This window comes from Nocardioides sp. (genome assembly GCF_030149505.1).
GTDB lineage: Bacteria > Actinomycetota > Actinomycetes > Propionibacteriales > Nocardioidaceae > Nocardioides.
On the sequence record NZ_JASBRN010000088.1, the window covers coordinates 1 to 46040 of the forward strand.

Here is a 46040-nt window from a genome sequence, read left to right on the forward strand (position 1 = left end):
CGTCGCGCGTCGCCCTCAGGGGCGGCGCGCGACGAACCGGTACCCGTACGTCCACGGCCGCGAGACAGCCGGCCCGGGCAGGTAGCGCTGCGTGACCTCGCCGACCTCCAGGCCGGCAGCGCGCACCAGGGCGACGGGGTCGCGGGTGAGGTGGCAGCCCCCGGCGACGGCCCGCTCGACCGGGTCCAGCCGCGCCTGCCAGCGGCGGACCCGCGGGTCGGGGGAGCAGCCGTGCTCCAGCACGTGCACGGTGCCGCCGGGGCGCACGGCACGCGCCATCTCCCGGGCGGCCAGGGCGGCGTCGGGGATGGTGCAGAGAGAGAACGTGCACAGCACCGCGTCGTACGCCGCGTCCTCGACGTCGAGGTGCTGGCCGTCGAGCCCCACGCGGGAGACCGGGACGGGTGCGGCGTCGCGGCGAGGCGCGGACATCGACCACCCCAGGTCGGACGGCTCGACCGCGTCGAGCGAGGTGACCCCGGCCGGCAGGTGCGGCAGGTTCAGGCCCGAGCCGAAGCCCACCTCGAGCACCCGGCCCGAGAGCCCCTCGCACACGGCGGCCCGCTCCCGGCGTACGTCACCGGACCCGAGAGCCTTCTCCACCAGCCGCGGCACCACGTGCCGCTCCCACCACCCACCGATGCCAGCCACGGGCTCACCGTAGTCCCGCTCCACGTAGGCTCGGTCACATGAGCGTGCGCCGGGTGATGGGGACCGAGGTCGAGTACGGCATCTCGGTCCAGGGCCAGCCCACCGCCAACCCCATGGTGGCCTCCTCGCAGGTCGTCAACGCCTACGCCTCGGCCACCCTCAAGGCACGCCGAGCGCGGTGGGACTTCGAGGAGGAGTCGCCGTTGCGCGACGCCCGCGGGTTCGACATGAGCCGCCAGGTCGCCGACCCCAGCCAGCTGACCGACGAGGACCTCGGCCTGGCCAACGTCATCCTCACCAACGGCGCGCGGCTCTACGTCGACCACGCGCACCCGGAGTTCTCCACCCCCGAGGTCACCACCCCGCTCGACATCGTGCGGTGGGACAAGGCGGGGGAGCAGGTGATGCTCGACGCGCAGCGTCGGGCCGCGGCCCTGCCAGGCGGGCAGCCGATCCTGATGTACAAGAACAACACCGACGGCAAGGGCGCCTCCTACGGCGCCCACGAGAACTACCTCATGCGCCGGTCCACCCCGTTCGCCGACATCGTCAAGCACCTCACGCCGTTCTTCGTCAGCCGCCAGGTCGTGTGCGGCGCCGGCCGGGTCGGCATCGGCCAGGACGGCCGCGACCACGGCTACCAGATCAGCCAGCGCGCGGACTTCTTCGAGGTCGAGGTCGGCCTCGAGACCACGCTGAAGCGTCCGATCATCAACACCCGCGACGAGCCGCACGCCGACCCCGAGAAGTACCGCCGCCTCCACGTCATCATCGGCGACGCCAACCTCGCGGAGGTCTCCACCTACCTCAAGGTCGGCACCACGTCGCTGGTGCTGGCGATGATCGAGGACCGCTTCATCTCCGTCGACCTCACCGTCGACGGGCCGGTCTCGGCGCTGCGGGCGGTCTCCCACGACCCGACGCTGCGCCAGGCGATCACCCTGCGCGACGGCCGCAAGCTCACCGCGGTCCAGTTGCAGCTGGAGTACCTCGACCTGGCCAGGAAGTACGTCGAGGACCGGTACGGCGCGGACGCCGACGACCAGACCCTCGACGTGCTCGCGCGGTGGGAGTCGGTGCTGGACCGGCTCGAGCGCGACCCGATGTCCCTGGCCGGCGAGCTGGACTGGGTGGCGAAGCTGAAGCTCCTCGAGCAGTACCGCCAGCGCGACGGCCTGGAGTGGGACGACGCCAAGCTCCAGCTCATCGACCTGCAGTACTCCGACATCCGCCCCGAGAAGGGGCTCTACCACCGGCTCGTGCAGGCCGGCCGCATCGAGCGGCTGCTGGCCGAGGAGTCCGTGGAGCGCGCGATGCACGAGCCCCCGACCGACACCCGGGCCTACTTCCGCGGCCGCTGCCTGGAGCAGTTCCCCGACGCCGTCGCCGCGGCGTCCTGGGACTCCGTCATCCTCGACCTGCCCGGCCGCGAGTCGCTGCAGCGCGTGCCGACGATCGACCCGCTGAGGGGCTCCCAGGCCCACGTGGGGGAACTCTTCGACCGGTGCACCAGCGCCGAGGAGCTGTTCATTGCGCTCACCCGCTGACCACGTGCCGGATTGCCGCCTCGAATGGGGAGGAGTGAGTAGGGTCGAGGCATGGCACAGGAGCAGAAGCAGCCGCGGCGCAACTCCGAGACCGAGGAGGCCGTCGAGACGGCCCCGGAGACCGACGTCGCGGAGCGCAAGGAGGCCCTCGACAGCGAGGTCGACGACATCCTCGACGAGATCGACGACGTGCTGGAGTCCAACGCCGAGGACTTCGTGAAGTCCTTCATCCAGAAGGGCGGACAGTGATTTCCCCATCGAAATCCTCGCTGCGCTCCGGTTTCGACAGGGACCCCGAATGAGCACCGACCCGCGCCTCCCCGCGTCCTTCCTCCAGCCCGGATCGTCCTCGTTCAGCGACTTCCTCGCAGCCCAGGCTCCCGACCTGCTGCCGGGGCGTCGCACGGTGCCGCAGGGCAACGCCGCCGACCTCGCGCCGCACGGCACGACGATCGTCGCGGTGACCTTCCCGGGCGGCGTGCTGCTGGCCGGTGACCGCCGCGCGACGATGGGCAACATCATCGCCAGCCGCGACATCGAGAAGGTCTTCCCGACCGACGAGTTCTCCGCGGCCGGCATCGCCGGCACCGCTGGCCTGGCCATCGAGCTCGTGCGGCTCTTCCAGACCGAGCTGGAGCACTACGAGAAGATCGAGGGCATCACGCTCTCGCTCGACGGCAAGGCCAACCGGCTCTCCACGATCATCCGGGGCAACCTCGGGATGGCCATGCAGGGCCTGGCCGTCGTCCCGCTCTTCGCCGGCTACGACCACGACCGCGTCGGCGGCCGGATCTTCTCCTACGACGTCACGGGCGGGCGCTACGAGGAGACCGGCTACCACGCCGTCGGCTCCGGCTCGCTCTTCGCCCGCGGCTCGCTGAAGAAGCTCTACCGCGCGGACCTCTCGCAGGACGACGCGGTCACCGTGGCCCTCGAGGCGCTCTACGACGCCGCCGACGACGACTCCGCCACGGGTGGCCCGGACGTCACCCGACGGATCTTCCCCATCGTCCACGTCATCACCGCCGACGGCGGGCAGCGGCTGACCCAGGAGGTCGTCGGCGAGCTCGCGGAGCAGGTCGTCGCCGGGCGGATGACCCGACCCGGCGGGCCGCACGCCCCGCTCAACCCGGGTCGGACCGAGGGAGGTCAGGCATGAGCACCCCCTTCTACGTCTCGCCCGAGCAGCTGATGAAGGACCGGGCCGACTTCGCGCGCAAGGGCATCGCGCGCGGCCGCTCGGTCGTGGCGGTGCAGTACGCCGACGGCGTGCTCTTCGCCTCCGAGAACCCTTCCCAGGCGCTGCACAAGGTCTCCGAGATCTACGACCGGATCGCCTTCGCCGCGGTCGGGCGCTACAACGAGTTCGAGAACCTCCGCATCGCCGGTGTCCGGCTCGCCGACATGCGCGGCTACGCCTACGACCGTCGCGACGTCACCGGTCGCGGCCTGGCCAACGCCTACGCCCAGACCCTCGGCACGATCTTCTCCTCCGGTGGCGAGAAGCCCTACGAGGTCGAGATCTTCGTCGCCGAGATCGGAGCGGTCGCCGCCGACGACCAGATCTACCGCCTCACCTACGACGGGCAGGTGGCCGACGAGCACGGCTACGCCGTCATGGGTGGCGCGGCGGAGGTCGTCGCGGCCTACCTGAAGGACCACTACACCGAGGGCTCCTCGCTCGAGCAGGCGCTGCGGCTGGCCGTGGCGGCGCTGGGCCACACCGAGTCCGAGGACCGGGTCATCCCGGCCGAGGACCTCGAGGTCGCGGTGCTCGACCGCACCCGGGTGCAGCCACGCAAGTTCGCCCGGCTCCGGCCCGAGCGGCTCGAGACCGTGCTCGGCCCGCGCGAGCCGTCCCCGGCCACGGCCGAGGCACCCGCGACGGCACCCGCGACGGCACCTGACGGCGTACCCCCCGCGCAGCCCGGCGGCGACGAGCCGCCGGTGGCCCCGCCCGGCTGACACCGGCACCTGACGGCACGGGTCGCCCCGGGCGCCAAACGCGTCCGGGGCGACCGCCCGACCCGTAGTGTTCTGGCATGGACCGTCGGATCTTCGGGATCGAGAACGAGTACGGCGTCACGTGCACGTTCAAGGGCCAGCGCCGGCTCAGCCCAGACGAGGTGGCGCGCTACCTCTTCCGCAAGGTCGTGAGCTGGGGCCGCAGCAGCAACGTCTTCCTGCGCAACGGAGCGCGGCTCTACCTCGACGTGGGCAGCCACCCGGAGTACGCCACGCCCGAGTGCGACGACATCGTCGACCTCGTCACCCACGACAAGGCGGGGGAGCGGATCCTCGAGGGCCTGCTGCTCGACGCCGAGCAGCGGCTGCACGACGAGGGCATCGCCGGTGAGATCTACCTGTTCAAGAACAACACCGACTCCGCCGGCAACTCCTACGGCTGCCACGAGAACTACCTCGTCTCGCGCAACGGCGAGTTCAGCAAGCTCGCCGACGTCCTCATCCCGTTCCTGGTGACCCGGCAGATCGTCGTCGGCGCCGGCAAGGTCACCCAGACCCCGCGCGGCGCCGGCTACAGCGTCAGCCAGCGCGCCGAGCACATCTGGGAGGGCGTCAGCAGCGCCACCACGCGCAGCCGCCCGATCATCAACACCCGCGACGAGCCGCACGCCGACGCCGAGAAGTACCGCCGCCTGCACGTGATCGTCGGCGACTCCAACATGAGCGAGACGACCACGTTGCTCAAGGTCGCCTCCGCCGACCTGGTGCTGCGGATGATCGAGGAGGGCGTGGTGATGCGCGACCTCACCATGGAGAACCCCATCCGCGCCATCCGCGAGATCAGCCACGACACGACCGGTCGCCGCAAGGTCCGACTGGCCAACGGTCGCGAGGCCAGCGCGCTGGAGATCCAGAGCGAGTACCTCGCCAAGGCCCGCGACTTCGTGGACCGCCGCCAGATCTCCACCCCGGTCATCGAGCAGGCACTGGACCTGTGGGAGCGCGGGCTGAAGGCCGTGGAGTCCGATGACCTCGGCCTGGTCGACAAGGAGATCGACTGGGTCATCAAGTGGAAGCTGATCGACGCCTACCGCGCCAAGCACGGCCTGCCCCTGGGCCACGCGCGGATCGCCCAGCTCAACTTGGCCTACCACGACATCCACCGCGGCCGCGGCCTCTACTACCTGCTCGAGAAGCGCGGGCTGGTCACCCGGGTGACCAGCGACCTGAAGATATTCGAGGCCAAGTCCGTGCCGCCGCAGGACACCCGGGCCCGGCTGCGCGGGGAGTTCATCCGCAAGGCCCAGGAGCGTCGCCGCGACTTCACCGTCGACTGGGTGCACCTCAAGCTCAACGACCAGGCGCAGCGCACCGTCCTGTGCAAGGACCCCTTCCGCGCGTACGACGAGCGGGTGCAGCGGCTCATCGACAGCATGTGACGTAGGGTTCCGGTTGCTCTGCTGCCCTCCCGAAGGAGTCCCGGTGCCTCGACGCGTACGCCGACCGCTGGCCCTGCTGGTCGCCCCCGCCCTGCTCCTGCCCACCCTGGCCGCCTGCGGCTCGGACGAGGACGACGGCTCCGGCGCGGGCCTGGCCGAGGTGGAGGTCACCGGAGAGGTCGGGGAGCCCCCGGTCGTGGAGTGGCCCGAGGACTACACCGCGGGTGACGCGGAGTCCGAGACGCTCGTGACCGGCGACGGCCCCGAGATCCCCGAGGACGGCACCGCCCTGGTGCACTACTGGATCGGCAACGGGTTCGACCAGTCCGAGGCGCTGTCGACGTACACCGCGCTGCCCGAGGCGCTCGACCTCGCCAACGCCGAGCTCCCCGAGGCGCTGACCGACCCCGTGGTCGGCGCCACCGTGGGCTCGCGCGTGGTGACCAGCGTCTCCGCCGAGGAGGTCTTCGGCGAGATCGGCAACCCGGCCATCGGGGTGTCCAACGCCGACCCGCTGCTGATCGTCGTCGACGTGCTCGGCCCCACCCCGATCGAGGAGCCCTTCGTCGAGGAGGGCACCGGCTTCGCCCCCGACCTGGTCCTCGGCGAGGACGGCCGCCCCGAGGCGATGCGCTTCATGGGCCGTCCGCAGCCCACCGGCCAGCTCCAGGTGCAGACCCTGGTCGAGGGTGACGGCGAGAAGATCAGGGCCTCCGACGTGGTGATGGTCGACTACCTCGGGCAGGTCTACGCCAAGCCCAAGCCCTTCGACACCAGCTTCGACGGCCAGCCGCTCGTGCAGAGCCTCTCCGGCGTGGTCGAGGGCTGGCAGCAGGCGCTGGTCGGCAAGACCGTCGGCAGCCGGGTCGTCATCGCCGTCCCGCCGCGCCTGGGCTACGGCCCCGAGGGCAACGAGGGCGCCAAGATCAGCGGCACCGACACGATCTACTTCATCATCGACGTCCTGGGCCGCGCTCCCGAGCCGGTCGCCCCGGAGCCCGCCGAGGAGGAGTCGCCGTCGGCCAGCCCGTCGGCCGCCCCGTCCGGCAGCCCGTCGGCCGAGGTGTCGCCGACCGACGACGCGACCCCGTCGCCGGCGGTCAGCGAGGGCCCCTCGGACGAGGAGTCCTGACCCGCAGATGAGCGTCCGCAAGAGCGAGCGGCTGATGAACCTGCTCATCATGCTGCTCGTCCAGCGGCACTACGTGCCCAAGGGGCGCATCCGGGAGATGATCTACCCCGGTTCCTCCGACGAGGCGTTCGAGAAGATGTTCGAGCGCGACAAGGACGAGCTGCGCAGCCTCGGGGTGCCGGTCGAGATCGGACAGATCGACGCCTACTTCGACGACGAGCCGGGCTACCGCATCCGTCCCGACGACCTGGCGCTGCCGGACATCGACCTCACCCCCGACGAGGCGTCGGTGATCGGCCTGGCCACGCGCGTGTGGCAGCACGCCAAGCTCGCCGAGGCCACCACCGACGCGGTCCGCAAGCTCACCGCCCTCGGGGTGCCGGTCGACACCGCGGCGCTCGACATCGTCGAGCCGCGGCTGGCCGCCGAGGAGCCCGCCTTCGACGTCTTCTGGGAAGCCGTGCAGGAGCGCCGTCCGGTGGCCTTCGACTACCGCACCGCCCAGGGCACCGAGACGACCACCCGGCACCTGCAGCCCTGGGGCGTCACCCGCTACGCCGGTCGCTGGTACGTCGTGGGCCTCGACACCGACCGCGGCGAGGAGCGGGTCTTCCGGCTCTCCCGCGTGCAGGGCGAGGCGCGCCCCGACGGTCCGCCCGCGGCGTACGACGTGCCGCCGGGCACTGACGTCTCGGCGCTCGCCCGACGGCTCGCGCCCCAGCCCGTGCACCAGCAGGCCTCGCTGCTCGTGCGACGCGGGGCCGGCGTGCTGCTGCGCCGTGGCGCCGACAGCATCGAGGAGGACGTCCCCGGCCCCGACGACCGCACCCGCTGGGACCGCGTCCGCGTGACCCGGGAGTCCCAGGGCCTGGTCGAGGAGGTCCTGACCCACGGCGACGCGGTCCTCGTGGAGGAGCCGGCCACCCTCCGCTCGGAGGTCGTACGCCGTCTCCAGGCCGTCGTGGGGGAGTCCGCATGAGCCCCGCCGGACCGACCACCGCCGCCCCCGCACCCGGCCCCGGGGCGCGCGACCAGGTGGCGCGCCTGCTCATGCTCGTGCCCTACCTCCACGCCCGCGGGACCGTGCACCTCGACGAGGCCGCCCGCACCCTGGGGACCACCCCCAAGCAGCTGCTCAAGGACCTCAAGGTCCTACTCATGTGCGGCCTGCCCGGCGGCTACCCCGACGACCTGATCGACGTCGACCTCGACGCGCTCGAGGAGCCCGAGGGCGACGGGGTCATCCGAGTCTCGAACGCCGACTACCTGGCCCGGCCGCTGCGCCTGACGCCCACCGAGGCCAGCGCGGTCATCGTCGCCCTGCGCGCCCTGCGCAACAGCGCGGGCACGACGCACGGCACCCGGGAGGTGCTCGACCGTGCGCTGGCCAAGCTCGAGGCCGCCGCGGCCCACGGTGGCGTCGCCCAGATCGACCCTGGCCAGGGCGTCGAGGACGCCGACGTGGCCCTGCTGGCGCGCCGACTGCAGGAGGCCGCCGACGCCGGGCGCCAGGTGCGCCTGCGCTACGTCGTGCCCAGCCGCGACGAGGAGACCGAGCGGGTCGTCGACCCGCACCGGGTCGTGCGCGCGCAGGACGGGGGACGAGCGGGTCAGGGGTACGCCTACCTCGACGCCTGGTGCCACCGCGCGGGCGCTCCGCGGCTCTTCCGGCTGGACCGGGTCACCGAGGCCGAGGTGCTGGACACCCCCGTCGCCACCGAGCCCCCTGCGCCCCGCGACCTCGACGGCGGGCTCCTGGGCGACGACGAGACCGTGCTGGTGACGCTGCTGCTGGACCGCCAGGCGCGCTGGGTGGTCGACTACTACCCGGTCCTCGCGACCCGGGAGGTCTCCGACGAGCGCCTCGAGGTCGACCTGCGGGTCGCCGACGTGCGCTGGCTCAACCGGCTGCTGCTCCGGCTCGCTCCGCACGCCAGCGTCGTGCGTCCTGCGGAGTTCACCGATTCTTTCCGCGCCGCAGCCCGATCCGCTCTCGGCCTCTACTCCGAACAACACGTAGACTGAACGAAGATCCTGTCGGCCCGACGGGACCGGCTCCCCGAGAAGAAGGCAGTGCCTCTATGTTCCCGCTGATCGGAATGCCCGGTGGCTACGAGTGGCTCATCATCCTCGCGATCGTGATCCTCGTCTTCGGTGCGGCCAAGCTGCCCGAGCTCGCCCGCGGCACCGGTCAGGCGCTGCGGATCTTCAAGGCCGAGACCAAGGGTCTGCGCGACGACGACAAGGACGACGAGGGCCCCGCCGCTCCCGCCGAGCTGCCGCCGACCTCGCTGGCCGAGGAGACCAAGTCGGACTCGCCGATCGTCGGCGAGCCCCACCCCGACCAGCGCGGCTAGGCCCGGATGGCCCGCATGGCGGGCGTCGTCGGCCTCTTCGTCGGCAAGCCCCACCACCCCGTCGGCCCCGACGGGCGGATGGCCCTGAGCGACCACCTGCGCGAGCTGCGCGCCCGCATCCTCAAGGTCGCCCTCACGGTCGTACTCGCCCTCGTGGTCTCGCTGCTCTTCTTCGACCAGCTCTTCGACCTCGTCTACGGCCCCTACCAGACCGCCGTCGAGCGGCTCCCCGACCAGGAGACGCTGGCCACGACCAGCGGTGCCGGCGGCGGCCTCATGCTCTACCTCAAGCTCTGCGGCTTCGCCGCGCTCGTGGTGACGGCGCCGGTCTGGCTCTACCAGATCTGGGCGTTCATCATGCCGGGGCTGCACCCGCACGAGAAGAAGTGGACGCGGATCTTCGCTGCCGTGGCGACGCCGCTGTTCGCGGTCGGCATCTGGCTGGGCTACGTCACGCTGCCCAAGGGCCTGGAGATCCTCATCGGCTTCAACCCCGACGGCATCACCAACATCCTGGAGTTCCAGGGCTACCTGCAGTTCTTCACCCGCACCCTGCTCGTCTTCGGCATCGCCTTCGAGATCCCGCTGTTCGTGGTGTTGCTCAACTTCGCCGGTGTCGTCAAGGGCCAACAGCTGGCCGACCACCGCCCCTGGATCGTGATCGGGCTGTTCGTCTTCGCCGCGATCGCCACCCCCTCGGCCGACCCGTTCACCATGACCTTCATGGCGGTCCCGATGGTGGTGCTGTTCTTCATCGCGGAGGTCATCGCGCGCTTCAACGACCGGCGCAAGGAGCGGAACAAGCCGTTCGCCGGGCTCTCGCCCGACGAGGCCTCCGTCCTGTGAGGCCCGTCCTGTGAGCGGCGCACCCCCGCACCTCGGCGAGGTCGACCCGTTCGACCTGCCCGAGTGGCTGGGGACGGGCGAGGTCACCTGGACCTCGGAGTCCGGGCTGCGCTCGGGGCACCTCGTCTCCGGCCTGCTGTACGGCGCCGGGCACCCGGACCTCGCCTGCGACCTGCTGGCGGTCGACGAGGCGTTCCCGGTGCCGGTGGTCGACGACGCCACCCGCACCCGCGCCCACCAGGCCTGGCGCCACGGCCAGGTGCTCTGCGTGCGGCCGACGGCGCCCGATGAACCGGAGGGCCGGCTCACCCTGGCCATCCCGGGCCGCGACATGACCGCGGGGCGCGTGCTCGACGCGGTGGCGCGGCTGTCCAAGGCCGTGGGCGCCTCCGCCGACGACTGGAGCGTCCTGCTGCGGATCGGCGAGGAGCGCGCGGCGAGCCGCCGGGGTCGCTGAGCCTCGATCCGGGCCGAGGACCGCTAGTTTCGACCTCGTGACCCGCGTCGCGCTGCTGACCAACCCGACCTCCGGCAAGGGCCGCGGCGCGCGCGGTCGGGCCGCGGCCCTCGACGTGTTGCGCGGCACCGACCTCGAGGTGCTCGACCTCGTGGGGCGCGACGGCGCGGAGGCCGCCGCGCTGGTGCAGGACGCAGCCCCCGGGGTTGACGCGCTGCTGGTCTGCGGCGGCGACGGGCTGGTGCACCTGGCCGTGCAGGCGCTGGCCGGTACCGGGACGGCGCTCGGCGTCGTACCTGCTGGGACGGGGAACGACGTCGCGCGCTACCTCGACCTGCCGCGCCGCGACCCGGCCGAGGCCACGTACCTCGCCCTCGAGGCTCTCCGGTCGGGACGTCGACGCACCATCGACCTGGCCCGGTCCGGAGACCGGTGGTTCGTCACGGTGCTGGCCGCCGGCTTCGACGCGGTGGTCAACGAGCGGGCCAACGCGATGACCCGTCCGCGCGGCCAGATGCGCTACAACATCGCGACGGTCGCGGCGCTGCGCACCTTCACCCCGATCACCTACACCCTCGACCTCGACGGCGAGCAGGTCACGCTCGAGGCGATGATGGTCGCGGTCGGCAACGGCCCGTCGTACGGCGGGGGCCTGCGGATGACCGAGGGCGCCGTCCTCGACGACGGGCTGCTCGACGTGGTGGTCATCGGACCGATGAGCAAGCTCGAGCTCGTGCGCACCTACCCCCGGCTCTTCACCGGCACCCACACCACGCACCCGGCCTACCAGCACCACCGCGTGCGACAGGTCAGCATCGCCGCGCCCGGCATCACGACGTACGCCGACGGCGAGCGCTTCGGTGCGCTGCCGCTCACCGTCGAGTGCGTGCCGGGCGCCCTGCAGGTCCTCGCGCGCCCGCCCACCACGGCCCCGTAGGTTGGGGGCGTGAGCCACCCCGTCGACGAGCCGACCCCCGCCGAGCGCTACGCGCGGTTCCGGCGCGCCCAGGAGCACCCGGTCCTCGCCGACTTCCGCGAGCTCTACCGCTTCCCGCTGGACGAGTTCCAGATCCAGGCCTGCAAGGACATCGAGGACGGCCGCGGCGTGCTCGTCGCGGCGCCGACCGGCTCGGGCAAGACGGTGGTGGGGGAGTTCGCCATCCACCTCGCGCTCTCCCAGGGCCGCAAGGCCTTCTACACGACCCCGATCAAGGCGCTGTCGAACCAGAAGTACGCCGACCTGGTGGCCCGCTACGGCCCCGACGAGGTCGGGCTGCTGACCGGCGACAACACCGTGAACGGGGAGGCCTCGGTGGTCGTCATGACCACCGAGGTCCTGCGCAACATGCTCTACGCCGGCTCCCGGACCCTGGACCGGCTCGGCTTCGTGGTGATGGACGAGGTGCACTACCTCGCCGACCGCAGCCGCGGCGCGGTGTGGGAGGAGGTGATCATCCACCTGCCGGAGTCGGTGGGCCTGGTCGCCCTGTCGGCCACGGTCTCCAACGCCGAGGAGTTCGGCGAGTGGCTGGAGACCGTGCGCGGCGACACCTCGACCATCGTGGAGGAGCGTCGGCCGGTGCCGCTCTTCCAGCACGTCATGGTCGGCCGGCGGCTGCTGGACCTCTTCGCCTCCTCCGACGTCGACGCCGCCGCCGGCTTCGTCAAGGAGGGAGCCCCGGTCAACGAGGAGCTGCTCAAGGTCGCCCGCGACGACTGGGCCGCCTCGCGGATCCGTGACCGGCGCAGCCCGCGCGACCGCAAGGGACCGCGGCGACCGGCCGCCCAGTCGGGCAACGGCCGCCGCGTCTGGGTCGCCAGCCGCCCCGAGGTCATCGACCGGCTCGAGCGCGACGGCCTGCTGCCGGCGATCGTCTTCGTCTTCAGCCGGGTCGGCTGCGACGCCGCCGTCACCCAGTGCCTGGCCGCGGGCATCCGGCTGAACTCCCCCGAGGAGCGCGACGAGGTCTTCGCCGTCGTCGAGGACGCCACCAAGCACCTCTCGCGCGAGGACCTGCACGTCCTGGGCTACCACGACTTCCTCGACGGCCTGACCCGCGGCATCGCGGCCCACCACGCGGGCATGCTGCCGGCGTTCAAGCAGATCGTCGAGGAGCTCTACGTCCGCGGCCTGTGCAAGGTCGTCTTCGCGACCGAGACCCTGGCGCTCGGCATCAACATGCCCGCGCGCACCGTCGTCATCGAGAAGCTGTCGAAGTGGAACGGCGAGACGCACGCCGACATCACGCCGGGGGAGTACACCCAGCTCACGGGTCGCGCGGGCCGCCGTGGTCTCGACACCGAGGGCCACGGCGTCGTGATGTGGCAGCCCGGGACGGACCCGCGCGAGCTCGCCGGCCTCGCCTCGACCCGCACCTACCCGCTCCGCTCCTCCTTCCGCCCCAGCTACAACATGGCGGTCAACCTCGTCGACCAGTTCGGCCGGGTCGTCGCGCGCGAGCTGCTGGAGCAGTCCTTCGCCCAGTTCCAGGCCGACAAGGCCGTGGTCGGGCTGGCCCGGCAGCTGCGCAAGGCCGAGGAGGCGCTCGACGGGTACGCCGAGGCCGCGACCTGCGACCAGGGCGACTTCCTGGAGTACGCCGAACTGCGGCGCCGGATCAGCCAGGTCGAGAAGGGCGCCAGTCGTCAGCGCAAGGAGGACCAGCGTCAGGAGGCCATCGCCTCGCTGAAGCACCTCAAGCCCGGCGACGTCATCGAGGTCCCGACCGGCAAGTTCAGCGGGTACGCCGTCGTCATCGACCCCGGCTGGTCACCCGAGGGGCCGCGCCCCTACGTCGTCACCCTCGAGCGGCAGGCCCGCCGCCTGGCCATGATCGACTTCCCGACCCCGGTCGAGTCGCTCACCCGGTTGCGGGTGCCCAAGACGTTCAACCCCCGCAACGCCCAGATGCGCCGCGACCTGGCCGCCCAGCTCCGCGACCGCACCCGGGACCTCCCGCCGCGCAAGGGCGGTCCGGCCCGTCGTACGGCCCAACCGTCGGCCTGGGAGCAGGAAGTCGCCGACCTCCGGCGTCGGCTCAAGGCGCACCCCTGCCACGGCTGCCCCGACCGCGAGGACCACGCCCGGTGGGCGGAGCGCTGGCACAAGCTCGACAAGGACGCCGCCACCCTGCGCCGTCGTGTGGAGAACCGCACCAACACCGTGGCCCGCCAGTTCGACCGGGTCTGCGACGTGCTGACCTCGCTGGGCTACCTCACGCCCGACGGGGACGACGCGACCGTCACCGCCGAGGGCCAGCACCTGCGCCGGCTCTACTCCGAGCTCGACCTGGTCGCGGCCGAGTGCATCCGTCGCGGCGTCTGGGACGGCCTGGACGCCCCCGGCCTGGCCGCCGCCCTGTCGACGCTGTGCTTCGAGGCGCGCCGCCCCGACGACGCCCGCGCCCCGCGGGTGCCGGGCGGTCCCACCAAGGAGGCCATCGGCGCGACGATCCGGCTGTGGGGCGAGCTGGACCGGCTGGAGAAGGAGAACCGGCTCGACTTCCTGCGTCAGCCCGACCTCGGATTCGCCTGGGTCGCCTACAAGTGGTGCGAGGGCGACGACCTCGACGAGGTGCTGGCCGAGACCGAGCTGTCGGCAGGCGACTTCGTGCGCTGGATGAAGCAGCTGCTCGACCTCGCCGGCCAGGTCGCCGACGCGGCCGGCGACTCCCCGCTGCGCCACACCGCCCGCGAGGTCGTCGACCGTCTTCGCCGCGGCGTCGTCGCGATGTCCGGACTCGCCGAGTAGCCGACCGTGTCCGGGGTGCCGAGCCGGCGCGTTCTTCCGGAAAGATGCGCCGGCTCGGCGAGGAACGTCTCAGCCGAGGCCGGCGACGGCGTCCGCGACGCGCTCGGTGCCGTTGACCAGGTCGAGCTGTCGGCCGATGGTGGCGGGCTCGTCGAGGACGGCGGCCAGGACGGCGGCCACGTCGGCCCGGCTGATCTCACCCGGCTCGACCTCCTCGGCCAGCGTCACCGCGTCCCGGGCGGGGTCGTCGGTGAGCCGGCCGGGCCGGATGATCGTCCAGTCCAGACCGGAGTCGCGCAGCGCGGCGTCGGCGTCGCGCTTGGCCTCGACGTAGGCGCGCCACACCGGCTCGGTGTCCTCGGGGACCGGGTTGTCCACGCCGATGGCCGAGACCTGCACGAAGCGTCGGATGCCGGCCTGTCGTGCCCCGTCGATCGACTTCAGCGAGCCCTCGAGGTCCACGGTGCGCTTGCGCTCGACGTCGCCGTCGGCACCGCCGCCCGCGGCGAAGACCACCGCCTCGCAGCCCTCGAAGGCCGCGGCGAAGCCCGCGGCGTCCTGGGCCTCGATGTCCAGCATCCGCACCTCCGCCCCGAGGCCCTCGAGCTCCTCGCGGTACTCCTCGCGCCGCACCAGGGCGACCGGGGTGTGCTCCGAGCCGCGCAGCGCGGCGAGGAAGTGCTTGGCCACCTGTCCGTGGCCCCCGACAACAGCGATCCGAGTCATGCTCCCGACGCTACGGGGCGGGACCGTCCGGATCCGACCCGAACGGGTGGCTATTGCCGGGCCAGGACCGTGAGGAGCCTCTCCACCGGACCCTCCAGGTTGCGCTCGGCCGCGAGGGCCGCGAGTCGCGCCGGGTCCGCGGGCTCCTGGGGGAGGGTGAAGCCGGTGCGCGGGACGTCGAGGGTGCGGCGTACGGCGACGACCTCGGGCGCCACGGCCAGGTAGTCGGCCGAGGCCTGGACCTTGGCCCGCACCCCGGGCGCCATCTCCGCGTCCGGGTCGGCCGCGGCGGCGACGATGCCGTCGAGGTGCTCGAAGCGCTGGAGCAGGGTGGCGGCAGTCTTCTCCCCGACGCCCTTCACGCCGGGCAGGCCGTCGGAGGTGTCGCCGCGCAGGGTGGCGAAGTCGGCGTACTGGCGCGCCTCGACGGCGTACTTCTCCCGCACCCACTCCTCGGTCACCCGCTCGTGGTTGCCCACGCCGCGGGCGATGTAGAGCACCCGCACCTCGGCTGCGTCGTCGACGAGCTGGAAGAGGTCGCGGTCGCCGGTGACGATGTCCACCGGTCGGCCGGCGTCGGTGGCCAGCGTGCCGATCACGTCGTCGGCCTCGGCCTCGGGGGCACCCACGACGGCGATGCCGAGGGCCTCCATGACCTCGAGGATGATCGGGACCTGCACCTCGAGCGGGTCCGGGACCTCCTCGACGTCCGGTCCGGCGTCGACCACCTCGACCACGCGGTGCGACTTGTAGGTCGGCACCAGGTCGACGCGCCACTGCGGGCGCCAGTCCTCGTCCCAGCAGCAGACCAGCTCGGTGGGCTCGTACTGCTCGACCAGCCGGGAGATGAAGTCCAGCAGGCCGCGGACGGCGTTCACCGGCGTGCCGTCGGCGGCCAGGATCTCCGGCACCCCGAAGAAGGCCCGGAAGTACATCGAGGCGGTGTCCAGCAGCATGAGGCGGTCGGTTCTCGGCACGCGGTCACCCTAGGGCGTGCGGAGCCCTAGGGTGTCAGGCGTGAGCCAGTCCGCCGTGGAGTCCACCGACCGCAAGATCCTGCAGCTGCTCGCCACCGACGGCCGGATGTCCTTCACCGACCTCGGCAAGGCCACGGGCCTGTCCACCTCGGCGGTGCACCAGCGGGTCAAGCGGCTCGAGCAGCGCGGCCTGATCCAGGGGTACGGCGCGACCATCAACCATGCCGAGATCGGGCTCCCGCTCACGGCGTTCATCTCGATCCGCCCGATGGACCCCTCGCAGCCCGACGACTGCGCCGCCCGGCTCGAGCACGTGCCCGAGATCGAGTCCTGCTGGTCGGTCGCGGGGGAGGAGTCCTACGTGCTGAAGATCCGCACGACCTCGCCCGCCGCCCTGGAGGACCTGCTCGCCCGCATCCGCGCCGCCGCCAACGTCTCCACGCGCACGACGATCGTGCTGTCGACGTACTACGAGAACCGGCCGGTCACGGGGGAGTAGCGCCCGGATCTGCCATGATGCGCCGGCAACATCACTCGGGAGGTGTGCAGTGCAGCGGTGGCAACGGCTCGGCGCCTGGTCGACGGTGGGCGCCCTGGTCTTCGCCCTGGGATTCGGCCTCGGTCGGGAGACCGACGGGACGCTGGAGCTCGACTGGCGCGACGGCGAGGGTCACGTCGGCAAGCGGATGATGAGCATCGAGCACGATGGCTGGACCTACGGCACCGAGGGTGCCGTGCCGATGTGGATCGATACGAGAGGCAGCTGGCACGACGGCGGCTGGCCCGACTGCCTCGAGCCCGGGACGACAGCCGTGCGCTTCGCCGCCGCGCCGACGACGTACGTCGAGGACATGGGCCAGCGCCCGATCATCGCCGTGGACTGCCGGGGGACGCGTCCGGCAGCCGACTGACGGCGCCCCTCTCCGCCTCGTCAAGCACTCACGAGGACCTCACCAGGCCTGCAGCGCCGCCGTACGTCGTGACGCCTCGGCCACCTCGGCGGCCTTGAGCGCGGACTCGTCGAGCCGGCCGTGCTGCTCCCACCAGGCCTGGCCCTCGGCGGGCAGAGTGTGGATCGGGTCGTAGTAGGTGTAGGTGCGGTTCAGCGCCTCGGCGTCGCCGGCCTCGATGGAGGTGCGGTAGTTCTTCGTCCAGTGCGAGATGCCGCGCTCGGTGTCGTAGCCCGCGAGCTGGTGCACCCAGCGCTTGCCGACGAAGGGGACGTCGCAGACGATGCGCGGGGTCGCGTAGCCGGGGAGGTAGCCCATGATGTGGTGCTGGAGGCGCTGGGCGTCGGCGACCGAGACCCGCCAGTGCTCCGAGAACGGGATCATGTCGCACATGTAGAAGTAGTACGGCATGATCTGCGCGCCATCGAGCAGCGAGAAGCACAGGTCGAGCAGGGCGTGCGGGTCGGCGTTGACGCCGTTGAGCAGGACCCCCTGGTTGCGCACGTCGCGCAGACCGGCGTCGAGCATCGCCTTGGCGCCGCGGGCCACGAGCGGGGTGATCGACTGCGCGTGGTTGGCGTGGGTGTGCATCGCCAGGTTGACCCCGCGCTCGCGCGCCATCGTGGCGACCCGGCCGACACCGTCGACCACGTCGGGCTGCAGCCAGTGCTGCGGCATGCCGATCAGGGCCTTGGTGGCCAGCCGGATGTCGCGGATGTTCTCCACCGTCATCAGCTCGGTGAGGAACGCCTCGAGGCGGGGCCAGGGCATGTTGGCCACGTCGCCGCCGGAGACGACCACGTCGCGCACGCTGGGCGTGCGACGGAGGTAGTCCAGCATCGCGGTGAGGCGGTCGTTCGGCTTGCCGGTGAGCTTGAGCTTCTCCACGACCGGGGTGGAGTTGCCCACCAGGTCCATCCGCGTGCAGTGGCCGCAGTACTGCGGGCAGGTCGGCAGCAGCTCGGCGAGCACCTTGGTGGGGTAGCGGTGGGTCAGGCCCTCGACCGCCCACATCTCGTGCTCGTGCAGGCTGTCGCGCGTGGCGTAGGGGTGGCTGGGCCAGTCGGTGCGCCGGTCGGAGAAGACCGGCAGCATGTAGTGGCGCACGGGGTCGGCGTAGAACGCGTCGGTCAGGCTGCCCGGGCCGCGCGGCGTGGCGTGCGGCGCCATCGTGTTGAGCATCTGCGGCGGCACGAGCATCGACATCGTGGCGCGCTCGGCCTGGTCGCGCTCGAGGTCGGCGTAGAACCGCTCGTCGAGCAGGTCGCCGACCACCTCGCGCAGCTGCTTGAGGTTCTTGACGCAGTGGCTGCGCTGCCACTGCACCGACTCCCACTCCTCGACCGTGACGTCCTTCCACCCCGGGAAGCGGGTCCAGTCGGGCTCGACCAGCTCGGTGCGCCGGTAGGGGTAGGGCTGGCCCGTCTCGCCCTCGACCAGGGCTGCGATGGAGGTCTCGATGCTCATGCGGCAAGACTGCCAGAGGATTTCTTGTCAGTCGAATGTTTGGCAGGAGATCCTGCGGTCGTGTCGGGTCACCCGAGCTCGTCCCGACCCCGCTCCCCGTCCAGGTCGTCGACCCAGCCGGCCAGCCGTCCGTGCTCACCGACGGCCTTGATCCGACGCTGCACCTGGTCCACGAGCCGGCGGTCGGCGACGACCAGCGCGTGGTCACCGACGCGGAGCTGGGTCGACGGTTCGGGCACGAAGACCCGACCCTCCCGCAGCACCAGGCTCAGCCCGGACCCCGATGGCAGCCGCAGCTCGCGCACCTCCACGCCCGCGAGCCGGGAGCCCTCGGGCACGCTCACCTGCAGCAGCACCGCATCCACGTCGTCGAGCGGCGAGGACTCCACGCGGACGCCGCGCGCCTGGCCGGCCTGCGCTGCACCCGTACGCCGGGCGACCCAGGGCAGCGAGGGGCCCTGGACGAGGGTGAAGACGACCACGAGCAGGAAGACCACGTCGAAGATCCGGGCCGCCCCGGGCAGGCCGACACTCATCGGGATGGTCGCCAGCACGATCGGCACGGCGCCGCGCAGCCCCGCCCAGGACACGAAGACCTGGTCGCGCCACGGGACGCGGAACGGCGTGAGGCTCAGCGCCACGGAGACGGGCCTGGCCACCAGGGTCAGCACCGCACCCACCAGCAGGGCGGTGGGCAGCGCCTCCCACAGCCGCCCGGGGCTGGCCAGCAGCCCGAGGAGCACGAAGAGCCCGATCTGGGCCAGCCACGCCAGGGACTCCGCGACGCCCTCGGTGGTGGTGCGGTGGGGGAGACGGGTGTTGCCGAGCACCAGCCCGGCGACGTACACGGCCATCAGCGCGCTGGCGCCGAGCAGGCCGGACGTCGCGAAGGCGACGAAGCAGAGCGCGAGGATCGAGAGCGGGTAGAGCCCCGAGGAGGGCAGCGCGGCCCGTGCGACCAACCGGGCACCGAGGTAGCCGACGGCGCCGCCGACCAGCACGCCGACCACCAGCTGGTAGCCGATCTGCCCGGCGAGGGAGAGCGGGCTGGAGGAGCCCCAGGCGTCCGAGGTGACGACCGTGACCAGGATGATCACCGGCGGGTCGTTGAACCCGGACTCGGCCTCCACCAGGCCACGCAGCCGGGTGCGCAGTGGCATCGACCGCAGCACCGAGAAGACCGCCGCCGCATCGGTGGAGGACGCGACCGCCCCGAGCACGATCGCGGTGCGCAGGTCGACGTCCAGCAGCCAGAAGACCGCCCCGGTGGTGACGGCGACACTCGCGAAGACCCCCACGGTCGCCAGCACGGCGGCCATCGGGGCGACCGGTCTGACCGAGGACCAGTCGGTGCTCAACCCACCCTCGGCGAGGATCACGGCGAGGGCGAGGTTGCCGATCAGCTGGGTGAGCTCGGCGTCCTCGAACTGCAGACCCAGACCGGACTCGCCCATGGCCACGCCGATCGCGAGGTAGAGCAGCAGGCTGGGCAGCCCGGCCCGGCTCGCGACGCGCACGGCCGCGGCGGCCGCCAGCAGCACCAGGCCGCCCACGAGCACGACGGTGTTGAGGTCAGCAGGGTCCACGGGCAGCCCCGTCCCGGATCCGCGCCCCGACACGACCTCTCATGCCACAACCCAACACCACCCGGCCCCTCGTGCGCACCGGGCACGAGGGGCGGGGTGCTCGCAGGCCCGGCTCAGCGCGAGCGCAGGATCTCCAGCAGCGGACCCGCGGCCTCCGCGAGGAACCGCTCCTGGGTCTCGTCGCCGATCTGCACCACGGCGACGTCGGTGAAGCCGGCGTCGACGAAGGCCGTCACGGCGTCGGCGATCGCCTCGAGGTCGGGCCCGCAGGGGATGTTGTCGGCGACGTCCTCGGGCCGCACGAACTGGGTGGCCCCGGCGAAGCCCGCGGGGGTGGGGAGGTCGGCGTTGACCGACCAGCCGCCGGCGAACCAGCGGAACTGGTCGTGGGCGCGCTGGACCGCCTCGTCGCGGTCGGGACCCCAGGAGACGGGCACCTGGCCCACGGCGCGGGCGGGGCCGCCGATGCGGGGAGCGCCCTCCACGGCGTTCCACGCCTCGACCAGCTCGGCCTTCGGCTCCACCGCGACCAGGTGGTCGGCCAGGGGCGCGAAGCGCTGCACCGAGCGCTCACCGGACACCGCGACGCCGAGGTCGACGCCCTGCTCCGGCAGGTCCCAGATGCGGGCGGAGTCGACCTGGAAGAAGTCACCGTCGAAGTCGACCAGCTCCCCGGTGTGCAGCGCCCGGATCACCTCGATCGCCTCCGCGAGCATCGCCTGCCGGGTCTGCAGGGCCGGCCAGCCCGCTCCGACGACGTGCTCGTTGAGGTTCTCGCCGCTGCCGAGACCGAGCGTGAACCGACCCTCAACGAGCAGCTGGAGGGTCGCGGCCTGCTGCGCGACCACGGCGGGGTGGTAGCGCATCGTCGGGCACGTCACGTAGGTCATCAGCTCCACGTCGGTCGTCACCTGCGCGACGGCGCCCAGCATCGTCCAGGCGTGGGGGGCGTGTCCCTGGCTGGTGAGCCACGGGGAGAAGTGGTCGCTGGAGACCAGGAGGTCGAAACCGACCCGCTCCGCCTCGGCGGCGTACCCCACCAGCTCCCGGGGGCCGGACTGCTCGGTCATCAACGTGTACCCGAATCGCGTCATGCCCTCTGGGTGCCCGCAGCCGCGGGAGCGACACCACCCGGTCGCGGACACCCCTGCGAGTGACGTGAGACCCGCGTGTCGGGGAACGGTGACGGACATGGACCTCGGACTCGACGGACGCACCGCCCTCGTCACCGGCGGTGACTCCGGCATCGGCTGGCACACCGCACGACTGCTGCTCGAGGAGGGCGCCACCGTCGTCCTCAGCGACCAGGACCCCGAGTCCCTGGAGAAGGCCGCCGCAGGGCTCGACGCCGACCCGGGCAGGTTGCACACTGTCGCCGCCGAGCTGGGCACCGACGCCGCCGCCCAGGAGCTCGGCCGGGCCGCGGCCGAGGTCGCGGGGGAGAAGGGTCTCTCGATCCTGGTGCACGCCGCGGGCGTCACCGGCGCCCAGGGGAAGTTCCACGAGATCGACGACGACGGCTGGGTCGACACCCTCACCGTCGACCTGCTGGCGCCGGTGCGGCTGACCCGCGCGGTGCTCCCGTCGCTGCGCCGCGACGGCTGGGGTCGCATCGTCTACCTCACCTCGGAGGACGCGGTGCAGCCCTACGACGACGAGCTGCCGTACTGCGCAGCCAAGGCCGGCGTGCTCGCCTTCGCCAAGGGGCTCTCCCAGACGTACGCCGCCGAGGGGCTGCTCGTGAACTGCGTGTCCCCGGCCTTCATCCGCACGCCGATGACGGACGCGATGATGGACAAGCGTGCCGAGGAGCGCGGGACCTCCTTCGAGGAGGCCGTCGAGAGCTTCCTCGAGGAGGAGCGCCCGCACATGGAGCTGGGCCGGCGCGGCGAGCCGGAGGAGGTCGCTGCGGTCGTGGCGTTCCTGTGCTCGGAGCGCGCCAGCTTCGTCAACGGCTCGAACTGGCGCGTCGACTCCGGCTCCGTCGCGCACATCTGACCCGCCCCGACCCGCCACGCAGGAGGACTGCACCCATGAGCACCGAGCACCACCAGTTCGTCATCGTCGGCGCCGGCATGGCCGCCGACGCCGCCGCCCACGGCATCCGCGACCAGGGCGCGGAGGGGTCCATCGCCATCATCGGCGAGGAGCCGACGATGCCGTTCCCGCGCCCGGCCCTGTCCAAGAAGCTGTGGACCGACCCCGACTTCACCGTCGAGAACACCGCCCTGCACACCGTGCGCGAGACCGACGCCCAGCTGCACCTGGAGACCCGCGTCGTCGGCGTCGACACCGACGCCCACGAGGTGCGCACCGAGGACGGCCGCACCGTGCGCTACGACAAGCTGCTCGTCACCACCGGGGGGCACCCGCGCACCATCACGGACCTGCCGCCGGGCGAGCGGGTGCTCTACTACCGCTCGCTCACCGACTACCAGCGGCTGCGTGGCATGGTCGAGGCCGCGGACCGGCCGCACGTCGCGGTGGTGGGGGGCGGCTACATCGGCACCGAGATCGCCGCGGCGCTGGTCCAGCAGGGCTGCCGGGTCACCCTGCTGCACCCCGACGAGGTGCTCGGCGGACCGATGTTCCCCGCCCCGCTCGCCCGCGACTTTCAGCGGCGCTTCACCGACGCCGGCGTCGACGTGCGCGGCGGGGCCACGGTCACCGGCGGGGCCGAGTCCGCCGACGGCGTACGGCTGGAGCTGGAGCGGGGCGGCAGCCTGGAGGCCGACCTGGCCGTCGTCGGGCTCGGCATCGAGCCCGCGACGTCGTTCCTCGACGGCGTCGTCGACCTCGCCGAGGACGGAGGAGTGCTGGTCGACGAGCGGCTGCGCACCTCCGCTCCCGACGTGTACGCCGCGGGCGACGTCGCGACCTACCCCGACCCGGTCCTGGGCCGCACCCGGGTGGAGCACGTCGACAACGCCACCACGATGGGCCGGACCGCGGGGCGCATCCTGGCCGGCTCGGACGAGGTCCACGACCACACGCCGATGTTCTACTCCGACGTCTTCGACCTCGGCTACCAGGCCGTCGGCACGCTGGACTCCTCGCTGGAGACCTTCGTCGACGAGGTCGAGGGCGGCGCGGTCGCCTACTACCTCTCGAGCACCGAGGTCGTCGGCGTGCTGCTGTGGAACCTCGACGAGGGCGTGGACGAGGCCACGGAGCTGCTGGCGAAGCACACCCGACCGGCCGACGCCGCCGACCTCGCCGGGACGATCACCCCGTAGAGCCGGCGGGGACGCTCGCCAGGGCCCGCAGCACCGCCGGGTGCTGCGGGTGCAGGTTGTAGCGCAACGTCATCGCCGCGAGGAGCACGTCGCGGACCGGGGGCACCTCGGCCCCCGCCAGCGGCAGGCACATCAGCCGGAGGTGCGGGACGTGGTCGCCGAGGTCGTCGCCGTGCGGAGGCGCGTAGTCGGTGACGGGCAGCAGCACCGCGCCGGCCCGCTCGTAGAAAGCGATCCGCCGCCGGTGCTCGACCACCTGCTCCTCGGCGAGACCCTCCTCGTCGGGGTCCTCGACGTCCCACACCAGCAGGGAGGAGCCCTCGGAGCCGAGCAGGTCCGCCAGCTCGCCGAGCATCGCCGTACCGACCCCGCCGCCGCGCACGCCGACGGCGTAGTAACGCAGGAAGACCCAGCCGGTCCGGCCGAGCGGCCGCAGCACGGCCAGTCCCTCCGGCGTGCCGTCCCCGGCCACCCGCACGACCAGGCGGTCGGCGAGCAGGCTGTCGAAGTCGGCGCTCAGCTCGGGAGGGAACGCCTCGGCGTAGATCGCACGGACCCGCTCCAGCTGCTCCGCGCTCACCTCAGTCGTCAGCACGCCACACCTCCTCGCCACCCAGCAGCGTGCGCAGCACCCGGATGTCCTTGATCGTCGTGGGGTCCACGGTGGCCGGGTCGTCGGAGAGCACCACGAGGTCGGCCAGCTTCCCCACCTCGATGCTGCCCCGCTCGTGCTCCTGGTGGGAGGCGTACGCCGACCCCAGCGTGTACGCCGTCAGCGCCTCGAGCCCGGTGACAGCCTCCTCCGTGCCGCACCCGGCGCCGGTGTCGGTGCGCCGGTTGACCATGTCGTGCATGCCGCGCAGCGGGGCGCCGTCGACCACCGGCCGGTCCGAGGAGCCGGGCACCACGACACCCGCGTCCAGCAGCGACCGGTAGCGGTAGGCCCAGCCCGCGCGCTCGGGCCCCAGCGCACGGAGCATCCCGTCGCCGATCTCCCCGACGAACCGCCCCTGCGGCACCGGCACGACGCCGAGCTCGGCGCAGCGCCGCACCTGGTCGGGGCGCGAGACACCGAAGTGCTCGACCCGGTGCCGCACGTCGGGCCGCGGCCAGCGTTGCTGCGCCTCCTCGTAGGCGTCGAGCACCAGGTCGATGGCGGCGTCGCCGATGGCGTGCGTGGCCACCCGCCACCCGGATCGGTGCGCGTCGAGGATGCGGGTGCGCAGGGCGTCGGCGTCGTCCTGGAGGTAGCCACGCTCGCCCGGGGTGTCGGCGAACTCCTCGGTGAGGGCGCAGGTGTGCCCGATGAGGGAACCGTCGCTGAAGACCTTGGTCGGGCCGATGCGCAGCCGGTCGTCGCCGAGGCCGGTGCGCAGCCCGAGGTCGAGCCCGAGCGCGAGACCGTCGGAGTCGTGCCCGGCGAGCGCGTGCAGCGCGTCGACGGCGACCATCAGCTCGACCCGCAGCGGCAGCCGGCCCTCGTCGCGGGCGGCCTGGTAGGCCGCGAGCTCGACCGGGCTCTTGCCGATCCAGCCACCCCCGATGCCGGCCTCGACCACCGAGGTCAGGCCCTGCGAGAGCGCCACCCGGCCGCCGCGCTCGATCGCGTCGACCAGCGTGGCGACGGGGTAGGGGAGGACCAGCGGGGTCAGCAGCTGCTGGGCCTGCTCCTGCAGCAGCCCGGTCGGGCGGCCGGCGGCGTCGGTGACCACCAGGCCGCCGGGCACCTCGACGGCCGCGTCGGCCAGGCCGAGCTCGGCCAGCGCCGCGCTGCTGACCACGCACATGTGGCCGCTGGTGTGCTTGAGCCACACCCGGCGCCCGCCGGCCGCACGGTCGAGCGCGTCGCGGTCGGGGTGCGCACCGAGCTTGTTCTCGTCGTACCCCGCGCCGACGACCCACTCGTCGGGACCCAGCCCGGTCGCCCGCTCGGCGACTGCTGCGTAGACGTCGTCGAGGGTCGGCAGGCGGAGGTCCACCTCGGCCAGCGACAGGCCGAACCACGCCAGGTGCTGGTGCGCGTCGTGGAACCCGGGCGCCACGACGGCGCCGTCGAGGTCCACGACCCGGTGCGCCGGCACGTCCTCGTCGACGGCCACGACGCGGTCGCGCCAGATCGCCACCGACCGGGCGACGTACCCGTGGTCGGGGCCGTCGAGGGTGCGGACCCAGGCGTTGGTCAGCAGCAGGTCAGCCCGCAGCACCGGCCACCTCCCGGCGCAGCGCGGCCTTCTCGACCCGGTGCGAGGCGGTGAGCGGGAGCTCGTCGCGGAAGCGCCACGTGCTCGGCACCTTGAAGGGTGCGAGCCGCTCCGCGCACCAGGCGGTGAGCTCCTCGGGCGTCGCCCCCGGCGCGACGACGTACGCCGCCACCTCCTCGCCGCGCACCTCGTCGGGGACCCCGATCACGGCTGCGAGCCGCACCGCGGGGTGGGCGAGCAGGACCTCCTCGACCTCGACGGCGGCGATGTTCTCCCCGGAGCGGCGGATCATGTCCTTGAGCCGGCCGGCGAGGTAGAGCCGCCCCTGCTCGTCGGCGCGCGCGAGGTCGCCGGTCGGGAACCAGCCGTCCTCGTCGAAGGGCGAGGGGTGCCCGAGGTAGCCCTGCATCATCCCCGGGCCGCGCAGCCACAGCTGGCCTGCCCCGTTGTCCCCAGCGTCCAGGCGCGCCTCCCGGTGCGCGGCCGGCCGCCCGAGGCAGCCGGAGCCGACCAGCTCGTCGTGCTCCTCGGCCGAGACCCGGATGTCGGCACCGGTCTCGGTCATCCCGAACGCCTCGCTCCACGGCGCGCCCCAGCGCTCCTCGAGCTCGGCGTGCAGCGCCGGCGGGATCGCCGAGCACTGGATCGCGCGCACCCGGTGCTCGCGGTCCGCAGGGTCGGGCGGCATCTTCAGCAGCAGCACCGGCATCGAGGCCAGGCAGTAGAAGTAGGTCACCCGGTGCTCGCGCACCTTCGCCCAGAACGTCGAGGGGTGGAAGCCGTCGAGCACCACCAGGTGCGCGCCGGCCATCAGTGCGGCCACGACGTTCCACTGCGGGTCGACGTAGCTGAAGGGCTGGGCGGTGAGCAGCACGTCGTCGGGTCCCAGGTGCGGGTGCTCGGTGAGCATCGAGCCGCCCAGGATCGTCCAGTAGGTGTGGTCGAGCAGGCAGCCCTTGGGGCGCCCGGTCGTGCCGGAGGTGTACTGCACGTTGACCACGGTCCGCGGGTCGAGCGGCTGCTGCACCCACGGCTGGTCGGGGTCGGCGACGAGCTCCTCGGGCCCCACCACCTCGGCGTACGACGACAGCAGGGCCTCGTGCTCGGGGCGGGCGACCACGAGCCGGACCCCGGCGTCGGTGAGCAGGTGCGCCACGTCGTCGCTGCGGTAGCGGGTGTTGAGCGGCACCATCGCCGCCCCCAGCCGGGCCAGGGCCAACCAGGTCAGCGGGAACTCGACGGTGTTGCCGAGCATCACCCCGACCCGATCGCCCGGGGTCACGCCCCGCCCGCGCAGCGCCGAGGCGAGCTCGCCGGTGCGGCGCGCGACCTCGGCGAAGGTGAGCGTGGTGGGGGAGGAGCCGGGCAGGTCGACGGTCCAGGCCGGACGGTCGGGGGTGTCCGCGGCGGCGCGGTCCAGCAGCTCGACGAGGGTGGTACCGCCCGCCGAGCCGACCCGCTCAGCCACGGTTGAAGCCCTCGCGCGGCCCCTCGCCCTCGCCCGACAGCGAGGTCAGCAGCGCGTGCTCGACCTCGCGCAGCATCGCGCCGTCGACGGTGGAGTCGAGCCCGGCGTCGAGGACCTGCTTGGCCAGGGACAGCGAGAGGGCGGGACGCTCGGCCATCCGGCGCGCCAGGCCCAGCGCCGCGGACTCGTGCTCGCCGCTGGGCACGCAGCGCGCCACCAGGCCCATCGCCGCAGCCTCGCTGCCGCTGACCCGCTCGCCGAGCAGCAGCAGCTCCTTGGCCCGGGCCCAGCCCACGAGCTGGGGCAGCAGCTTGGAGATGCCGCCGGTGACCGAGAGCCCGACCGAGACCTCGGGGAACCCGAACGTCGCGTCCTCGGCCGCGACGACCACGTCGCAGCACAGCGCGAACTCGGCGCCGGCGCCGAGCGCGTAGCCGTGGACCGCGGCGATCACCGGCGCGGGCAGGCGACGCACCAGGCGGGTCACCTCCTGGATCTCCTCGAGCCGCTCCCGGGTCTGCAGCGCGGTCTCGGGGGCCGGCTCCTCCTTGAGGTCGTGCCCGGCACAGAACGCACGTCCCCGCCCGGCCAGCACCACGGCCCGCGCGCCGTCGTCGCCGGCGCGGCGCAGCGCGGCGACCAGGTCGCGGGTCAGCCCCGCGTCGACGGCGTTGAGCCGCTCGGGGCGGGCGAGGTGCACGACGGCGACGCTGCCGTCGTACGCGTAGTCCACGGGCACGGGGGTGTCCTCCTGTGTCGGGTGGAGCTCGGGTGGAGCTCACGGGCGCGGGGGTGGGCGCGCGGGTGTGCGCGGGGCGACAGCATTCCACGAGGTGTGCGACCCCGGCGTGTCGCCGCGGACACGCCGAGGCGGCGCAGACAATTCCGGGCGATTTGCTGTCAGTGGGCTGCCCCGCTGACCTGCGCAGATGCACGTCGTCGCAGGTCAGCGAGCGGTTGACAGCACGGGCCCCTGACGCGAGTGTGAGCCGTCCGCTCGTGCAGATCGCGGGAGACGGACCGGCGTCCGAGTGGCCGCCTCGGAGGGTGGGGGTGCCAGCCACCTGTCCGGGGTTGTTCGCGGAGGTCGGTTCGTCCTGCGAGGGCGGACACGAGAGGGTCCGGCTCCCCCTAGACAACAGCCCGCCCCGGCCGCCCGTCGGGCACCGGGCTGGACCGAAGCTGAACCGGACCCTCTCGTCGCTCTGCAGGCCAGCCGCTGGGAGCCGTCGTCTATGTTGGGCGCCGTGCTCCGCCTGGCCCTCGTCGTCGCCTCGGGGCTGCTGCTCTCGCTGGCCTTCGAGCCGGTCGCCTGGTTCGCGGTGCTGCCGCTGGCGGTCGCGGGCTTCTTCCTCGCCGTCCACGGCCGCCGCGCCCGGGCCGGCTTCGGCCTGGGCCTGGCCTTCGGCGCCTCGTTCTACCTCACGCACATCTGGTGGATGCGCGCGGTGGCGGTCCCGGCCTGGCTGGGGCTCTCGGCCCTGGAGGCGTTCTTCTACGGCCTCACGGGTGCCGCCGTCGCGCTGCTGACCTCGGCCGGCCCGACCCGGCGCTGGTGGCCGCTGTGGGCGGCCGCGGCCTGGGTGGCGCTGGAGATGCTGCGCAGCACCTGGCCCTTCAGCGGCATGCCGTGGGGCCGCCTGGCCTTCGCGACCGTCGACACGCCCGTGGCCCGGCTGCTGCCGTGGATCGGGATGGTCGGCGTCTCGCTGGTGCTCGCGCTGGCCGCCGCCCTGCTGGCCCACCTGGCGCTGAGCCGGGCCCGGAGCTGGCGCGCCGACGCCGCCGGGCTCGGGCTCGTGGCGGCCGCGACCGCGGCGGCCGCGCTGGCGCCGTACGACCCCGGCACGCCGGACGGGACCGTGACCGTCGCCGCCGTGCAGGGCGACGTGCCAGGCCCCGGCAACGACATCCTCTTCGACCACCGGCAGGTGACGCTCAACCACGTCGAGGAGACCGAGCGGCTCGCGGCGGCGGCCGCCGCCGGCGAGGTCCCGCAGCCGGACCTCGTGGTGTGGCCGGAGAACTCCACCGCCGTCGACCCCTTCCTCGACGTGCAGACCCGCGCCGGCATCGAGCGCGCGGTCGCGGCGGTCGGCGTGCCCGTGCTCGTGGGCGCGATCGTCGACGACGGCCCCGACCACGTGCTCAACCAGGGCATCGTGTGGGACCCCGAGACCGGCGCGGGGGAGCGCTACACCAAGTGGCACCCCGTCCCCTACGGGGAGTACATCCCCTTCCGCGAGTACGCCGACTTCAACTTCGGCGAGCTCGCCCGGATCCGCCGGGACATGCGCGCCGGCTCGCGCACCGAGCCGCTCGAGGTCGCCGGCGCCCGGCTGGGCAACGCGATCTGCTTCGACGTCGCCTACGACGACGGCATCCACGCGCAGGTGCGCGAGGGTGCGGACCTGCTGACCGTCCAGACCTCCAACGCGACCTTCATCTTCACCGACCAGGTCGACCAGCAGTTCGCCATCACCCGACTGCGCGCGCTGGAGGCCGGCAAGTGGCTGGTCGTGGCCTCCACCAACGGACTGACCGGCATCATCGACCCCGACGGCGAGGTCGTGGAGACCGTCGAGCGGCGTACGACGGCGAGCGTCGTGGCCGAGGTCGGGCTGCACAGCGGGGCCAGCCCCGGCATCGTGCTGACGCCGTGGGTCACCCTCGGGGTGCAGCTGGCCACGGTCCTCGGGCTGCTGCTCGTCCTGCTGGCCCGCGTCCGTTCACGGCGTGGTGCGCCCCGCGTCGACGAGGCGTCGGCCTGACTCCCGTAAAGTCGTCGTGGTGCGCGTGATCATGGTCGTCCCGACCTACCAGGAGGCCGAGAACGTCGCCTGGATCCTCCAGCGGCTGCGGACCGCCCGGCCGGACGTCGACGTGCTGGTCGTCGACGACAACTCACCCGACGGCACCGGCCGGATCGCCGAGGAGATCGCCGCGCGCGACCCCCAGGTCCACGTGCTGCACCGGGTCAACAAGGGCGGTCTGGGGGCGGCGTACCGCCACGGCTTCGCGCACGCCCTCGAGGCCGGCTACGACGTCATCGGGGAGATGGACGCCGACGGATCGCACCAGCCCGAGCAGCTGCACCGGCTGCTCGACGCGCTGGAGGGCAGCGACGGCGGGCCGCCCGCCGACCTAGTCATCGGCTCGCGCTGGGTGCCCGGCGGCACGGTGGTCAACTGGCCCCGGCGCCGCGAGGCGCTCTCCCGGGGCGGCAACCTCTACGTCCGGCTGCTGCTGGGCATCTCGGTGCGCGACGCGACCGCGGGCTTCCGGCTCTTCCGGCGCGAGGCGCTGGAGAAGCTCGACCTGGCCTCGGTGCGCTCGACCGGCTACGTCTTCCAGACCGACATGGTGGTCCGCGCGCTGCGGGCCGGCCTGGTCGTGCGGGAGGTCCCGATCGAGTTCGTGGAGCGCGTGCGCGGGGACTCCAAGATGAGCGGCAAGGTGGCAGCGGAGTCGCTGCGGCGGATCACGGCCTGGGGCCTGCGCGAGCGCCGGGACCAGCTGCGCCGGGTGCGGTCCCGGTGAGCGGGCTGCGGGCCGGGGGAGGCCGCCGTCGCGGTCGCCTGGGCTGGGTGCTGGTGCTGCTCTTCGTGGGCCTGCCGCTCTTCGAGCTCTACGTCCTGATCCAGGTCGGCCAGGTGATCGGCGCCTGGTGGACCATCGCACTCCTGGTGCTGGCCAGCATCATCGGTGCCGCCATCGTGCGTCACGAGGGCAGCCGCGCCTGGCGCGCGCTGGTCGAGGCGCTCACGCAGGGTCGGATGCCGCACCGCGAGCTCGCCGACGGCGCCCTGGTGCTCGTGGGCGGCACCCTGCTGCTCACGCCCGGTTTCACCACCGACGTGCTCGGCGCGCTGCTGGTGCTGCCGGTGACCCGGCCGCTCTTCCGCGCGCTGCTCGCACGGGCGGTGGCAGCCCGGATCCTCGCCGCGCCCGGCGGTGCTGCCGGCGGCCCGTTCGCCGGCCCGTTCGCCGGTCCCTTCGGGACCCGTCCCGGCGCGCCCGGCCGTGGAGCGCCCGGACCCGGAGACGCAGGTCGCCCCGGACCGGTGGTCCGGGGCGACGTGGTGGACCCCGACGAGGGGTCCGAGCGCTAGCTCGGAGGCGTCAGGCCGTGGCCTTCTTCTTCTTGTTGGCGCGGTGCAGGTGGGCGGGACCGATCTCCCCGCCGCGGAGCAGCTCCAGGCGCTCCTTGAGGATCTCCTCGAGCTCCTTCTCAGAGCGCCGCTCCAGCAGCATGTCCCAGTGGGTGCGGGCCGGCTTCTCGGCCTTCACCTCGGGCAGGATGCCGCTGACGTTCAGGGCCTCGGCGCCGCAGCGCGGGCACTCCCACACCGCGGGGATGTCGGCCTCGACCGACATCGTGACCTCGAACTCGTGGTCGGCCTTGCAGCGGAAGCCGACCTGCTGCCGCGCGGCGAACTCGATGCCGCGCTCGTCCTCGAAGCTCTGGCCTCCGAGTCGCGCTCCCCGTAGTGTGCGCTCTGCCATGTGAGCCCTCCAGTCGTCGTCACGGACGGTGGCGTGCCCCGCCGTCCGAAGACTTTCAACGGTAGCGAGGGCCCGAAGATTCCGACAATCGCCGCTGCGGGTGGTGCAGCGGCGATTCTTAGGCCGTTCTCAGGCGGGCGCGAGCGCCCCTCAGGCGCGCTGGACCCCGCCGGTGCGGGCCTGCTCGATGCCCTTCGCGGTGTCCACCCTCGTGAGGATCGCGCCTCCGATGACGAAGAAGGCGATGAGCGCGAAGACGGCCGGGCGGTAGGAGTCGGCGACGGTGTAGACCAGGCCGAAGACGAGCGTCCCCAGCCACGAGGTCCCCCGCTCCATCGCGTGGTAGAAGCTGAAGTACTCCGCCTCCTTGCCCTGGGGGATCAGCAGGGAGAAGTAGGAGCGCGACAGCGCCTGGGTGCCGCCCAGGACGATGCCGATGGCCGCCCCGAGCAGCAGGAACGGCACCAGCTCGCCGGCCGGCAGGAAGAGCGCCGCGGTCACGATCAGCATCCAGATGACCAGGCCGACCAGGATCACGGGCTTCGCGCCGTACGACGCGGCGGCCCGGCCGAAGCCGAGCGCGCCCGCGACAGCGACCGCCTGCACCAGCAGGTAGGTGGCCAGGACCGTGCCGGTGGCGAACCCGAGCTCCTCGACGCCGTAGATCGAGGCGGACGAGATGACGGTCTGGATGCCGTCGTTGAAGAACAGGTAGGCCACCAGGAAGGTCAGCGCCACGGGGTAGCGGCGCATGTCCTTCAGCGTGGCCCACAGCTGGCCGAAGCTGCGCTGGAGGATGCCGCCCTCGGCGGGCTCGACCGCCAGCGGGGCGCGGTCCTTGATGCCGAGGTAGGGGACGAAGGTGAACGCCGCCCACCAGATCGCCGCCGAGAGCAGGGAGAGCCGCACGGCCATCCCCTCGGTGAGCCCGAAGGTCTCGTGCATGCTCACGACGACGAAGTTGACCGCGAGCAGCAGCCCGCCCCCGGCGTACCCCGCCGCCCAACCGCGCGAGGAGACGCCGTCGCGCTCGTCGGGCTCGGCGATCAGGCACAGGATCGAGTCGTTGACCACCGCCGCGGCCCCGAAGCAGAGGTTGGCGACGATGAACGAGACGACACCGAGCTCCCAGTTGTCGCCCTGCACGAAGAAGAGCAGTGCGGCGGCCGCGGCGCCAGCCCAGGCGAACCCGCCGAGCAGCTGCCGCTTGCGCGCGGTCCGGTCGGCCACCGCGCCCAGGAGCGGCAGCAGCAGCGCGGAGAGCAGCGTGGAGGCGGTGATGGTGAAGGACGGCAGCGCGCCCGGGGCCACCGCGACGCCCAGGACCGAGATCCGGTCGTCGACGGCCGCCTCCTCGGCGATCGCGATGAGGTAGGGCCCGAAAAGGACGCCTGCCACCGTCGTGGAGAAGGCGCTGTTGGCCCAGTCGTAGGTGTACCAGGCGCGGTGCTCGCGGCGCCGCTCCGGCGTGAGCACCGTCGGGGTGTCGGTCGTGGTCATGCGGGTCCCTCCCCAGAACCTCGTGGCCAGAGTCCCTGCTGCTCGAGCACCTCGCGCAGCAGGTCGGTCCGGTCGGTGAACAGGCCGTCGACGCCCTTGTCGAGGAGCTCCCTCATCTCCTCGGGGTCGTCGATGGTCCACACGTGCACGTGCTTGCCGGCCGCGTGCGCGCGGCGCACGAACCCCCGCGTCACGACCGGCAGCGTGATCCGCACCCCGGCGAGCCGGAGCGTACGCCGGTGCGGCACCTGCAGGGCCGCAACACGACGCCGGGTCACGAGGTCGGCGAGGCGGCCGCTGGGCAGCAGCAGGAACGCCAGCACCTCGAACGGGTGGGCGGAGGTCGGGACGCGCCCCTCGGTGAGCCGGCGGAAGCGCGCGAGCCGGCCGGGGGAGAAGGACCCGACCAGCAGCCGGTCCCACTCCTGGCGCTCGCCCACCAGGTCGGCCAGGGCCTGGACCGCGGGACCGGACTTGAGGTCGATGTTGAACAGCGCGTCCGGGAAGGCCTCGAGCAGCTCGACCAGGGTCGGCACCTCCTCGCGGCCACCGACCCGAGCCTCGCGCACCTCGGCATGGGTCATCTCGCCCACGGCACCGTGACGGTCGGTGACCCGGTCCAGCACGGCGTCGTGGAAGGCCAGCAGCACCCCGTCGCGGGTGACGTGGACGTCGGTCTCGAGGTAGCGGTAGCCGAGGTCCACGGCGTGCCGGAACGCGGCCATGGTGTTCTCCAGCCCCTCGACCTCGGGGTGGTAGGCGCCACCGCGGTGGGCCAGCGCCAGCACCGACCGGGCTCCGTCGCGCGCGTGGGTGCGCACGGCGTCGAGGTAGGCGTGGCCCGTCACCGGTGTGGTCACGAGCCGATCATCGCGCGTCGGCAGGCTCAGATGTCGCGGAAGGGCTCGATCTGCGCGCCGAGCTCGTTGAGCCGCTCGGCCAGGTCCTCGTAGCCGCGCGCGATGACGTACGTCGAGCGCAGCACCGAGGTGCCCTTGGAGGCGAGCATCGCCAGCAGGATGACCACGGCCGGGCGCAGCGCCGGCGGGCAGACGATCTCGGTGCCGGAGAAGTGCGTCGGCCCCTCGATCATCACGCGGTGCGGGTCGAGCAGCTTGACCTGCGCACCGAGCTTGGTGAGCTCGGTGAGGTAGATCGCGCGGTTCTCGTAGACCCAGTCGTGCAGCAGCGTCTGGCCGGTGGCGACGGCCGCGATGACCGCGAAGAACGGCAGGTTGTCGATGTTGAGCCCGGGGAAGGGCATCGGGTGGATCTTGTCCAGCGGCGCGTGCAGGTCGCTCGGCTTGGTGGTGATGTCGACCAGGCGCGTGTGGCCGTTGGCGGCGACGTACTCCTCGGAGCGGTCGTAGCGGAAGCCCATCTCCTCCAGCAGGGCCAGCTCGATCTCGAGGAACTCGATCGGCACCCGGGTGATGGTGATCTCCGAGCGGGTCACGATCGCGGCGGCGAGCAGCGACATGGCCTCGATCGGGTCCTCGGCGGGCGCGTAGTCGACGTCGACGTCGATCGACTCGCGGCCGGTGACGGTCAGCGTGGTGGTGCCGACGCCCTCGACCGTGACGCCGAGGCGCTGGAGGTAGAAGCAGAGGTCCTGGACCATGTAGTTGGACGAGGCGTTGCGGATCACCGTGGTGCCCGGGTGCAGGGCCGCGGCCATGAGGGCGTTCTCGGTGACGGTGTCGCCGCGCTCGGTGAGCACGATCGCGCGCTGCGGGACCACCGAGCGGTCGACCATCGCGTGGTAGCTGCCGTCGGTGGCCTTGACCTCCAGGCCGAAGGGTCGCAGCGCGGACATGTGCGGCTCGACGGTGCGGGTGCCGAGGTTGCAGCCGCCGGCGTAGGGCAGGTCGAAGGTGTCCGCGCGGTGCAGCAGCGGGCCCAGGAACATGATGACGGAGCGGGTACGCCGGGCCGCGGCCTCGTCGATCGCGTCCAGGCGCAGCTGCTTGGGCGGGATGATCTCCAGGTCGCCCTCGTCGCCGAGCCAGCGGGTCTGCACGCCCAGGCTGCCCAGGACCTCGAGCAGCCGGTTGACCTCCTCGATCCGCGCGACCTTGCGCAGCGTCGTACGCCCCTGGTTGAGCAGGGAGGCGCACAGCAGCGCGACGCCGGCGTTCTTGGAGGTCTTGACCTCGATCGAGCCCGACAGCGTCGTCGGGCCGGTGATGCGCAGGTGGGTGGGGCCGGCGCCGAGGGCGACGATCTCGGAGTCCAGGGCGGCGCCGATCCGCGCGATCATCTCCAGGGAGAGGTTCTGCGCACCCTTCTCGATCCGGTTGATCGCGCTCTGGCTGGTGCCGAGCAGGTCGGCGAGCTGGGCCTGGGTGAGTCCGCGGTGCTTGCGCGCGTCGCGGATCAGCAGGCCGATGCGTCCCTTGTAACCCTCCGTCATGACGACGACGGTAACTCACATGTGAGATAGCACAGAACTGGCACGCGCACCGGCTGGGGTGGCGGTCCCGGGTGGCCGTCCGGGGGGTGGGCGACAGGCCCGGTCCCGGGTGCGATGCTCACGACATGCGAGCCACGACCATCCACGCAGCCCGTGACATCCGCCTGTCCACCGACGTGCCCGACCCCCGCATCGAGAAGCCGACCGACGCGATCGTCCGCGTCACCACCGCCTGCATCTGCGGCTCGGACCTGTGGCCCTACCGCGGCGAGAACGACATCGTCGCCGGCTCGACGATCGGCCACGAGTGCATCGGCTTCGTCGAGGAGGTCGGCGCGGAGGTCCGCGACGTCAAGGTCGGCGACTTCGTGGTCGTGCCCTTCGACCACTGCGACAACACCTGTGCCCACTGCGCGGCCGGGATGCACTCGGCGTGCGTCGACGTGTCGATGACCTCCTCGGGCCAGGGCGAGTACGCCCGGGTCGGCCAGGCCGACGGCAGCCTGGTGAAGGTCCCCGACGTCGGCCCCGGTGGCCCCGACGCCGCCCTCGTGCCGCACCTGATGGCGCTCTCCGACGTGATGCCGACCGGCTGGCACGCCGCGGTCGCCGCCGGCGTGCGCGCGGGCGGCACGACCGTCGTCGTCGGTGACGGCGCCGTCGGGCTGTGCGGCGTGCTCGCCGCCGCGGCGATGGGCTCGGAGAAGGTCGTGCTGATGTCCCGGCACGAGCCGCGCCAAGAGATCGGCCGCGCGTTCGGTGCCACCCACGTCGTGGCCGAGCGCGGCAAGGAGGCTGCCGCCGCGGTCAAGGAGATCACCGGGGGAGTGGGCGCCGACGCCGTGCTCGAGTGCGTCGGCACCGACCAGGCCATGGGCACCGCCTTCGCCGTGGCCCGCCCCGGGTCGATGGTCGGCTTCGTGGGCGTCCCGCACGGCGTCCAGCTGCCCGTGGGCCGGATGTTCCAGAAGAACGTCGGCCTCCGCGGCGGCATGGCGCCGGTGCGTGCCTACCTCCCCGACCTGCTGGCCCGCACGCTGGCCGGCGAGATCGAGCCCGGCAAGGTGTTCGACCTGAGCCTGCCGCTGGACCAGGTGGCCGAGGGCTATCGGGCGATGGACGAGCGCCGCGCGGTCAAGGTGCTGCTCGACGTGGCGCGCTGATCGCCGGCGCCCTGGGGAGGGAGGCAGGCGCATGAGCGCGGAGCTGGTGGTCGGGCCGCTGCTGCGGCACGTCGACGAGACGTCGGCGACGCTGTGGGTCGAGGTCGACTCCGCCGCCACGGTCACGGTCGTGGTCGGGGACCGGCGGTGGTCGGCCCCGACCTTCGCCGTCCACGGGCACCACTACGCGGTGGTCGCCGTGGACGGGCTCGGGCCGGGGGAGACCCACCCCTACGTCCTGCTCGTGGACGAGCGGCAGGTCTGGCCCGAGCCGGGGTCGGCGTACCCGCCCGTGGTGCTGCGCACCCACGACCACGCCGCCCCGCTGCGGATCGCCTTCGGCAGCTGTCGGGTCAGCGTCCCGCACGACGCCGAGCACCACGCGAGCTTCGGCGTCGACGCGCTGCGCACCTACGGCATGCACCTCGCGACCCACCCCGACGGCCCCGACGGCTACGACGGGCCGAGCGAGGCCCCGCCCGACCTCCTGCTCCTGCTCGGGGACCAGGTCTACGCCGACGAGACCAGCGAGGCGATGCGGGACTTCATCGCCGCGCGCCGCGACCCGGAGCAGGCGCCCTGGTGGGAGCTGAAGGACTACGAGGAGTACGCCGAGCTCTACCGCCTGGCCTGGACCGACCCGGCCACGCGCTGGCTGCTCTCGACGGTCTCCTCGGCGATGATCTTCGACGACCACGACGTCCGCGACGACTGGAACACCTCGGCCCGCTGGCGCGCGGACATGGCCGAGAAGTCCTGGTGGCACGACCGGATCGTCGGCGCCCTGGCGTCCTACTGGGTGCACCAGCACCTGGGGAACCTGTCCCCGGCCGAGCGCGCCGAGGATCCCGTCTACCGGCTGGTCCTGGAGCACGAAGGTCCCGACGAGCTCGACCTCTCCGAGGTGTTGGACCGCTTCGCCGAGCGGGCCGACGAGGAGCCCACGACCTACCGCTGGTCCTTCGCCCGCGAGCTAGGGCCGCAGGCGCGGCTGGTCGTCGTGGACTCGCGGGCAGCGCGGGTGCTGGAGCCGGAGCGGCGCTCGATGATCGACGACGAGGAGATGGCCTGGCTCGACCGCCAGCTGCACGGCGACGTCCGGCACCTGCTCATCGGCACCTCGCTGCCCTACCTGCTCTCCCCGGGGCTGCACCACCTCGAGGCGACCACCGAGGCCCTGGCCGAGGGCCTGCTGGGCCGGCCCGGGCACGAGCTGGGCGAGTGGGTGCGCCGGGCCGCCGACACCGAGCACTGGGCGGCCTTCCAGGGCGGCTTCCGCCAGGTGGGGGAGATGCTGGTCGAGACCGCGACCGGCGGTCGCGGTCGGGTGCCGGACTCGGTGGTGCTGCTCTCCGGCGACGTGCACCACTCCTACGTCGCGGAGGCGTGGCCCGACCCGGCGTCCGAGGCGGCGCAGCGCCCCGGCCCGCACAGCCGGATCCTGCAGGCGGTGTGCTCGCCGATCCGCAACCCGCTGCCGTGGTTCCTGAAGGCAGGGGTCCGGCTCGCCAGCCGCGGTCGTGCCCGGCCGACGGGGCGGCTGCTGGGGCGGCTCGTGCCGCGCTCGCCGCTGCACTGGGAGGTCACGCAGGGTCCGTGGCTGGACAACCTGCTGGCCGTGCTCGAGGTCGACGGCTCCGACCTGCGGATCCGCTGGTCGACGGGCGAGGTCGTCGACGGCGACCACGACCGGCCCCGCTGGCGCACCCTGGTCGAGCTCGGTCCGCGACCCGGCGTACCCGCCGGTCGGACGAAGGTGTCGCTCAGGCGACGTTGACGGCGGCGGGCTCGCAGCCGCAGGCCGCGTCGCAGGCCAGGAACGTGTGCATCGCGTGGCCGCACCGCACGCACGGCCGGTCGTGGGAGAGGTGGACCCCCTCCGGGTCGGCGCCTTGACCCGACGACGGGTCCTGCCACGAGTCCTGCACGGTGTCCCACATGAGCCTTGTCCTTCGAACGAATCCCCTACGAGTGACGGTAGGCACCTGATCGGTCACTGGGCCGGCGATCTGCGTCCAACGCGCCGATCGGGACCGAGGACGGTCCCTCCGGGGAGGCCGCATGGTCCGAACGGGTCATGCCCGGCACGGTCGCGTGGCCCATGGCTCCTAGGGTGGCCGGGTGACCACCGAGGACGTGCCGGCGCTGCACCACACCGAGATCGGCGAGCCGGGCACCGGCGAACGCGTCGTGTTCCTGCACGGCCTCTTCGGCCAGGGGCGCAACTTCACCCAGGTCGCCAAGGCGCTGCTGCCCGAGCTGGTCTCGACCTTGGTCGACCTGCCCAACCACGGACGCTCGCCCTGGACCGGCTCGGTCGACTACGTCGAGGTCGCCGACACCGTGGCGGCCTGGCTCCGCGCGACGTACGACGGCGAGCCGGTGCACCTGGTCGGGCACTCGATGGGCGGCAAGGTCGCGATGGTGCTGGCCCTGCGGCACCCCGAGCTCGTCGACCGGCTGGTCGTGGTCGACATCTCCCCGACCACCAGCGACGGCGCGGGGGAGTTCGAGCACCTGCTGACCTCGCTCACCTCCCTGGACCTGGCCTCGCTGGAGCGTCGGGCCGACGCCGACGCGAAGCTGGCCGGCCCGATCGCCGACGAGCGGGTGCGTGGCTTCCTGCTCCAGAACCTCCGCTCGAGCGGCGAGGGCTTCCGCTGGCAGGCCGACCTCGAGCTGCTGCTGCGCGACCTGCCGGTGATCGGCGGGTTCCCCGACGACCGGCTGGAGCCGGGCCGCACCTTCGACCACCCCGTGCTGTGGATGGCCGGCGAGCGCTCTCCCTACGTGCGGCCCGAGCACGAGACCCGGATGCGGGAGCTGTTCCCCCGGGTCTTCAGCGTGACGATCAAGGGCGCGGGGCACTGGGTGCACTCCGAGCAGCCGGAGGCCTTCGTCTCCGCGCTGCGGGTCTTCCTGCTGGCCCGGTGACGGTGACTGGTCCGTACCTCCTGCAGAGGATCGGTGGATCCGGCGGATCGCACGTCCATCGAGGGTGACCATGGGACGGAGGGGAGGGGGTCCACGGATGGGTGGGGTGCGCGAGGCAACGCGACCGACCGACGCACGCGAGGTGCGAGAGGCCCTGGAGCGCGGCGGCCAGGACCTCCAGGACCTCGTCGACCTGCTGCGTGACCAGACGGGCGTGGCGATGGCCACCATCACCGTGCTGGACGCGCGGACCTTCTGCTTCACCACCGTGGCGGGCGCCGCACCCTTCGAGACCGAGCACGACCAGGCCGCGTGCCGCTGGTCGATGCCGCACGACCGGGTCTTCAGCATCGAGGACCTCTCCACCGACCCGCGCACGGCGACCCTGCCGTTCGTCGACGGCCGGCGCGCCAGCCTGAGGTTCTACGCCAGCGCACCGCTGCACACCCCCGACGGCGACCTGGTCGGTCGGCTGTGCCTCTTCGGCACCGAGCCGCGCACGCTCACGACGCTGGAGGCGCGGCTGCTGCAGGTGCTGGCGCGGGACGTGTCCGCGATCATCGCCCTGCGTCTCCTGGACGCCGACCGCGACGCGGCCGCGACGTCCGACGAGGCGCTCGTCGACTTCGCGCGCCTGGTCCACGAGCTGCGCACCCCGCTGCTCACCCTGCGCGGCAGCCTGCAGATGGCGAGCGACGCGCTGGACCTGGACGCCGAGTCGCTCGCCGGGCGGATGCTGGCGATGGCCCACCGCTCCCGCGCACGTCTCGAGGAGCTGGTCGACGCCGTGCTTCGCCTGGCCAGCCACCAGGCCCCGGAGATGGCCATGGTCGACCTCGACGCCGTCGTGGCCGGGGTGCTCGAGGGGATGGCCGAGACGTTGAGCGCCGCGGACGCCCGGGGGCTCGTCGAGCCGCTCGGGGTCGTGCGGGGTGACCCCGCGCAGCTGGCCGTCGTGGTGCAGAACCTGGTGGGCAACGCCTGCAAGTTCACCCGCCCCGGCGTGCGACCCGAGGTGCACGTCCGGGCCGTCGACCTCCCGAGGGCGCGTCGAATCGAGGTGTTCGACAACGGTCCCGGGGTCCCGGACGAGCACGGGCAGTCGGTCTTCGGTCTCTTCCAGCGCTACTCCCGCACCGAGGGCTACGGGATCGGCCTGTCCACCGTCGCCGTGGTCGTCCGGGGGCACGGCGGCACCGTCGGGGTCGGGCCCAACCCCGACGGACCCGGCTCGTGCTTCTGGTTCGAGCTCCCGCACCCCGAGTCCCACCCGGGGGGTGGGTGAAGCGAGGGGGCCCTTGGGTAGACAGGGTTCATGCAGACGCGAGAGATCGGCAACGACACCGTCGGCCGGGTCACGGTGGGTGCCGTGGGCCTGGGCCTCATGACCTTCGACCAGACCGGGGCCCAGCCCCGCGAGCAGCTGCTCGATACCGTGCGGGCCGCCCTGGACGCCGGCGTGACGCTCTTCGACACCGCCGACGCCTACGGGCCGGGGGAGGAGAAGGGCGCGGACGCCCAGGGCGAGAACGAGCGGCTCATCGCCTCCCTGCTCGACGAGCTGGGCGTGCGCGACCAGGTGTTCCTGGCGACCAAGGCCGGCCACGTGCGCACCGAGGGCGGCGGCTGGGACACCGACAGCTCCGCCGCGCACCTGGAATCCGCGGTCGAGAAGAGCCTGGAGCGGCTCGGCGGCGACCACATCGACCTGTGGCAGCACCACCGCCCGGACCCGAAGGTCCCCTACGAGGAGGTCGTGCAGACCCTCAAGCGGGTCCACGACGCCGGCAAGGTCCGGATGGTCGGGCTCTCCAACGCGAACCCCGAGCAGATCCGGCTGGCGCACTCGGTGCTGGGCGACGCCCTGGTGAGCGTGCAGAACCAGTTCTCCCCGGCATTCCGTTCCAGCGCGCCGGAGATCGAGGTCTGCGCCGAGCTCGGGTTGGTGTTCCTGCCCTGGAGCCCCCTGGGCGGCCTCAGCAACGCCAAGGGCCTGGGGGAGTCGCACCCGGCGTTCGCCGAGATCGCCTCCGAGCGCGGGGTCTCGCCGCAGCAGGTCGCGCTGGCCTGGGAGATCGCCCAGGACCCGTGCGTCATCCCGATCCCCGGCGCCAAGCGGCCGTCCTCGGTCCAGGACTCCGCGGCCGCGGCCGACCTCGAGCTCAGCGCCGACGAGCTGGCGCGTCTCGACGCCAGCTGAGGACGCTCAGCCCGGCTGGCAGACCGGGCACCAGAACAGGTTCCGGGCTGCCATGACCTCCGCCTGCACCGGCGTACCGCAGCGGCGGCAGGGGAGACCTGTGCGGCCGTAGACGTAGTGCGCGTCCGCGCGGGTGGGGCGGCCGGCGGGTCGGCGGCGGTCCGCGGGCTCGGTCGTGATGATGCGGCCGGCCCGTACGCCGGCGCGCAGCAGCACCTCGAGGTCGTCCCACACCGCCTGCCACAGCGCGCGACCCACGTCGCGCCCGGGCGTGAAGGGGGAGAGCCCGGCGCGGAAGAGCGCCTCCGCGCGGTAGACGTTGCCGACCCCGGCGATCACGGCCTGGTTCATCAGGAGCGTGCCGGCCGGGGCTCGGCTGCGCCCGACGCGGTCGAGGAACCGCTCCACGTCCGCGCCCTTGCGCAGGGGGTCGGGTCCGAGCCGGGCGGTGCGCGCCGCCACCTCCTCCGGGCTGAGCAGCTCGCAGGCGGTGGGCCCACGCAGGTCGGCCCAGTGGTCCTGGGTGACCAGGCGCAGTCGCAGGGCGCCCTTCGGCTCGGGCGGCTCGCCGGTGCCGTCGCGCCACTTGCCGTAGAGGCCGAGGTGCACGTGCAGCACCAGGTCACCCGCGTCGCCGTAGTGGTGGAAGAGGTGCTTGCCCCACGCGTCGGTGCGCCGCAGCACGGCCCCGTCGATGAGCGCGGCGCCCTCGGCGAAGCGGCCCTGCGGACTACTGGCGCGGACCTCGCTGCCGGCCAGCAGCTTCTGGTGGCGGCGGGCGAGGCGGTGGATGGTGTGACCCTCTGGCACCGCTCCATGCTCCGGGGGCGTCCAAGACCCGGAGGGGTACCGGCCAATCCGCGCGGCCCGGGGCACCGAAGCAGCGGTGGGGGAGTAACCCACACCACACACCAGGAGATCTGATGAACGCCACCCGCAAGACCCTCGCTGGACTCGGCGCCGCTGCGCTCGCCGCGTCGATCGCCCTGCCCGTCACCAGCGCGTTCGCCGGTCACGAGAACACCGTCGCGAAGGCCAGCCTCAACGGCAAGAACGAGGTCGACGACATGTCCGACCGCCGGATCGTCGGTGACCGCAACGGTCGCGGCAGCGCCGTGGTCTTCGGCATCGACGGCGACCCCAACACCCTGTGCTACTCGCTGCTGGTCAAGAAGATCGGCCCGGCCGCGGCCGCCCACATCCACGAGGGGGGTCCCGACGAGAACGGCCCGGTCGTGGCGAACCTGGCCGCGCCTGCCGACGGCACCGCCGGCGACTGCCTCACCGACGGCGAGGAGGGCAAGTTCCCCGTGGGCGACGACGGCGAGCCCCTTGCCACCGTCGCCGAGATCCTCGCGAACCCCGAGGACTACTACGTCAACGTGCACAACGAGCAGTTCCCCGGCGGCGCGATCCGTGGCCAGCTCGCCAAGCAGTGACCCAGCAGTGACAGCTCGGGTGCCCGGTACCTGACGCACCACCTCGCAGCACCTCGACGTCCCGCAGACCCGCTCGGGTCTGCGGGACGTCGCGCGTCCGCGCCCGCCCGCCCTCGTACGCGACTGCGCGCGCCGCGCGCACAGCGGCCGGCCGCAGTGGCAGGCTGCCGCACATGACCGGCTACTACTCCTGCATGGCGTGCGGGCACGAGTTCGACCCGATCGCGACGCGCTGGTTCTGCCCGTCGTGCAAGTTCAAGGCCAACTGCTGCGAGGGCGAGCCGCTCTGAGCAACGGCCTGCCGAGGGCTCAGCGCAGCCCCAGCTCGTAGCGCAGGACCGGCACCGGGGCGCCGCCCACGTCGTGCGTCCCTGCCGCGCCTCGCAGCACCCAGCCCGTGCGCCGGTAGAACGCCGCGGCCCGGGCGTTGCCCTCGAGCACGAGGAGGTGCGCCGTCGGGACGTCCCACGTGCCGAGGGCGGCGACCACGCCGCTCATGAGCGCCTGGGCCACGCCGGCGCCGTGGTGCGAGGGCAGCACGTGCAGGGCGTTCAGCTCGGCACCGGAGCCGTCGTCCGGCCTCCCCAGCGCGAAGGCGACGGCGAAGCCGACGGAGAGCCCGCCCGCCTCGGCCAGGAGAGCGACGTACGGCCGACCCTGGGCGGCGCCCTCGCGCAGCTCGGCCCACCGTGCGCGCCACACCGTCTCCTGGGACGCGGGGGAGACGCGAGCGAGCGCGACCGGGTCGACCAGGTCGGCGTAGGCGTGCTGCCGACTCACGGCATGCAGCCGCCCGATGGTGGGCAGGTCGTCGTCCTGCCACTCGCGCAGCTGCACGTCGCTCATGCCCCCAGTGTGGGGTGCCGCCGCCCGGTGGGCCGTCCGGGCACGGACGGTGGAGCAGCGAGAGTCAGCGCCGACGGTCCCGCAACCCTCGTGGTGCAGCAGCGTGGAGAGGCGGCAAGACCAGGTGCGCAGGCGTGTCGAGCAGAGAGGAGCGGGCGTCGAGACCACCACAGCCTCGGCGACCGTCGACGACCTCCCTCAGGCTTGACAGTTCGAACACGTGTTCGATAGACTGCGGCATGGCCGCGCCTGACCTCCTCGACGAAGCCCGTCGGCTCGTGCTGGCAGCCGTCGAGCGGCTGGAGGCGCTGGCGCCGGGGGAGCGAGACTCAGAGGCGATCGAGGTGCTCGCAACGGCCGAGTCCCTCAAGAACACGCTCGCGGCCGCCCAGGCGCGAGCAGCGGTGACCCTGAAGGGCGCGCGGATCGCGCAGCGGGCGCACCAGCCGGTGGCGGCGCGGGAGCGGGGGATCGGCGCGGAGGTCGCGCTGGCGCGGCGGGAGTCGCCGCACCGCGGCGGGATCCACCTGGGGTTGGCCGTGGTGCTGTGCGCGGAGTTGCCGCACACGCTGGCGGCGATGGAGGCCGGTTGGTGCAGCGAGTGGCGCGCGATCCAGATCGCGCAGGGCACCGCCTGCTTGTCGCTGGCGGATCGGCAGGGGATTGACGCGGAGCTGATGTCCGACCCTGTCACCACCGACGGGTGGGGGGATCGGCGGTTCCGGGCCGAGGTCGACCGGTTGGCCTACACAGCGGACCCGGTGGCCGCGGTCGCGCGCCGCGCCAAGGCGGTGGCGCAGCGGCACACCAGCCTGCGCCCGGCGCCGGACGGGATGACGCGGTTCTCGGCGATGCTGCCGCTGGAGCAGGGTGTCGCGGTGCACGCGACGCTGGGGCGTGCGGCTGATGTCGCGCGGGCGGCCGGGGACGAGCGGACCCGGGGTCAGGTGATGGCCGACGCGCTGGTCGCGGCTGTGCTCGAGGGGCGTGGGGACGGGCAGCCGCGTGCGGGTTCGGTGGCCGAGTCGGTCGCTGCCCGGGCTGGCAGCTGGGACCAGACGGTCGTCCCGACCGCGCCGGCGGCGCCGGTGGTGCCGGTCGCGGTGCACGTCGTCGTCTCGGACGCGACCCTGCTGAACCTGCCCGGCGCAGGCGGTGACGAACCCGGCTGGGTCTCCGCACCGGACGCCGGGACGGTCCCGCTGCCGGCCGACGACGTCCGCGACCTCGTCGCGCGCGCCACCGACGCAGGGCTGGCCAGCCTGCGCAGGCTCTACGCGGACCCTGGCGGTCAGCTGGTAGCCCTCGACTCCCGCTCCCGCACGTTCCCAGCCGGCTTGGCGCAGTTCCTCGCGGCCCGGGACCGGTCGTGCCGTACGCCGTACTGCGACGCACCGGTCCGCCACCGCGACCACGTCCGACGCTGGGCCGACGGCGGCCGCACGACCGCGGCCAACGGTCAAGGGCTCTGCGAGGCCTGCAACCACACCAAGGAAGCCACCGGCTGGTCCGCCCAGGTCACCGACACCCGGACCCACGAGGTCGAGACCACGACACCCACCGGCGACCGCCACCGATGCCGCGCACCCGGACTCCCGCCACCGAGACCTCACCGCAACAGACTCGAGATCTACCTCGGAGAGATCGTCCTCGCCGCCTGACCGGGAGCACCGCCCCTGTGGAAGACGCGCGACGCCCGGCGACGGAATTGCCTAGCGTCCCCGCATGCAGACGAACGACACCCTGTTCTGGGACGACCCCGACGGCGAGTACGGCATGGACGCCAACGGACGCCTGACCCAGCTGACCCAGGTCGGCGACGTCCCGGTCCTCATCCACTACGACGACATCCCTGAGTCAGACATCCAGACGCTGCACGGCCTCCGCGTCACCACGCCGCTCAGGACGACGATCGACCTGGCCGCCGAGCTGCCGACCGATCAGCTCGAGAACCTGCTCGACTTCTTCCTCGACAAGGGTTCCTTCACGACAGATCAAGCCCTCGAGAGAATCGCGCAGCCCGACATGAGCATGCGCCGGGGCGCCCACGTCTTGCAGGCGCTGATCGTGAGACGGCGACTCGGCGGACGACCCAAGTGAGGCTCGGAGACGCCCGCTTGGCGCCCGTGTGACACCCGTACGAACTGGCAGGCACGGGAGCTGAGGAGGAGGGAGTAGCTCGGGAGTGACCGCCCGGATCGCGGCAGATCCGGACGTTGCCTAAAGCGCCGCGGACGGTAGTCGGGTAAGGCGGTCCTAGTGGGTGGCGCCCAGTTCGACCAT

45 protein-coding genes are annotated in these 46040 nt (G+C 72.8%); 28 read left to right on the forward strand and 17 right to left on the reverse strand.

The genetic code is table 11. From position 1 onward, the window contains the following. Positions 1-15: 15 nt before the first annotated feature. Entirely contained in the window at positions 16-651 is a 636-nt protein-coding gene (locus Q1V71_RS19795) for a class I SAM-dependent methyltransferase (protein ID WP_300646172.1), read from the reverse strand. Positions 652-689: 38 nt separating this feature from the next. Between Q1V71_RS19795 and dop the strand changes: the two genes are divergently transcribed. The 13 genes from dop (at position 690) to Q1V71_RS19860 (ending at position 14145) form a co-directional block, all read left to right on the forward strand. Beyond that, complete coding sequence (gene dop / locus Q1V71_RS19800) at positions 690-2198, forward strand: depupylase/deamidase Dop (RefSeq protein ID WP_300646173.1); 1509 nt, start codon at positions 690-692, stop codon at positions 2196-2198. Positions 2199-2249: 51 nt separating this feature from the next. Then, on the forward strand, positions 2250-2447 hold the full coding sequence (locus Q1V71_RS19805; RefSeq protein ID WP_300646175.1) for a ubiquitin-like protein Pup: 198 nt from the start codon (positions 2250-2252) through the stop codon (positions 2445-2447). 49 nt (positions 2448-2496) lie between these two features. After that, the gene (gene prcB, locus Q1V71_RS19810; RefSeq protein ID WP_300646176.1) at positions 2497-3357 is read left to right on the forward strand and encodes a proteasome subunit beta; all 861 of its coding nucleotides are present in this window, start codon (positions 2497-2499) and stop codon (positions 3355-3357) included. Further along, positions 3354-4163, forward strand: coding sequence for a proteasome subunit alpha (prcA, locus tag Q1V71_RS19815; RefSeq protein ID WP_300646178.1), 810 nt, complete (start codon positions 3354-3356; stop codon positions 4161-4163). Before prcB ends, prcA begins: the two co-directional genes overlap by 4 nt. A gap of 77 nt (positions 4164-4240) precedes the next feature. Continuing rightward, positions 4241-5602: a Pup--protein ligase gene (pafA, locus tag Q1V71_RS19820; RefSeq protein ID WP_300646180.1), complete on the forward strand. Its 1362-nt coding sequence runs from the start codon at positions 4241-4243 to the stop codon at positions 5600-5602. Between the two features lie 43 nt (positions 5603-5645). Continuing rightward, positions 5646-6734 (forward strand): FKBP-type peptidyl-prolyl cis-trans isomerase, encoded by a 1089-nt coding sequence (locus Q1V71_RS19825; RefSeq protein ID WP_300646182.1) that lies wholly within the window; start codon positions 5646-5648, stop codon positions 6732-6734. Positions 6735-6741: 7 nt separating this feature from the next. After that, a complete protein-coding gene (locus Q1V71_RS19830; protein ID WP_300646185.1) occupies positions 6742-7713 on the forward strand; it encodes a YafY family protein in 972 nt (323 codons plus the stop codon). Beyond that, entirely contained in the window at positions 7710-8759 is a 1050-nt protein-coding gene (locus tag Q1V71_RS19835; protein ID WP_300646187.1) for a YafY family protein, read from the forward strand. The genes Q1V71_RS19830 and Q1V71_RS19835 overlap by 4 nt, the downstream gene beginning before the upstream one ends. A 56-nt stretch (positions 8760-8815) precedes the next feature. Next, positions 8816-9091 (forward strand): Sec-independent protein translocase subunit TatA, encoded by a 276-nt coding sequence (locus Q1V71_RS19840; RefSeq protein WP_300646189.1) that lies wholly within the window; start codon positions 8816-8818, stop codon positions 9089-9091. 15 nt (positions 9092-9106) lie between these two features. Further along, positions 9107-9937 (forward strand): twin-arginine translocase subunit TatC, encoded by an 831-nt coding sequence (tatC, locus tag Q1V71_RS19845; RefSeq protein WP_300646192.1) that lies wholly within the window; start codon positions 9107-9109, stop codon positions 9935-9937. Positions 9938-9947: 10 nt separating this feature from the next. After that, on the forward strand, positions 9948-10394 hold the full coding sequence (locus Q1V71_RS19850; RefSeq protein ID WP_300646194.1) for a hypothetical protein: 447 nt from the start codon (positions 9948-9950) through the stop codon (positions 10392-10394). Positions 10395-10431: 37 nt separating this feature from the next. Further along, positions 10432-11331, forward strand: a complete 900-nt coding sequence (locus tag Q1V71_RS19855; RefSeq protein WP_300646195.1) for a diacylglycerol kinase family protein — start codon at positions 10432-10434, stop codon at positions 11329-11331. Positions 11332-11340: 9 nt separating this feature from the next. Beyond that, a complete protein-coding gene (locus tag Q1V71_RS19860) occupies positions 11341-14145 on the forward strand; it encodes a DEAD/DEAH box helicase (protein ID WP_300646197.1) in 2805 nt (934 codons plus the stop codon). A gap of 69 nt (positions 14146-14214) precedes the next feature. Here Q1V71_RS19860 and Q1V71_RS19865 read toward each other — a convergent pair whose 3' ends face one another. After that, positions 14215-14871, reverse strand: coding sequence for an NAD(P)H-binding protein (locus Q1V71_RS19865; protein WP_300646198.1), 657 nt, complete (start codon positions 14869-14871; stop codon positions 14215-14217). Positions 14872-14921: 50 nt separating this feature from the next. Then, the gene (locus tag Q1V71_RS19870) at positions 14922-15827 is read right to left on the reverse strand and encodes a 5'-3' exonuclease (RefSeq protein WP_300646238.1); all 906 of its coding nucleotides are present in this window, start codon (positions 15825-15827) and stop codon (positions 14922-14924) included. Between the two features lie 76 nt (positions 15828-15903). On the opposite strand from Q1V71_RS19870, the gene Q1V71_RS19875 reads away from it, so the two are divergent. Both Q1V71_RS19875 and Q1V71_RS19880 read left to right on the forward strand, forming a co-directional pair. Beyond that, the gene (locus tag Q1V71_RS19875; protein WP_300646240.1) at positions 15904-16347 is read left to right on the forward strand and encodes an Lrp/AsnC family transcriptional regulator; all 444 of its coding nucleotides are present in this window, start codon (positions 15904-15906) and stop codon (positions 16345-16347) included. Between the two features lie 49 nt (positions 16348-16396). Next, positions 16397-16759 carry a hypothetical protein gene (locus Q1V71_RS19880; protein ID WP_300646200.1) on the forward strand — a complete coding sequence of 121 codons (363 nt, stop codon included), beginning with the start codon at positions 16397-16399 and terminating at the stop codon, positions 16757-16759. A 39-nt stretch (positions 16760-16798) separates the two neighbouring features. Here Q1V71_RS19880 and Q1V71_RS19885 read toward each other — a convergent pair whose 3' ends face one another. The 3 genes from Q1V71_RS19885 to Q1V71_RS19895 all read right to left on the reverse strand — a co-directional run bounded on the left by Q1V71_RS19885 (position 16799) and on the right by Q1V71_RS19895 (position 20945). Then, entirely contained in the window at positions 16799-18265 is a 1467-nt protein-coding gene (locus Q1V71_RS19885; RefSeq protein WP_300646203.1) for a lysine 2,3-aminomutase, read from the reverse strand. A gap of 68 nt (positions 18266-18333) precedes the next feature. Then, positions 18334-19851 (reverse strand): potassium/proton antiporter, encoded by a 1518-nt coding sequence (locus Q1V71_RS19890; protein ID WP_300646204.1) that lies wholly within the window; start codon positions 19849-19851, stop codon positions 18334-18336. 113 nt (positions 19852-19964) lie between these two features. Continuing rightward, positions 19965-20945 (reverse strand): TIGR03557 family F420-dependent LLM class oxidoreductase, encoded by a 981-nt coding sequence (locus Q1V71_RS19895; RefSeq protein WP_300646205.1) that lies wholly within the window; start codon positions 20943-20945, stop codon positions 19965-19967. A 97-nt stretch (positions 20946-21042) separates the two neighbouring features. Here Q1V71_RS19895 and Q1V71_RS19900 point away from each other — a divergent pair, with 97 nt between their 5' ends. Further along, positions 21043-21849 carry an SDR family oxidoreductase gene (locus Q1V71_RS19900; protein ID WP_300646207.1) on the forward strand — a complete coding sequence of 269 codons (807 nt, stop codon included), beginning with the start codon at positions 21043-21045 and terminating at the stop codon, positions 21847-21849. A 35-nt stretch (positions 21850-21884) separates the two neighbouring features. After that, positions 21885-23087: an FAD/NAD(P)-binding oxidoreductase gene (locus Q1V71_RS19905; protein ID WP_300646208.1), complete on the forward strand. Its 1203-nt coding sequence runs from the start codon at positions 21885-21887 to the stop codon at positions 23085-23087. Here Q1V71_RS19905 and Q1V71_RS19910 read toward each other — a convergent pair. From Q1V71_RS19910 to Q1V71_RS19925, 4 genes are read right to left on the reverse strand one after another with little or no spacing between them, the layout of a single operon-like run. Continuing rightward, positions 23077-23682 (reverse strand): hypothetical protein, encoded by a 606-nt coding sequence (locus Q1V71_RS19910; RefSeq protein ID WP_300646210.1) that lies wholly within the window; start codon positions 23680-23682, stop codon positions 23077-23079. The two genes, Q1V71_RS19905 and Q1V71_RS19910, sit on opposite strands and share 11 nt — an antisense overlap. Then, positions 23669-25291, reverse strand: a complete 1623-nt coding sequence (locus Q1V71_RS19915) for an amidohydrolase (RefSeq protein ID WP_300646212.1) — start codon at positions 25289-25291, stop codon at positions 23669-23671. Before Q1V71_RS19915 ends, Q1V71_RS19910 begins: the two co-directional genes overlap by 14 nt. After that, on the reverse strand, positions 25278-26756 hold the full coding sequence (locus Q1V71_RS19920; RefSeq protein ID WP_300646214.1) for an AMP-binding protein: 1479 nt from the start codon (positions 26754-26756) through the stop codon (positions 25278-25280). The genes Q1V71_RS19915 and Q1V71_RS19920 overlap by 14 nt, the downstream gene beginning before the upstream one ends. Beyond that, the gene (locus tag Q1V71_RS19925) at positions 26749-27495 is read right to left on the reverse strand and encodes an enoyl-CoA hydratase/isomerase family protein (protein WP_300646215.1); all 747 of its coding nucleotides are present in this window, start codon (positions 27493-27495) and stop codon (positions 26749-26751) included. Before Q1V71_RS19925 ends, Q1V71_RS19920 begins: the two co-directional genes overlap by 8 nt. A 508-nt stretch (positions 27496-28003) precedes the next feature. On the opposite strand from Q1V71_RS19925, the gene lnt reads away from it, so the two are divergent. From lnt to Q1V71_RS19940, 3 genes are read left to right on the forward strand one after another with little or no spacing between them, the layout of a single operon-like run. Continuing rightward, positions 28004-29527 carry an apolipoprotein N-acyltransferase gene (gene lnt / locus Q1V71_RS19930; RefSeq protein ID WP_300646216.1) on the forward strand — a complete coding sequence of 508 codons (1524 nt, stop codon included), beginning with the start codon at positions 28004-28006 and terminating at the stop codon, positions 29525-29527. A gap of 19 nt (positions 29528-29546) precedes the next feature. Continuing rightward, positions 29547-30296, forward strand: a complete 750-nt coding sequence (locus Q1V71_RS19935; protein ID WP_300646217.1) for a polyprenol monophosphomannose synthase — start codon at positions 29547-29549, stop codon at positions 30294-30296. Further along, positions 30293-30868, forward strand: a complete 576-nt coding sequence (locus Q1V71_RS19940) for an FxsA family protein (protein ID WP_300646218.1) — start codon at positions 30293-30295, stop codon at positions 30866-30868. Before Q1V71_RS19935 ends, Q1V71_RS19940 begins: the two co-directional genes overlap by 4 nt. Positions 30869-30878: 10 nt before the next feature. Here the strand turns inward: Q1V71_RS19940 and Q1V71_RS19945 are convergent, their stop codons facing one another. The 4 genes from Q1V71_RS19945 to Q1V71_RS19960 all read right to left on the reverse strand — a co-directional run bounded on the left by Q1V71_RS19945 (position 30879) and on the right by Q1V71_RS19960 (position 35175). Beyond that, positions 30879-31262, reverse strand: a complete 384-nt coding sequence (locus tag Q1V71_RS19945) for an RNA polymerase-binding protein RbpA (protein WP_300646219.1) — start codon at positions 31260-31262, stop codon at positions 30879-30881. 150 nt (positions 31263-31412) lie between these two features. Next, entirely contained in the window at positions 31413-32762 is a 1350-nt protein-coding gene (locus Q1V71_RS19950; protein ID WP_300646220.1) for an MFS transporter, read from the reverse strand. Beyond that, positions 32759-33622 carry a glycerophosphodiester phosphodiesterase gene (locus Q1V71_RS19955; protein ID WP_367280168.1) on the reverse strand — a complete coding sequence of 288 codons (864 nt, stop codon included), beginning with the start codon at positions 33620-33622 and terminating at the stop codon, positions 32759-32761. Before Q1V71_RS19955 ends, Q1V71_RS19950 begins: the two co-directional genes overlap by 4 nt. A 26-nt stretch (positions 33623-33648) precedes the next feature. Further along, on the reverse strand, positions 33649-35175 hold the full coding sequence (locus Q1V71_RS19960) for a UDP-N-acetylglucosamine 1-carboxyvinyltransferase (RefSeq protein WP_300646222.1): 1527 nt from the start codon (positions 35173-35175) through the stop codon (positions 33649-33651). A gap of 125 nt (positions 35176-35300) precedes the next feature. Here Q1V71_RS19960 and Q1V71_RS19965 point away from each other — a divergent pair, with 125 nt between their 5' ends. Both Q1V71_RS19965 and Q1V71_RS19970 read left to right on the forward strand, forming a co-directional pair. Further along, positions 35301-36338 carry a zinc-dependent alcohol dehydrogenase family protein gene (locus tag Q1V71_RS19965; RefSeq protein ID WP_300646223.1) on the forward strand — a complete coding sequence of 346 codons (1038 nt, stop codon included), beginning with the start codon at positions 35301-35303 and terminating at the stop codon, positions 36336-36338. Between the two features lie 31 nt (positions 36339-36369). Continuing rightward, positions 36370-38115, forward strand: coding sequence for an alkaline phosphatase D family protein (locus Q1V71_RS19970; RefSeq protein WP_300646224.1), 1746 nt, complete (start codon positions 36370-36372; stop codon positions 38113-38115). Here Q1V71_RS19970 and Q1V71_RS19975 read toward each other — a convergent pair. Next, positions 38102-38278, reverse strand: coding sequence for a hypothetical protein (locus Q1V71_RS19975; RefSeq protein ID WP_300646226.1), 177 nt, complete (start codon positions 38276-38278; stop codon positions 38102-38104). The two genes, Q1V71_RS19970 and Q1V71_RS19975, sit on opposite strands and share 14 nt — an antisense overlap. A 181-nt stretch (positions 38279-38459) precedes the next feature. Here Q1V71_RS19975 and Q1V71_RS19980 point away from each other — a divergent pair, with 181 nt between their 5' ends. The 3 genes from Q1V71_RS19980 to Q1V71_RS19990 all read left to right on the forward strand — a co-directional run bounded on the left by Q1V71_RS19980 (position 38460) and on the right by Q1V71_RS19990 (position 41472). Further along, positions 38460-39272 carry an alpha/beta fold hydrolase gene (locus tag Q1V71_RS19980; RefSeq protein WP_300646227.1) on the forward strand — a complete coding sequence of 271 codons (813 nt, stop codon included), beginning with the start codon at positions 38460-38462 and terminating at the stop codon, positions 39270-39272. Between the two features lie 142 nt (positions 39273-39414). Next, positions 39415-40557 (forward strand): GAF domain-containing sensor histidine kinase, encoded by a 1143-nt coding sequence (locus Q1V71_RS19985; RefSeq protein ID WP_300646229.1) that lies wholly within the window; start codon positions 39415-39417, stop codon positions 40555-40557. Between the two features lie 30 nt (positions 40558-40587). Next, positions 40588-41472, forward strand: coding sequence for an aldo/keto reductase (locus Q1V71_RS19990; RefSeq protein ID WP_300646231.1), 885 nt, complete (start codon positions 40588-40590; stop codon positions 41470-41472). A gap of 6 nt (positions 41473-41478) precedes the next feature. On the opposite strand, the gene Q1V71_RS19995 is transcribed toward Q1V71_RS19990, so the two are convergent. Then, positions 41479-42282, reverse strand: a complete 804-nt coding sequence (locus Q1V71_RS19995) for an Fpg/Nei family DNA glycosylase (RefSeq protein WP_300646232.1) — start codon at positions 42280-42282, stop codon at positions 41479-41481. 113 nt (positions 42283-42395) lie between these two features. On the opposite strand from Q1V71_RS19995, the gene Q1V71_RS20000 reads away from it, so the two are divergent. After that, positions 42396-42911, forward strand: a complete 516-nt coding sequence (locus Q1V71_RS20000) for a CHRD domain-containing protein (RefSeq protein WP_300646233.1) — start codon at positions 42396-42398, stop codon at positions 42909-42911. Positions 42912-43220: 309 nt separating this feature from the next. Here the strand turns inward: Q1V71_RS20000 and Q1V71_RS20005 are convergent, their stop codons facing one another. Beyond that, positions 43221-43757 carry a GNAT family N-acetyltransferase gene (locus Q1V71_RS20005; protein ID WP_300646235.1) on the reverse strand — a complete coding sequence of 179 codons (537 nt, stop codon included), beginning with the start codon at positions 43755-43757 and terminating at the stop codon, positions 43221-43223. Positions 43758-43996: 239 nt separating this feature from the next. Between Q1V71_RS20005 and Q1V71_RS20010 the strand changes: the two genes are divergently transcribed. Both Q1V71_RS20010 and Q1V71_RS20015 read left to right on the forward strand, forming a co-directional pair. Then, positions 43997-45418 (forward strand): HNH endonuclease signature motif containing protein, encoded by a 1422-nt coding sequence (locus Q1V71_RS20010; protein ID WP_300646236.1) that lies wholly within the window; start codon positions 43997-43999, stop codon positions 45416-45418. Between the two features lie 64 nt (positions 45419-45482). After that, positions 45483-45857 carry a hypothetical protein gene (locus Q1V71_RS20015; RefSeq protein WP_300646237.1) on the forward strand — a complete coding sequence of 125 codons (375 nt, stop codon included), beginning with the start codon at positions 45483-45485 and terminating at the stop codon, positions 45855-45857. Positions 45858-46040: the final 183 nt, after the last annotated feature.

Excerpts from the sequence above, each read along its gene's own strand:
- Q1V71_RS19840 (WP_300646189.1), top strand. The coding sequence starts at position 8,816 with ATGTTCCCGCTGATCGGAATGCCCGGTGGCTACGAGTGGCTCATCATC.
- Q1V71_RS19835 (WP_300646187.1), top strand. The coding sequence starts at position 7,710 with ATGAGCCCCGCCGGACCGACCACCGCCGCCCCCGCACCCGGCCCCGGG.
- Q1V71_RS20005 (WP_300646235.1), bottom strand. The coding sequence starts at position 43,757 with ATGAGCGACGTGCAGCTGCGCGAGTGGCAGGACGACGACCTGCCCACC.
- Q1V71_RS19885 (WP_300646203.1), bottom strand. The coding sequence starts at position 18,265 with ATGAGCATCGAGACCTCCATCGCAGCCCTGGTCGAGGGCGAGACGGGC.
- prcA (WP_300646178.1), top strand. The coding sequence starts at position 3,354 with ATGAGCACCCCCTTCTACGTCTCGCCCGAGCAGCTGATGAAGGACCGG.
- Q1V71_RS19905 (WP_300646208.1), top strand. The coding sequence starts at position 21,885 with ATGAGCACCGAGCACCACCAGTTCGTCATCGTCGGCGCCGGCATGGCC.
- Q1V71_RS20000 (WP_300646233.1), top strand. The coding sequence starts at position 42,396 with ATGAACGCCACCCGCAAGACCCTCGCTGGACTCGGCGCCGCTGCGCTC.
- Q1V71_RS19950 (WP_300646220.1), bottom strand. The coding sequence starts at position 32,762 with ATGACCACGACCGACACCCCGACGGTGCTCACGCCGGAGCGGCGCCGC.
- pafA (WP_300646180.1), top strand. The coding sequence starts at position 4,241 with ATGGACCGTCGGATCTTCGGGATCGAGAACGAGTACGGCGTCACGTGC.
- Q1V71_RS19945 (WP_300646219.1), bottom strand. The coding sequence starts at position 31,262 with ATGGCAGAGCGCACACTACGGGGAGCGCGACTCGGAGGCCAGAGCTTC.
- Q1V71_RS19970 (WP_300646224.1), top strand. The coding sequence starts at position 36,370 with ATGAGCGCGGAGCTGGTGGTCGGGCCGCTGCTGCGGCACGTCGACGAG.
- tatC (WP_300646192.1), top strand. The coding sequence starts at position 9,107 with ATGGCGGGCGTCGTCGGCCTCTTCGTCGGCAAGCCCCACCACCCCGTC.
- Q1V71_RS19830 (WP_300646185.1), top strand. The coding sequence starts at position 6,742 with ATGAGCGTCCGCAAGAGCGAGCGGCTGATGAACCTGCTCATCATGCTG.
- Q1V71_RS19870 (WP_300646238.1), bottom strand. The coding sequence starts at position 15,827 with ATGCTGCTGGACACCGCCTCGATGTACTTCCGGGCCTTCTTCGGGGTG.
- prcB (WP_300646176.1), top strand. The coding sequence starts at position 2,497 with ATGAGCACCGACCCGCGCCTCCCCGCGTCCTTCCTCCAGCCCGGATCG.
- Q1V71_RS19865 (WP_300646198.1), bottom strand. The coding sequence starts at position 14,871 with ATGACTCGGATCGCTGTTGTCGGGGGCCACGGACAGGTGGCCAAGCAC.
- Q1V71_RS19975 (WP_300646226.1), bottom strand. The coding sequence starts at position 38,278 with ATGTGGGACACCGTGCAGGACTCGTGGCAGGACCCGTCGTCGGGTCAA.
- Q1V71_RS19960 (WP_300646222.1), bottom strand. The coding sequence starts at position 35,175 with ATGACGGAGGGTTACAAGGGACGCATCGGCCTGCTGATCCGCGACGCG.
- Q1V71_RS19900 (WP_300646207.1), top strand. The coding sequence starts at position 21,043 with ATGGACCTCGGACTCGACGGACGCACCGCCCTCGTCACCGGCGGTGAC.
- Q1V71_RS19990 (WP_300646231.1), top strand. The coding sequence starts at position 40,588 with ATGCAGACGCGAGAGATCGGCAACGACACCGTCGGCCGGGTCACGGTG.
- dop (WP_300646173.1), top strand. The coding sequence starts at position 690 with ATGAGCGTGCGCCGGGTGATGGGGACCGAGGTCGAGTACGGCATCTCG.
- Q1V71_RS20015 (WP_300646237.1), top strand. The coding sequence starts at position 45,483 with ATGCAGACGAACGACACCCTGTTCTGGGACGACCCCGACGGCGAGTAC.
- Q1V71_RS19895 (WP_300646205.1), bottom strand. The coding sequence starts at position 20,945 with ATGACGCGATTCGGGTACACGTTGATGACCGAGCAGTCCGGCCCCCGG.
- Q1V71_RS19805 (WP_300646175.1), top strand. The coding sequence starts at position 2,250 with ATGGCACAGGAGCAGAAGCAGCCGCGGCGCAACTCCGAGACCGAGGAG.
- Q1V71_RS19965 (WP_300646223.1), top strand. The coding sequence starts at position 35,301 with ATGCGAGCCACGACCATCCACGCAGCCCGTGACATCCGCCTGTCCACC.
- Q1V71_RS20010 (WP_300646236.1), top strand. The coding sequence starts at position 43,997 with ATGGCCGCGCCTGACCTCCTCGACGAAGCCCGTCGGCTCGTGCTGGCA.